Origin of the sequence: Peptoclostridium sp. (assembly GCF_009881055.1) — a bacterium.
Taxonomy (GTDB): domain Bacteria; phylum Bacillota; class Clostridia; order Peptostreptococcales; family Peptostreptococcaceae; genus Peptoclostridium_A.
Map to the genome: position 1 here is coordinate 115,344 of NZ_WXFG01000029.1, position 57,671 is coordinate 173,014.

Below are 57,671 nucleotides of genomic sequence, written 5' to 3' on the forward strand. Positions count from 1 at the left end.
ATTTGAGGACCATTTAAATTTACATACCTCCGTCATATAAATAACATGCACCCCTGTTCTTTAAATTCTTGCACTTTATCAACAAGTTCATCCGTCGTAACTTCAAGATAATCTGACAAACATTCTAAACAAAAATATTTTTCTATATTTCGCCCAATTAACTTTTGATTCAATCCTATTTCATCTTTAGAAATGTTAACATTGCATGCAAAACACTGCTTTTTAATTTTTTTCACTATATATTCAACCCCCGAATTTCAAAACGTGGAACACTTTTACCTTTGTATTCCGTATCCAAAATACCTAGTTGATATTTTATGATGCTCCTCATGCTTACTGCTGGTCTCAAACAGTATTTTTTAAATTGCAGTAAATCAATGTCATCAAAATTTCTGACATTAGGGAACAACAATTTGACATAAGCAGTACAAATTCTTTTAATAGCTTCAGTATCTCTAGTATCAGCTTTTTCTGGAACAATTACTAATTCATCGACAATTGCCCTATAACTGACATCATCTCTAAGCAAGTGCATAATCTCTGAAAAGTATTCAGAATTTAGTGCCCAATCACTAATTTTCAAATCATCGTGCATGCGCGGAATATCCCAGCCTTTGATAAAGCCATGAAATCTATCAATCAATGCACTCTCATGAAATATTTTAGGCAATTCCTCTAACATATTTCCATACTCATTCATATTTTCTTCATTTATATTTCCAAGCAGAACAACACCCGATTCAGCTGTTCCTTCATAGTTTCCAACAGTGAATATTCCTGATTCCATATATCCTTTGAGCGCAGCTCTCATTTCGTCTACATCTGCAAATGAAATAGTTTGAACTTCATCGAGAGCTACAAAATCATTCCCACATACTAATCCCTGTTGCTTTTTAGCTTGATCGTAAAACATTTTTGCGCGTGACATTACTCCACCAGATGAAAGCCAACAATACTTACTCACTCTTCCAAACAAGTATGACTTGCCTGTCCCTTTTGGCGCAAGTTCTATTAGATTTAGCCTTTTTTCGATGAAAGGTAATAGTCTTGTAAGCATAGTCAATTTCTCTTTTTCTGTGTCATAACCACCGGCATTATAATCTATTGCTCCAAGCAATAAATCTATCCACTGTTCTATAGTAAAATTATTTCTAACTTCCTTGTAATAATCAAGATCAATTGTATAAGGGCAAAAATTTTGAAATCCGATAAGCTTAATTTTACCTGGCTCTGTTTTTGAGATAAAAGGCCTATATCCAAGTTCTACAATACCCCATATTTCCTTTCCAGCAATCAATTCTTCCTTGCAACTGTCCCATACATGCTGCTCAATTAAAGTTTCTTTTTTACCCAAGCTAAAATCAGGCAAAGTAAATGATATTTCTCCAGTTTTAATGTCTATATCCGCTGAAACTTTGGCAAGGAATTTGACTCTCTCGTTCTCATTTATAATTCGATCTTTTATTCGCACCCAATCATCTTTCTTAGGAATATATTGTTTGATATACTCACTTAACTCCTCTATATCAAAACTCCCGTCATTATCCGCAAAACGCTTTAATAACCAATCACGTAAGAAAGAAGGGAGGCTTAGAGCAGAAAAAAAATTACTTTTTCTCAAATCCTTATATACAACCATATCATCAAAGTACTCCCTAAGTAAATCTTTCATGCCGCCCCCCTTAAATACCATAGTCTTTTTCATTGCTTGTCGGCTTAATAACATTAAATTTTATTTTGTCTATATATTGTTCATTAGCGTATACTTCTCCCTCATATTCACCAAGTTTAATAATGTCATATATCGGTACAGTGTAATACCTTCCATCGAATTCTGTTGATTCATACTCATTATTATTGAGTTTGACTTTGATTTTTTCGAATTTTTTCGTTACGAATATTTTTAGAACAGCTTTGATTTTGTAACTAACCGTAATAACATCTTCCACTAAATTTGCTCTTATTATTTCTTTTTCATTTTTCACAACAATAACTGGCACTATTAGTTCTTCTAATGTTGCACCTCCGTGAGTTTCTACTCTTGGGGCACCTGGAGTTTTAAACCTATCATAACTAGCCAGTATACATTGGTCATTCTCAATTGTAGCATATAAAGGAACCTCCATCCCTTCTACATATTTACAACATCTGCCACCTTGAGTCCCATTTGTTTCAGTGGGATATGTGATTTTATTGCCATACAAAACCACTAGCCTACTAGCCCCATGATCAGATACCACAATTACTTTTTTTACATCGGGCTTTGATAGTTCTGCTTTAATCTTTCTAAAAATTTCTTTGATTATATTTAATTCCTCATGAATATGTAATGGTAATTTTGAAAATTCATAATTGTAATCACCCTTGCCTTCATGTTTTATATCATCCAAATCCTTTATATCATTTGTTATATCCCAGAAACCCTCTAGAAAATCCTTATTCGAAAATGTTGTGGTTGGCAAATTAGCTGTAGTAAAGGACACATCGATACTTAATCCCATCTCTGTGCATATTTTCCCGATATACCCCATATATTCGACACCTAAAGAATCAACGAAATAGATTTTACTGCCTCTTTTGTCGATTTTTTCAAACACTTCGTTTCTTGTTTTTAAAAATAGATTATAATCTCTTCTTTTGGCATTCTCATAGACAACATCAATAAATCCGTTATATATTTTATTGTTGAGCTTCTGCAATTTATACTTTTTAAAATAATCATTATATGGCTCAATTCCGATATTATACTCCATCATATAACTTTCAAGTTCTGGATAAACTTTTGATATAATTGCCCTTGAATTATCATCAATATAATCAAGTTCACTGAGCCATGAAAATATACACTCTCTTTCAAGCGATGTTATATTTGTCAAATAATAAATTCTGTCTTCGGCTTTCATATTAACAATGGAACAAAATTCATTGATGCAACTATCATTCCCAATAACTTCTATGAGATTTTTTCTTTGATTATACAGCGATTCAAACTCATCATCTTCATATGAAAAATCAAGTATGCTAAAGTATAAATTTCTAATAAAATCCGTATTCTTTAAAGATTTCTTTACAACATAATCCAAATACTTGTTTTTAATTTCTGAAAGCTTAAGAGCAATAAAGTATAGCCACTTAATATTGTCATCCCATTTACTCCAATTATAAAATAGCAAATCAATGTTATCCATATTGCCGAATTCTCTTATCAATAAATCTTTCAAGCAATATTCATGCATATTTTCATATAGATATTTCCAATTATCTTCAGTCCCCAAATCCGAAGTAATCTCACCAGGAATTTCTTTGAATAAATTCAACAATTGAAAGCTATCTGATATTTTTCTAATATTGACTCCTGCCTCACTATAATCATAATTATAATGTCTAGTTGAAACTGGCAATTTTACTATACACTCTTCCTCACATTGATCCAAATAATTCTTAATACCATTAATAACATTACCATTTTTTTTATTTGTTATTTGTGAGTTAACCAGATTTAATGTTGCATTCTCTAAGCGGTCCCCTTTTACAAGTATTATTTGATTTTGATTCTTGAATCTAACATCTCTATCTAGTATCTCTTTCAATTTATTTTCGCAGTCAAAATAAATCATTATAACTTTTGCCAATGTGTTCATGCTAGATAGCAAAACCTGTGTCCACATTTCAAAGGATTCTTTGTTCTTTAATTTCAGATATTGACTTACACCCAGCACTAGGCTGCTTTTGTCGGTTTCTCTACAACATTTAACAAATTTTTCAATATCCGGCATGTCATCATATTCACAACAAAAATTCGAAAGTTTTATTGTAGACAATTCAATATCTAAAGATGATTTAATATTCATATAGTCTTCAACATTGTTTATATTAACAATCAGAAATTTACTCATATTAGATTGTTTTAGAAATTTTTTTATACAGTCTATGGCAACATGAGCTTCCTCAGTCATGATTACACCTACCTGTCCTTTAATATTTCCATACCAACTTCTATTCTTTCCTTTATTAATGATTTTAGATACAATTTGACATTTGCTTCGCTCATACTTTCAATTTTGGCAAGCGCTTCTTCACAACCGTTTGTATCGTATAATTTTCGCGCATAACCATCTAGAATTTTTTCCAATTGTTGGGTTTTGGGATACCACTCATATACACCGTGAGGAAATCTTGTAAGTATCGCTTCACGCGCATCATCTACATCTTTAATTATAAAATATTTATCAATTATTTTATCCTTGAAAGCTTTGTTGCGAACCACTTCATCACGCATTCTCTCGAAAATAGTCGTTCTTTTAAAATAGTCAATTGCATCTTTAATATCACTATCTGATGGCATTTTTTGCATAAGTGTTTCAAAAGACTTTTTTGCCATGTCATATTCTTCATCCGCCATACACAATATTGGCGTTCTATACCTATCCGACCATTCTCGTGGTGAATTTGTACCAGTTTTAGCCAACCATAGTTCCTTTAATTCTTCAATCAGAATTGTTTTTCTGTATTCAGTAATCTTCAAAGACGCAACATTTTGAAATTCCGAATTTGTTTTAGCAAAAACTCCGAGCGGCATGTTTGTGAAAATTTTTCCAATGTCAGCATCAGATAATCCGTTTAGATCGAAACTGCACTTTTCTTTAAACCAATCAACTTGATTATTAAAATGATTGACGAAAATCTCACCATTCGTTTGCAATGCCTCCAAGAATAGTTTTCTATTGCCGTTTCTCAAATCCTTTGATGTGAAAATTCCATAGAGACAATCCAAAAATGGCCGTAATTCAGAAAAATCGTTTTTTATTCCCTCGTAAGGCAACTTGAAATGATTCATTTTGTCAGCCCATGCTAAAATTGTATCTTTAAAACTAGTGGTTTTCATTACATAGTTATTACTAATAAGAACAATTTTATATTCTATTATTAAATCATCAATTTTCTCATTAATTGTTTCTTTATGCCACAGCCATGAAGAGTCTCCAGTCACCTTGCTTTTAAGATCTGCAATCTTGGCATCATCGCAACCTATTTCCACAGCAAGTTTTTTCAACTCCCCTGATTTATACTCATTTAAATAAATTTCCATTCCTCTTTTGCATGCTTCAGTATTTATAAACCTTCCAACCTCTTTAGCAATACCCTCATTTTGCACATAGAGTTGTCCAATTTCAATGACTATATCGCTTTCTGTTTTACCAGAACCGTTATTATTAACAAGAATGCAATAGAGATTTATTAATTTAATCATTTCAGAGTAATTATCTGGTTTTTCTTGTTGCAAAGCTATGTTTGCAGCCCATAGTGGTATGCCGATATTTCTGATAGCTGCCCTTACTTCTTCACGTGTTTTTTCAATCGTCGCACAATTAGACTCTCTTATTCCAAAAACTAAAGCTGTATTATTTAAAAATTCCCTTTCTTCTGTTGACATCTTCACAATATACTTTTCTACATATCTATTACTTGGATTTATCTGCTGTTTGATAATTTCATCAATCATCTCTACCATTTTTTCAACAGACAGAGTATCTCCTACTTGTTCGTTGCTCCACCTGTATGTTCCATCAGCATAATCCTTTAATAAAAATCCTAGGACAAATGAAGTAAGGTTACACGGCATGAATCCATACGGCTCGACTTTTAAAAATTCATATATTTTTGATATAGCTATCTTTCCGCTTTTCTCAAAGGCTGCATTTATATGTTTGTCTAATTCCACTTTGATTTTGTTTATTATATGATTGGAATCATAAGATTCTTCTCCCTCGTTTATTCTCCAAATACCTTTCATTACATTTTCTAGCTTTGTTGCATCATTTGAGGAACGATATTGTCCTGATATTTCTTGAGTGATTCCACACTTTGCCCCTTGTTTGAAATTCGTTGCATTGTACATTGTTGCTACGACATTGAAATTTTCAATTCCCATACTGAATATATTTCGGTTAAATTTATTTAATTTTGCCTCGATTTCAACAGCCCCAAACGCTTTTATTTCTTCATCTTTTGTTATTATTCTGAATTCAGCATCCCTTAACTTGGCTTTCCACTTTTCAATAATGCCTGATGCATTATTACTGTACTGATCAGCCATACTATTGTCTTTACCTCTCCAATATTTTTCCTCAGCCAGATTTGTGATGAATTCTTCAAAATCTTCATCAGATAAATCACATAATGACGTATCTACAAAAATTACTCTTTTATCGCTTATTTTTATAAGGTCTCTTATCTTTGAAATCAATATAGCTCTTTCAGTGTCGTTTAGCGCAAATGTCATAACTAATGGCAATGTATTTTCATAGTGTTTCTGATTTATCCCATTTACAATTCTTGTTATATCAGCTGTTGTCGCCGTCTGGATTTCGTATCTTAATTTTAGTGCGCCAGATAAGGATATTACTTCAGCCACATTATATTCATCTACAATATTTTTGATCTTTTTATCTTGCCTAAAATCTTCCTTATACTTATTTACGTCAACAGAATTGCTCCCAGAACGCATAGCTATATACTGAGCTTCATTGTTTCCAATAGCATGTTTGTATAGAAGTCCATCTCTTACTAAAACCTCTGCTATTTGAGCCGCCTTACCTTCGCCTAATTCTGTTCCTTCATAAGCATTGCAAATGTTTTTAGCCGTTGGCTTGAAAAGTTCCACACTGTCAAAGTTTTTTTCCGAGATTCCCTGCAACAACAGAACCGTCTTTAAGACTTTTTTCTTATCTAATGTAAGTAATTTGCTATTACCCCTCATATCATACACACTTAGAAGCGATTTTAGGCTTGCTTCCAGATTTGCTTTGCCATCCGCATAAAAATACTCCCATAACATATCTATTGTTAATAGATTTTCATCTGAAAAAGGCCCATGATTTTCAATATACCAAATGAAACCTCTGTCATCTTCCTCATCCCTTTTATTTTTAATAAATTCAAACATGCTTCTTTGATTTGAGCTAAACATAGCCGAGAGATGTTTTAAAATAATGGCAGTATAGGGATGTATAGGGAGTATCTTTTTCAAATCCTTTTCATCAATTTTTGCCAGGTTCATAACCATGTTGCTGCACACGGGTATTTGTCCATACAAGTCATCTGCCAACTTATTCCACTCATTTCGAATCACAGAATCATCTTTTATTTGCATGGCTTTCCCCATAAGCTTAAAAGCCATATTCTCTGGCAAATTAATTTCACATGTAGGATTTATAAATCTATCAATGATTTTTTTACTGTCATCTTTCTCATTAAATAAGCCTGTACTTTTATGAGTTACTATGACAAAGTAAAATGGCATTGTCTGGCTCAATTGTGCGAGATTCTGAAATCCCGTAATAGCATTTTTATTGTTATGAAAATACTCTGTAAACTCATCCCATATAAAAACAATTGATTTGAGCCCATTTCTTTCAATTATATCTTTTATCCATTCACCTAAATCTGTGGCTTCCAACTTCAGTGCCGTAATACCTTCGTTATTAGCTACCATAAAGATTTTACGAGTTAGATCCGCGACTTCATTTTCTCCATAATTCTGCAATTTATGTATTATAGACTCTGAATCATCAGAACCAAATTCATTTCTATATCTACCTTCTATATAATTATTAAAATTCATTGCATTTATTTTGTCTGAAAGCCATTTTATAATAGATTCTTTCAAAGAATCTTCGCACTTATATTTATATCCTTTTTCAGAAATTGCTTTCTTAATGCTTTCTTGGATGGCCATAACAAGAGCGCTGTCGCCTTTAATCGTTGATGAACCTACTCTATGTACAGTCAGTATGTCTCCTTGCTTTTTTGCCCCTTGAATTGTATTAAAAAGATCCATGTCAAGACCATTATCTTTGAAATACTTCAAAACTTCTTCTTCAGATGCATCTAATATTTTTTTCAGTGTAAGTACAGCATGTGATTTTCCTGTTCCATAGGCACCTTCAACCCAAATAGATCGATTTTGTTGTCGTCTAAGTATGCTTGCCGTATCTTTTAAAAGCCCTATAAAAGTACTATGAGGATAAAAAGTTGTCCAATCTACAAAACCTCCAGCAAGAAGTTCATCGCTGACTGAGGCATAATAATTTTCGTCTATGTCAAAAAAATTCTTATATGCATTCTGCGAGCTCATTCTTTACATCCCCCTTAAAACAATTCTAAAACATCTGCAGAAGTCTTATCTCTATTCAATGTGATATTGTCAAGGTCATGAGTAAAGCCGACAGTAATAAAATCAGGATGGTTTACTGATAAACCCGATAGAAGCTTTGTCATGACATCCCTTTCTATTCCAAAAATTAAGGTAGGACTTACCCCGTTGCTATCTATGTCATGATTAAGTAGTCTACTTAGTGTAAATTGATAATAATCGCCACAAGCTTCAGCAAATTTATATAAACCATATAGAATTACTTTAGGATCTGGATTTTTCCAAGATGTACGAATAATAGATGTTACTGTTTTATTTTTGCCTTTTAGTTCCACCTTACCTAACCCTATATTTTCTCCCAAAGGAGTTTCCATTAGAATCCTTCTATATGCCGATAGAATTTGATTCGATCCTCTTTTATTTACACCTTCATCTTCAAGCATTAGTATAATTGATTCGCGCGTGTACAGTTGATCAAACTCAATATTCTTTATGTACCATCCCACTTGGGGTGCATAACTTAAATTAGTTAGTATGATTCCCCAGGCTACATCGGTTTCAATTCCAATATCGTCGACTATAATTGCTGTTGATGAAAAATTTTCATTTTCCATTAATTCAGCGTCTCTTAAAAACCTTTTAAAAAAATTAAACATCGGTCCGCCAAGTAAATGATTGTTTTTGAAATTATCTTTATGCTCAAAATAACTTTTAATCCATTCCTTTTGTACCCCATGAGTTGAATAACTGTTTAAACTCTTCTTTTCTCCCATACCACTTCCCCCTTTTGGCATCATTATGGATTTATATATCAAACAACCCATATCAACTTTATGGCATTTTTGGCATTTCAAACATTTGTCATCCACCTTAACTTCATCAACCATGTTTAAATACCCTTGTACACAATTTGATTCACATACTCTACATCTTATACAATAAGCTGTCTTCCTAAATACTTGCTTGAATCCCTTGACAAATTGAGGATTTTCTCTGGCCAAGATTGAATCTATCACCGCTATAATACCAAATTCATTGTCTGTCAGTATAAAATCATATTGCTTATCTCCGTATTTTATGCAATATTTAGTTTCATCAATACTAATGATACTTCCTATTGTTTTTATCCACTCTTTCCAATTTGTTTTTGGATTCGGTATTTTTATGACTATATTGTTTCCTTCGATTTTTTCGTCGTAATTTAAAATGACATTGCCTAACTCAAGACCATTACGTCTCGCTTTCCATCCTCCACATGCAAGAAATTCTTCTTTATCTTTATCTGTTTCTAGAGATTTACTTGAATTTGTTATTATTTTCCTGATAAATGGTTTTGTTTCAGTACTTGATGATGCATTTCTGATATACTCATTTTTCAATGTTGACATCGGGCAAACTACACAACCAACACGACTATTACCTTCTTTATATGAAGGATTAAAAATTAAATCATTTTGGTAAATATACAAAAATAATTCTGCCGTATTCCAAGTATCAATGGCATTAAAGCTATATTGCCCATCGTGTTTTTCACTTTCACTAATCGTTTCGTATTTTGAACGTGAAATACTCTCATCTTTCCTTATACCAGTGAATGCCATTCCTTTGAAATTCGATTTATTTAATAATTTTCTCAACAAAATAATCTGTGGCGAAGTTTTATGTACGCTACAACACCATCTAAGTGTTTGAGAAGGTGGACCAAATATATCCCATGTATCGGTGGCTTTTAAATGTGATTTTGCAGTATGAAAACTTATGTCTTGATATCCTTTAAAACGCTCAATTTCTTCTCTGACTTTATATGTATCTTCACATTCCATATCTGTATCACCAAAAACAACAAAAAACTCATCATGCGGCAAGGCTCTTTGAACAATATCTAGCAACACAATGGAATCTTTACCACCACTAAAAGCCACATAAAAAGCATCTACTTTTGTTCTATATTCTAAAAAAGTAATGTAAACTTTTTTAATTGTATCGTTTACAAGTGAATTCATAATTTCAGAATTTTTATCAACCATTGCTTTTAAGTCAATTGGGCGCAGCGTCAATCCTTCTTCATATACTTCAAGTTTTGGTGGATTATACAAGCTACCTCCAATAGTCTTGGCAACAATACGTCCTCTATATATATATTGACTAGATTCCGCCCACATGTAAGGAATATCGTCTTGCTTTTCATAGTTCCAACATTTATCAAATCCCAGGATATCTAATTCTTTATAGTAGACCGGCCTTGGTTCCTTACTAAATTTTGATGCAGTCTTTGTCAGCAAGTATCCTCCAGTTGAAACATCCCATTCATATGTATACATATCTCACAACCTATCTTTTGGAATTCTTTTGCTTTGCAGCTAAATAAAGTACTTCAATGCCTTTATATCTTTTCTGAGCAATATATCCATTATCAAATAGGTATTGAAGTGCCTCTTCTTGATTTTTTAATGGACAACATTTGTCATATTCCGCCAATGCTTCAGTAAGTACGTCTTCTGGTGAGTTAAATCCAGCCGTTATATCTACAATTACGCTAATAGGTTTTGTAACACTGCGGGAAAATTTGATTAATTTGTAGCAGCTAAAATAGTTTTCTATAATACTCTCTAATAAAAAACTATTCCACCTATATTCCAAAGAAGGCAATATTGAAAAACTATCAATTTTGCTTACCACACAAAACCCGTTAGTGATATATTTATTGATTACTTCTTCTATATTTTTCAAATCCTCCGTTTTAATATTAAAGTTATCTTTTTTTATGAATTCCTGTTCATTAATCCTTAGGAATGTTTTCTTGCTTTCATCAACTAAAATCGCATATTGTTTAGGCAAATCATTCTCTTCAACAAATTCGCTAAGCTCAGACAATAAAAAAGCATCTTTTTCTTTTAAAAAATTTTGAACCGCTAAAGGTCCTGACATATCCTCTTCTTTTTTGCCTATGAAAGTGTATTTAAAACCAAAAACACCTTCGAAATAATATTTTAGAATATCATGCAAACACACATGGTTAATGATATTATTCTTCTGTATGAAATCATCCGCCTTATCATTAAGTATGCATAATAGCTTTTTTATTGATATAAAGCCGTCTTTGATTTCATATCGGATAATATCATCAAGTAACAGTTTATCCTCTTCTGTTACTTCGAATCTGTCGATATGCCAATAAATATTTTTCTGGACGTATATTGATCTATTATCTGAGTCTAGAATTTGCTCAATTGTTTCTTTTGAAATATGATTCAACATCTCAAAAATTTTATTTTTTTCTGTTGGTTCATTGCAGCCATATAACACTTCTAACACTTCATTATCTAAATTCAAATCTGCTCCAGTTTCAGACATTATGGTTCCATTTCTATAAATATAACCGTCTTTTAGGTAGTATTTTATTACATTTTCCAATATTTCACCGTTGTAAATATTGCTATCTAACAATCTTTCCTTGAATATTTCAAATACATTATCAATACAAATTAATTTTCGTCCTGCTTCGAAGGTGTCAGTAATAGTCCTCGTGATTTCATTAATTAATTCTTTGTCATTAACTATTGTATTTTGTGTCATGTATAAATCGTCTAAACATTGAATTGCAACGCTTCTTATTTTATCCTTTAAAACTTCAATATCGTCAGGCAATTTATAGTCAGGGTAAACCTTTGTAAGCTCCATCATGAATTTTTTAATATTGATATAACTTTCCAATTTGATGCCATTTTTGAAATAGTTATCTAAAATTGTTATAATCATATTATTTTCTTGATTTGGTTCATTCTTTGAATCGTTAAAATCCGCATTCTCATTGGATGCTATTTCAAAATCAAATCTTCTATCTTTCTCTTGTTCCTCTTTACTTTCTTCCGAACACATTCCATTATATGTATTTTCATCTGTTGTCGAATAATCCACTTCTTCTTCAAACGAATATCCCTCTACAATTTTATTTTGCTTGCCATTCTTTAAGTACCTGAGGTATTTATTCATTGCAATTGAATAATCTCTATATTTGTCTTTATATTTGTTTTTAAAAGCCCTGTCAGAAAATATTATCCCATATGCTTTATTAAACTCACCATGTGTGTGTAGATCAAATATATTTGTATTAAACTTGTTAGTTTTACGTGCATATAACACAATTTCATTTATGTTTTTAATATTAGATTCAATAATTGACTCACAATATCCTTGGTCTTTCATCCATGAAATGAATGCCTCTTTATTTGAAATATAACAATGCTGCATCTCATTTCCTAATTCAGTTTGTCCTATATGTAATTCATTGAGGTTGAATTCTTTTTTGTCCGCACACTCGCTCTGTATTTCATTGCAATAAGTATTTTTATTGCTTTGTTTACAATATTTTGTACATTCAAATAAAAGGGTCCCCTCTCGTCTGGTTTTATATATGTTGATGTATTCTTTATTCAAGCAATATACATCTTCATCACTTTTCAAGTCAAAGCCATTATCCTTTTGTTCTTTTAGTAATCCAAAGCTATAGTGAAATAATTCTCTGAGTTTTCTAACCATATTACTTCCGGGACTATATCTAATCTGCAATATATTTCTCTTGCCTTGAGCATTTTGATTTATCAGTAAAGCATCATATATAGAGTCCTCTATTGTGATTTTTATTCTATGCGTTCGACCTTTTTGTAATTTGACAGAAAAAAAATCCAATATTTCATCATGATGAATTACAGGTATGCTTATTCCATAATTTAGAGTTGACCAATCTACTTCTTTTATAAAAATAGGTTTGTTCTCTAATAAATTAATCATTTATGCAACCCCTTATTCTCATTGTAATTTCAATCTATAACCACAATTTAGTATTTTCTGGTGCGTTGAATATATTTGTTTATGGTTATTCGGACCATTATTGTATTGTGCTGTTATTTATACCAATATTGTATCATAATAGGCTTATATGACAATAAATTCTCCTTAAATGAAAAAGTAAGTTCCGTTTGTATATCTAAACGGAATTTAGTCCTGCAATTGCAATGGGTTCAAAAATACGGAAGTTGGTTTTCAATTTACGAATAATTCATCCTAGTAACATCACTACAAAAAAACCGCTATAATACATTTTAGCGATTTTAGTGGATGCGTCTTTATGTGTTTATTTTTGATTTTTTACTCATTCCACAGTTTTATAATGTTTATTCCTATAAAATTTCACCTCTAATCCTCTATTACTTCCTTAAGAAGTATCCTCTCCTTGAATCCACCTCGCTGCTCCAGCTTTTCCATGCGCACCCTCTGGAACTCCTCTAGGGCTATGCCCTTAAGGTCCATTATTGCGTGCATGACTTCGCCTATGTCCGCAAGCTCCTCTACAGTTCCGCTTTCTAGATACTCTTGGACTTCCTCCATGAGCTTCTTGTTAAGGAGCTCCATGTATTCTTCATCGGAAAGTATCTCCGTCACTGCTCGTTTTCCGCTCTTTTCTATTATTTCAGGAATCCTGTCTCTTACAAGCTTGTTGTGGACTGTCTTTTTCATCCCTAGCCTCCCAGTCAAATCCAATATGTATATATATAAATAATACTGCCAAATCCAGATATTATCAATATTGTAAACCGCATATATTTATGTTACCCATCGCCAAGAAAGAGACAACAAAAAATCCACCCAGAATATTTCCGGATGGATTCCCATGATGCCGCCTATACAACTATCTTGTTTCTTCCGCCGTTCTTGGCTTCGTAGAGATTCTTGTCAGCTTCAGCTATTAGCTCTGTCTTTTCTTCTCCCTGGAACTGCTTTACTCCGCCGCTTATTGTCACCTTGAAACCTTCGCCGAAGTCATGGCTTTCAATGTTTTTCCTTATCCTTTCGGCAACGGCTGCCGCGTTTGTTTTGTCCGTGTTCGGTAGCACAACCAGGAATTCCTCTCCTCCGTACCTTCCGGCTGAATCAAGTCCCCTTATTGTATTGGCTATGATACCGGCAACCTCGTTGATGACTTTATCACCAAAAACATGGCCTTTAGTGTCGTTAATCGCCTTGAATTTGTCTATGTCGAATATTGCTATGGAAAGCGGAGATTTGTTTATAGAAGCTTCGAGCACCCTGTTTTCAAGCTCGCCCATTATGGCTCTTCTATTCTTTATACCAGTGAGGGCATCTGTCTCGGCGCTTTTCCTTAGCTTTTCGTTCTTCTTTTTCAGGCTTATCTCTTGCTCTTTCTTCTGGGTGATGTCGAACACTATGCCCGACGCGAACAGGGGCTTACCTGCACTGTCCCTTTGAGTTACCTTGCCGCGGTCATAGAACCACTTCCAGCTGCCGTCCTTGGCCTGGATTCGGTATTCCACTTCATATACACTCTTTTTGCCTTTCATATGGAGCAGCATTGCATCCATGGCATTCTGATAGTCGTCAGGATGAAGCTTGTCCGTGAAAAATTGGTATGTGACTTTCTGCGGAAGTTCCTCCTTTGTATAGCCAAGAGTGGTCACCTTCAGCGGATTGAACACGACCGAGTTGGTCTGTATGTTCCAGTACCAGTGTCCCAGATTCCCTGTCCATGCAAAATCGAGTCTTGTCTCGGCTTCTTTTTCTCTCAGAAGCTCCCTGTTTAGCATTTCAAGCTCGGTTATTCTATTTACAAGCTCCTCTTTTGTCAGCTTTGAATAGTCCATGGTGCCACCTCCAAGACAGTTCGTTTAATTGCTATAGTTGCAGCTCCTCATCCCACTTTGCAAGGCCCGCCTTGTCCTGGCTTATGTCCTTGACCTCTATCTCCGGACTGAACTCGCCAAGCTTCTTCTTGAGCATGCTTGCCATTTTCAGCACGTCCTTGTTTCTTGTGGTTGACGTTCCTCTTACAATCTCATTAAGCGCTGGGTCATTGACTATAACCGTTATTTCTTCTCCATTATATTCCTTAAGTTCCTTGAGCAGTGCCATCAGTGCGAAGCCTCCTACTACTGCCGGCTTTTTGTAGTCTATAAAAACTGAATCCTTACATACAAATTCTTCGTCTTTGTATATGCTGTATATAACCTCTATGTCCTCGCCCTCGTAGCCGCTCGATATTCCCGCCATGTATGCTGTTATCATATTTTCCCTCCGATTAATGTAATTTCTAATGGCCGCCTGATTAATTCCATTCAGCTTCCGCATTACTCTAGTATATGCCATATTTTCTTTTTCGTACAGTCAAAAAGCCACCCGGAAAATCCATTTCCGAATGACTTTTTGACTTTGCTTAGTATTATTCAACGTGCATGTGCACACCTTCAAGCACGCCTGATTCGCTGTTTTCGCTTATGCTCTGTATTTTAGAGTTCTGGTTGAATTTTTTGAGGTTAACTCTTGCCTTGTTGAGGGCGCATATGTTGGCAGGGCCTCCTATGCAGCCTCCCTCGCACATCATGCCTTCTATGAAGTTGCCCTCTAGCTTTCCTACCTTTGCCATTGTGAGCGCCTTCTTGACCTCATTTATTCCGGCAACCTTTATAGGCTTGAACTGCACTTCAAGTCCGGCTTCCTCCACGTATTGGGCTATAGCTCCGCTTACGCCGCCGCCTGCCGCGAAGTTTCTGCCGAATACCGAGCCCTCGCTTACCTGCTCGTCCTCGCAGTCTGCCGGATCTATGCCGTAAGCGTTCAGAAGCGCGGAAAGCTCCTCGAAGGTCATGACGTAGTCTGTTATGCCTCTTAGGCTGTCCTTCTTGATTTCGTTCTTCTTTGCTATGCACGGTCCTATGAATACTACTGTTGCGTTCTCGTCCATTTTCTTTATCAGCTTAGCTGTGGCCATCATAGGGGACACTGTCGAAGATATGTTGGCCTTGAGCTCAGGAAATTCCTTCTCGATGTAGTTGACGAACGCAGGGCAGCAGGATGTGGTCATGAACTTGTCGCCCCTCCCGATTCTCTCAGCAAACTCCCTGCTTTCCACGGCTGTCACCATGTCTGCGCCGTATGAGGCCTCAAGTACGTCATGGAATCCCACCTGCCTTAGGGCGCTTTTCAGCTTGCCCATTGTGACTCCCTCTTCGACCTGGCTTCCGATTGCCGGAGCCACTACTGCGTATATGTTCTTGCCGCTTTTTTCCTCGAGTTTTTCTAGTATGGCTATTATGCAGCTCTTGTCCGATATTGCTCCGAAGGGGCAGGCCGTTACGCACTGGCCGCAGTTGATGCACTCTTCCTCGTTGATTATGGCCTTCCTCTGCTTACTCTCTATGCTGAGCGCCGCTGTAGGGCATGACGCCTTGCAAGGTCTTAGCACCTCTGATATGGCGTTGTACGGGCATGCCGTCTTGCAGAGGCCGCATTCCCTGCACAGGCTCTGGTTGATGTAGGCTCTTCCGTTGACCCTTACCATCGCGTTGGCCGGGCAAACGTCCATGCACTTGTGCTCTATGCAGCCCCTGCAGGCCTCTGTTACTGTGAATCTGTTTATAGGGCAGCTGTCGCACGCCGCGCTCACGATGTGGACTATCTGCTTGTAGCCCATTATGTTCTTGAGCTCGAACTCGTCCTCGGCGGCCGAGCAGCCAAGGCCAAGCTTTATCTTCTGCTCCGCTATAGCCTTCTCCTTGTATATGCAGCATCTGTAGTGCTCTTCCTGCTTGTCTACATAATCACTCGAGAGTTTTTCTATCTCGTCCTTGCTGAGTCTCTTTTCTCTGTAGAGCTTTATTATCTCCTGGAGTATTTCGCTTTTTTCCCTCTTTGTAACCGTTCCAAACTTGAACAATCCGCTCACCTCATCATGTATATTATCAATCCGACAGGTCAAATGTATTTTTGTTACGCTTTTTGTATACTGTATATATTATTATAATATACCTCGCCGAAGCTTTTGACAATAGTTTTTGCAAGGTTTTCAAGGGTTATTAATTTAACATTTAGCCTGGTTTTTTTGTACTTTTATGTACTTTGAAAGGATAAAAAAATGCCCGGCATTTGATTTTGCCGGACATTTCCGATTGCTTCAATATTATTTTTTTAACATATGCCTATTTCATCATGCTTATGGCCTTCATGACAGTCGGTATGACCTGTTTCTTCCTTGAGACTACGCCTTCTCTGAAGCCTCCCTGCTCGAAATCGCCAAGCACTGCTTTCATTATCGGGTGCTCCTCCTTGTATATAAGGTATGAGCCGTTCTTGAGAATGTCAGTTATCACAAGGAGCGTGATGTCGTAGCCGCTCTCGTGCTGCACCTTCTCGACGAAGTCTATGAACTCTTCCTTTCTTTTGAAAACCTCGTCTGTGTCGAGCGTGAACACCTGCGATATTCCAACCTTGAAGCCGTCGAGCGTGAACTCCTTGAAGTCGTTGTAGAATATCTCGTGCGTAGTCTGTCCGGAAAGCGATGTGCCCTCCCTGAACATGTCCATGGCGTAGGAGTGCGCGTCTATGCCCAGCATTTCACTCAGCTTCGCTACTGCCTTCCTGTCGCTTTCTGTAGTCGTAGGCGACTGCAGCAGCAGAGTGTCGGAGAGTATCCCCGATATGAGAAGTCCGCCAGTCTGATTGTCAAGTTCAACGCCTGCTTCGCCGTACATGCCGTAGACTATTGTGCAGGTGCTGCCCACCGGGATATTCCTGAAGGATATGGGCATTGTGGTTGATATGTCGCCTATCTTGTGGTGGTCGACAATCTCGAGTATTTCAGCCTCCTCGAGCCCCTTGGCGCTCTGGGCGTACTCGTTGTGATCAACGAGTATGACCTTCTTGCGGCCGGGGCTGAGTATGTGCCTTCTGTTGACAAAGCCCTTGTATATGTTGCCGGCCCAGACCACCGGATAGTTGGAATGCCTGTTGGTCCTCAGCTCATCGGCCAGCTCCTCCATGTATTCTGACTCCCTGAACTTTATTATGTCGTCCGATTTCATTATTGAGGACACGAAGTTGCACTGGCTGATTATCTTTGCCGTCGCGAAAGTGTCCTCGGGCGAGCTTATCATTGCAATGCCGGCGGCCGCGGCAGCATCCACGTATGCTTTAGGCACCTTGTTGCCGCCTGTTATTATTATGAGCCTCACCTTTTTTTCTATGGCCAGGTCTATTATGTCGTAGCGGTCTCCCACTATTACTATGCTGTTTTCATTCAGCAGCCCTACATTTTTGAGAGTCTCGTAGTAGAATGCGCCTATGAGGACTTCTCCGCTCACCGTGGCCTGCTTGTCCCCGGTGAGGAGCTCGGCATGCAGGTCTTCAAGCAGGTTGGACATGCTCGTGTCGAGGGTGTAGTGCTCTCCCTTTATTAGCGACATGGCGATGTCCTTCATTGTGAGTATGCCCAGCAGTCTCCTCCCGCCGTCGAGCACGGGAAGAATCTTTATGCTTTTGGCCTCCATCGTCTTGTATGCCTGCCTAATGGAGCTATTGGAAAGCACGCCCTGGGTCCTTTCGATTTCAAGGTCCTCTATTTGTATCTTCACGTTTTTTATCTTTTCGGGCATTTGGACGCCCCAGAAGTCGAGTACGTATTCCGTCTCCCTTGACACCTCGTCGAGTATGCAGGCTCTGGTGTCCATTCCGAGAATGTTTTTTAGTCTCGAGAGTGCTATGGCTGACGCCACAGAGTCCGTGTCCGGATTTTTGTGTCCGAATATAAGTATGCTCATAATTTATTCCCTACCTTGTCATTATTGCAATATGCACTCTTTATTATATTACATTTCCTGTAGAAGTCTATTGTCTTTTTCAACTTCGAGCTTTTTGCGTTCTATATAGTCGGTTGCCTTGGACTTCATGAAGTTTATGAGCTTAATTATGGTCATGTCGCTTGCGGATCCCAGCTTGATGTCGTCTATTGTGGCTATCGGCAGCACGCTTATCGAAGTGCCTGTTATGAAGGCTCCGTCAAAATCCTTTATCTCGGCTGCGGCTATTTCCTTTTCGATTACTTCTATGGAATGTTCCCTGCATATTTCAAGCAGATTTTTTCTGGTGATTCCCAGAAGCACGTTTTCTGACGGCGGTGTATAAAGCTTTCCGTCCTTTATGAAAAACAGGTTCGACCTGCTTCCCTCGGTTATGTTTCCATGCTCGTCAACAAGCAGTGCCTCGTATGCTCCGACTTTCTCCCTCTCCCTGTTTATGGCCTGCCTCTGCTCCCTGACCATCGTCTTTGCATGGGGATTTTCCCGCATCGTTTTGTAGAGCATTGTATGAACTCCGTTCTGGTACATCTCTATAGGCGGATAGAAGCTGTTTATGAAGTATGCCGCAAAATCGCACCCGCCTGCCACGAAGTTTGTAGCTACGAGCTTTATGTTCATGTTGTTTTCGCTGTTCCTCTCTATCAGCTGATTTATGACATCCTCCACAAGCTCTATGTCAAGGCTGAAGGTGTGTCCCAGAAGCTTTGCCGAATTTCTCATCCTCTCGACATGATCCTCAATATATACTGCGACGCCGTCCCTTATTCTCACTACCTCGTATACAGTGTCGCCCCACATGTACTCGAGCGGATTGATCTCCTTTGTTGACATGAACTTTCCATTCAGGTAGATGTAGTTTCTGATGGCTTCGTTTTTCATTTTGTTCTCCTCCCCGGATATATCATTTTTTTTATGTAGATTGACTTTTGTTTGTTCATTTGTGTATTAATAATATTATAATTGCTTTATAGGATATATACCAACTTAAGGGCCCCAACATAACAACTTTTATTTTTAAAGGAGGCTTTCATGGAAAAAAAATATATACTCTCACTCGACCAGGGCACCACTAGCTCGAGGGCCATTCTCTTCGACAATTCGGCAAGTGTCGTTGGCATTGCGCAAAAGGAGTTTCCCCAAATATACCCCAAACCCGGCTGGGTGGAGCATGACCCAATGCAAATATGGGGCTCTCAAAGCGGCGTTGCCAGCGAGGTCATTGAAAGCTGCGGTATAAGCGCGGCTGAAATTGCTTCTATTGGAATCACTAATCAGCGTGAGACTACTGTTGTGTGGGAGAAGGCCACCGGCAGGCCCATATGCAACGCCATAGTCTGGCAGTGCAGAAGGAGCGCCGCCATATGCGAGGAGCTAAGGCTCAGCGGGCTCGAGGACTACGTGCGTGAAAGCACCGGACTTGTGCTGGATGCGTATTTTTCGGGGACGAAGCTGTCATGGATACTAAGTCACGTGGAGGGCGCAAGGGAGAGGGCACAGCAGGGCGAGCTGCTCTTTGGCACAATAGACACCTGGCTGCTCTGGAACCTCACCCGCGGCAAGGTGCATGCCACCGACTATTCAAACGCTTCAAGGACTATGCTTTTCAACATAAACACGCTGGACTGGGACGATGTGATGCTAAAGGAGCTGGGCATACCAAGATGCATGCTGCCGCAGGTTCTCCCCTCCAGCCATGTATACGGCTATGCGGACAGCGGACCTTTCCACGGGCAGTCTATCCCAATAAGCGGCATAGCGGGAGACCAGCAGTCGGCGCTTTTCGGCCAGATGTGCGCAAAGCCCGGGATGGCAAAAAACACATACGGCACCGGCTGCTTCATGCTGATGAATACGGGCGAGAGGCCGATAGTTTCAAAGAGCGGCCTACTGACTACTATAGCCTGGGGCCTCGGTGGCAAGGTCGAATACGCACTCGAGGGGAGCATTTTCATGGGCGGGGCCTCGATTCAGTGGCTGCGCGACGAGCTCGGACTCATAAACGACGCGGGGGACAGCGAGTATTTCGCCGGCAAGGTGGAGGACACGGGCGGCGTCTATCTTGTGCCGGCCTTCACGGGTCTTGGTGCGCCTTACTGGGACATGTACGCGCGGGGCACTATAACCGGCCTAACACGCGGGAGCAACAGAAACCACATAATACGGGCTGCCCTGGAATCAATCGCATACCAGACCAGGGACGTTCTGGACGCCATGCAGCGGGATTCAGGCATAAGCCTTAGGGAGCTTCGCGTCGACGGCGGCGCTGTCTCCAACAACCTGCTCATGCAGTTCCAGTCGGACATGCTGGGCGTTTGCGTTAAAAGGCCCAGGGTTTCCGAGACTACCGCACTTGGGGCCGCATATCTATCGGGGCTAGCCAGCGGCTTCTGGGACGGCGTTTCCGACATTGAAAGCAGGTGGAGCCTTGACCGCGAGTTCTCGCCGCATATGGATCCGCAAAAGCGCGAGCTGCTCTACTCCGGCTGGAAAAGGGCCGTGGAGCGGGCCATGAAGTGGGAAGAGGCATAACGCACTCCTATTCCAGTGCGTAATCGATGAAATAGGCAAGGGCCCGCAAATGCGGGCCCTTAAAGGTTCTACTGTGTTAGCGATTGCTATTTGATATCGCCATGATCCTCGTGGTCTGTCGTTTCGACCACCCTATTGTGGTTGTCCACGAATACAACCTTAGGTTTGAATGTCTTCACCTCTTCGCTGTCGAGCCAGCAGTAGGCTATTATAATAACGCTGTCCCCGGGATGCACATGCCTTGCGGCCGCTCCATTCAGACAGATTACGCCGCTGTCCCTCTCGCCTTCTATGACGTATGTCTCGAGTCTGGCGCCGTTGTTGTTGTTAACTATCTGGACTCTCTCGCCGGGAAGTATTCCCGCCGCGTCCATAAGTGTCCTGTCTATAGTTATGCTGCCCACATAGTTGAGGTTGGCCTCTGTAACTGTGGCCCTGTGTATCTTGCCTTTGAACATGTTTAGAAACATACTTCTATACCTCCGCGACTATATTGTCTATTAGTCTTGTCTTGCCTATCTTTACGGCTATTGCGATGAGCGCCCTGTCGCTTATGAAGCTTAGCGGCTCCATTGTATCCGGGTCTACTATTTCTATATAGTCTATGCTTGCGCTTTCTATTCCGCTAAATCTTGATTCAATATAGCGTCTTACCGCGTCTGCGCTCTTCTCTCCCGCCGATATCAGGCCCACTGCTCCAAACAAAGATGATGACAGCGTCAGCGCATCCTGCCTCTCGCTCGGGCTAAGGTAGGTGTTTCTCGAGCTCAGGGCCAGTCCGTCGGCTTCCCTTACTATAGGACAAGCTATCACCTGCACATCCTGGTTCATGTCCCTTACCATCTTCTTTATTACCGCCACTTGCTGGGCGTCCTTTTGTCCAAAGTATGCGCGCTCTGGCCTTACTATATTGAAGAGCTTTGTCACCACTGTCGCAACGCCCCTAAAGTGTATAGGCCTTGACTTGCCGCAAAGGCCTGCAGTCACGCCGCCTTCAACTGTGACATATGTGGAATAGTCCTGCGGATACATCTCGCTCGATTCGGGTGCAAACACCACGTCGACTCCGGCCTCCTCGCAGAGCTTAAGGTCCCTTTCAAGGTCCCTCGGATACGAGTCAAGATCCTCTGTAGGCCCAAACTGCGTCGGGTTCACGAATATGCTCACCGCCAGAAAGTCATTCTCTTTCCTGGCCTTTTTCATAAGCGATATGTGGCCTTCGTGCAGGTATCCCATTGTAGGCACAAAGCCTACGCTCTTGTCTTCCCTGGATGCTCCTCTTGTTATGGCCTTGATCTCTTCAATCTTGCGCACTAGCTGCATAAAAATTCCTCCAGTTTATTTTTCCTAGTATAGCTTGCTGAGTGTTTCATCATCTATTTTGAAGGTGTGCTTTTCCTCGGGGAATGACTTCTCCTGCACCTCTTGAATATACATCTTTGCGGCCTTTTCTATCTGCTCACCCACCAGTGCGTATCTTTTGGCGAATTTAGGCACCATGTCGCTGTACATGCCTGCCATGTCGTGCATTACGAGCACCTGGCCATCGCAATCATTGCCGGCCCCTATTCCTATTGTTGGTATGCTGAGTTTTTCGCTTATTAGCTTTGCCAGCTTTGCAGGCACGCATTCAAGCACTATGGCAAAAACTCCCCCCTCCTGCAGCATAAGCGCATCCTCTATTATTGCCCTGGCCTGCTCTTCGCTCTTGCCCTGCACCTTGAAGCCGCCCATCATGTTAACCGACTGCGGCGTCAGGCCAAGGTGTCCGACTACAGGTATCTTGGCGTCCAGTATTGCCCTTATCTGCTTAAGTACTTCCCTGCCACCCTCTAGCTTTACTGCATGCACACCGCCTTCCTGCACGAGCCTGCCCGCGTTCCTTACGCTCTCCTCTACGCTCACGTGGTATGAAAGGAATGGCATGTCTCCTATTATGAGGGCTCTTTTGGCTCCTCTTGATACAGCCTTGCAGTGGTGTATCATGTCCTCCAAAGTGACCTGGAGCGTGTTCTCGTAGCCGAGCACCACCATTCCAAGAGAGTCTCCTATTAGCAGGCTGTCAACTCCGGCCGTGTCGAGCAGCTTGGCCGTTGTGTAATCGTACGCTGTCAGCATTGAAATCTTTCTGCCTTCTCTCTTTGATTCCATAAAAGAACTAACTGTAAATTTGTCTTTATTCATGTCTGCCGCGCTCCTTTAGAATTTTTTCGATTTCAACCAGCCTTTCTGGACTTTGGATGGTTTTGCCCGCTATCTGTGCTGCCCTAAGGCCCAATTCGCAGTAGAGCCTTTGCACATTTTCAAGCGCCGACTCTTCAAGAGCCGCCATGTGCCGCCTTACTGTGTCGGCGTCACCTCTGGCAATGGGGCCTGTGAGCGATTTTTCAATGCCAAGGAGTGATATGTTGTCGAGTGTGCCGTCGGCGAGCGGCCTCATCGCCTCGAAGGCCCGTGCTTTGTCGATGCCAATGTGCTCCATTATCTCGAGTACGCATGAAAAGAGCGAGACTGCGTAGTTGGATGCAAAGCATGCCGCAGCATGATAGAGAGGCTTGCTCTCCTTGCTTATCTTGAAACAGCTGTTGCCTGTGCTTTCAAGCAGCCCCTCTATTACTGTCAGTCCTTCGCCCTCGCCTTCAAGCGTGAATACTGTCCTGTGGAGCTTCTCGGCGGCCTCCTGCGGATCTGCAAACGACTGCAGCGGATGGAGCGAAGCGATTGAGCTTCCCGCCTCCCTGGCGCTTTGCAGCTCCTGCGATGAGAGCGCACCGCTAAGGTGCACCACCGTGTGACTTTCCGTAAAAAGTCCTGCCGCGGCCATCTGCTCACACACGCTTCTTATGCTTCCGTCCGGCGTGGCTATGAAAATCAAGTCCGAACCCTCAGCAACCTGCCTCGCATCGCACGCTTTCGAGGCCGTTATTCTCGCGGCCTTCTGTGCCGAGGCTGCACTTTTGCTGCTGTAGCCTGTGATTTCAAAGCCGCAGCTTACAAGGTATATTCCCAGTGCCGTGGCCGTCTTGCCTGCGCCGACAAATCCTATTCTCAGACCCACAACTTCATCTCCCTTGGCTTTTATCCATAAAAAAAGCTCTTTTTATTTTCGATTTGAATCGAAGATAAAAAGAGCTTGTCATTCCAAATAAACACGCCTTAAACAGCCTGTTGCATAACATGTGCCCCAGCGGCTGTAAAACTTGTTCTCTCTTCAGTCTCCGTCCAGAAGGATCAAAGCAGAAATTGAATTTTAGTGTGATTTCAAATCGAGTTCGACTCCTGCGGATGCCGTCTCAGCAATATTTTAACATACTCTTAAAGATGCTACAAATATTATTTTTCCGAGTCTAATATTCGGAATTTTCCGCCAAAATCACATATCATTCTGTCTGCTTCTATCTGAGCTGTGCCGAAGAGCTGCTTAGTGCTATTCCGTTTCAATCATGTCAAGGTAGGCCTGGTTGTTGCTTTTTGATATGTATATGCCCGTTGCAATTATGTTCGTTATTTCCTCGGCCATCTCGTATACAAGCCCAAGCCGGGTGCACTGGAGCACCATGTTCTCCATGCCAAGCGCCGAACCCACGTTGACTACGCCGTATATCGATATATTGCCCACTGATGCTATGTCCTTGCCCACTCCCGCTCCGGGCCGCAGGCCTCCGCTTCTTAGCACTATTCTCCCGACTTCATCCGTCCTTCCAAGGCTCGCGTCTATTGCCACCACGAAGCAGTCTGATGCTGTATAGTGCTGGTGGAACTTGTCAAGATTCAGAGCGTGCAGCGGCTCCTTGAGCGTGCCTACAATCTCGAACTCGTCATATCTTCTTAGCCTTGAAGAGAGCATGTGTCCCACAAGCGGTCCCAGACTGTCTCCTGTGCTTCTGTCGCTGCCTATGCACGCAAAGACTATCCGCTTTTTCCCGTCGATAGCCCCTTTTATGCTCTTTGCGAATCTGAAAACCATCTGGGTCTTTTCTCCGAACACCGTTCTCCCCCCTCTGCGTATAAAAGTCTTAATTATATACCCAAACGGCGATGGTGTTAAAACCACTCAGTTTTCATATTGCTGCGTTATATCGAAGGTGACAGCCCAAGCCCCGAAAGCAGCCTTTTGTCCTCTTGTATGTTGCTGCCTACCGAGGTCAGGTAGTCGCCCACTATCGCTGCGCTTGCGCAGCATCTGAAGCCCTCGCCCTGCATGTCTCCAAGCAGCATCCTGCCGCCGGCGAATCTTATGTGTGCCATAGGCAGGATTAGCTTCATTACCGCCATTGTCTTTAGAATCTCTTCCTTTGTCAGACAAGGCGAATTCTCGAGCGGCGTCCCCTTTACAGGCATTAGTATGTTTACTGGCACCGATTTTATTCCAAGGCCTGACGCCTCCATTGCCATGTCGATGCGGTCAGGCCGGCTCTCTCCAAGCCCTATTATGCCACCGCAACAAACGTCAAGCCCGGCTTTCTGCGCCGCTCTTATCGTATCCAGCCGGTCGTCGTACGTGTGGGTTGTGCATATGCTCTCGTAGTTGCTTCTTGAGGTTTCTATGTTGTGGTGGTATGTGCTGACACCGGCCTGCCTGAGCTCTCTTGCCTGGCTAAGGTCTATTATTCCGTGGGAAGCGCAAAGCATGAGGCTTGTGTCCTCCGACAGCCTGCTGTATATTGAGCAGAGCGCCTCTAGCTCATCATCGCTTTCTATGCCCCTGCCGCTTGTGACAAGCGAGAATTTCCTTACGCCCTTGCTCTCGGCCTCCCTGGCATTTTCCAGTATCTCGTCATAGCTCAAAAGGCCGTATTCGTCAGAGCCGGTCGCGTAATGCGCTGACTGCGAGCAGTACTTGCAGTCCTCGGAGCATCTGCCTGATTTGGCGTTTATTATGCTGCAAAATTCGACGCTGTTTTTGAAGCTGCTTTCCTTGACCTTTCTTGCCGCTTCGAGCAGCTCCTGGAACAGCTCCTGCGAGGAGTCTGCAATTTCAAAAAGTCTTATTGCCTCGTCTCTTGTGATTTTTTCTCCTGCAATTGATTTGTTTTCTATTTCCCTTATGAATTGCCTCATATAGTCCTCCTACGCTCCATCTTTTGCTGGCTTTTCTAGCTGGCTCTGGCATAGCCTGCGCGCCTAAGCGCCGGAACCACATATACGGCAGTGGCTGCAATCAATACGCTCTGCAGCAAATCAGTGGTGATGTAAGGCAGGAATCCCGCTGCTATCGCGGCCTGTACGCTCATGGCCTTGCCCATGTAAAGGTTTACAATCATGTAGAGATAGCTCACGCCTACCAGATAAACGAATGCAAGTCCTGCTATGACTGCAGGAAGCACGCTCTTGAAACTGATCTTCTTTTGATTTTCAGTAAACTTTCCAACTATATACGAGCAGCCCATGAAACCGAGCAGGTATCCAAAAGTAGGCTGGAAGATGTATGTAAGTCCTCCGCCGTTTGCAAATATAGGTATGCCCGCAAGACCTATGCCCACGTAGAGCAGCTGCGAATAGAGGCCGTGCCTTGAACCCAGGAACATTCCCGCGTATGCGCAAAATATGAACTGCATCGTGAAAGGAACTATCGGCGTTGGTATCTTTATGAATGCGCCTATTGCAGTGAGTGCTGCGAACATTGAAATAAGTATCATGTCTCTTGTTTGAATTTTCATGTTTCTTTTCTCCTCCCAATTTGTAAACCAATATTTTTATTATAGTTTACATTCAGGCGCGCCCATTGTCAACACCATTTACATTTCAAGTTTACAATAGATATTTACAGCCTGCAAAAAGCCGGCTGATTGTCGCTTCAGCCGGCCCTGATTTACAAAAGCATTTTCAGTTAATTATATGGTAGCTTTGCTGCTCCTTGCGGCCTATTTGCCCAGGTTGTATATTTCCACGCTGTCTGCGCTCATGTCTCTTTTTTTGATTTCAAGCAGCGCCTTTACCGTATCGAGCGATGTGAGCACCTCCACTGAGGACTCTATGGCCGCCCTTCTTATCCTGAAGCCGTCTCTTTTGGAGTCGTTGCCCTTTGTAGGCGTGTTTATCACAAAATCTATCATTCCGCTTCTTATCATATCGAGTATGTTAGGTACGCCTTCGCTTATTTTCTTGACCTGCATCACTTGTATGCTGTTCTCAGACAGCATCTTGGCGGTGCCTTCTGTGGCCATGAAATTGTACCCAATCTCCTCGAAGCCCTTGGCTATAGGCACGAATTCCTGCTTGTCGTGAGGCTTTATTGTAGCAAGTATGTTCTTTGTCTTGCTCTCTACATTCATTCCAGCCGCTATGAAGCCCTTGTAGAGCGCCTCCTGGAGCGTTCTGCCCACTCCAAGCACCTCTCCTGTCGATCTCATCTCAGGTCCAAGGCTCACCTCCACCTGAGGCAGCTTCTCTGTCGAGAATACAGGCACCTTGACTGCTATGAGCTCCGATTCCTTGTATATGCCTGTGCCATATCCGAGACCTGAAAGCTTCTCGCCCAGCATTATCCTTGTTGCAAGCTCGACTATAGGCACTCCGGTAACCTTGCTTATATAAGGCACTGTACGGCTCGAACGAGGATTGACCTCTATGATGTAGAGCTCGGATTCAAATTCGATGAACTGTATGTTTATCATGCCTGTGACCTGGAGCTCTTTGGCTATCTTTCTTGTGTAGTCGAGAACGGCGTCCTTTATTCTTTCAGAAACGTTCTGGCTTGGGTATATTGTTATGCTGTCCCCCGAGTGGACACCTGCCCTTTCAAGGTGCTCCATTATGCCGGGTATCAGCACTTCCTCGCCGTCGCATATCGCATCGACTTCTATCTCCCTGCCTGTAAGGTACCTGTCTATGAGCACCGGATTCTTGCAGTCAGCTTCAAAGGCATTCCTGAGGTAGTGCATAAGCTCCGTCTCTTCGTAGGTTATCTCCATGCCCTGTCCGCCAAGCACGTAGGAAGGCCTTACAAGCACTGGATATCCTATTTTCATCGCCTCCTGCAGACCCTCGTCGACGCTCCATACGCCCTTGCCCTTAGGCCTCTTTATGGAAAGCTTTTCAAGCAGCTCGTCGAACTTTTCCCTGTCCTCTGCGGCGTCTATCATCTGCGGCTTGGTGCCGAGTATAGGAACATTCTTCTCATCCAGGAACTTGGCGAGCTTTATGGCCGTCTGTCCGCCGAACTGGAGTATGACTCCGTCCGGTTTCTCCTTTTCTATTATGCTCAGCACGTCCTCTTCTGTAAGCGGCTCGAAGTAGAGCTTGTCCGATATGTCGAAGTCCGTGCTGACTGTCTCGGGATTGTTGTTTACTATTATGGTCTCTATGCCCAGCTTCTTGAGTGCCATGACGCAATGCACGCTGCAGTAGTCGAACTCTATGCCCTGTCCTATCCTTATCGGTCCCGAGCCTATTACCATTACCTTCTTCTTGTCGCTCACCTCGACCTCGTCGTACTCGTCGTATGTCGAGTAGTAGTAAGGCGAGAGCGCCTCAAACTCTCCGGCGCAGGTGTCAACCATCTTGTATACGGGCATTATGTTCCACATCTTTCTCATCTCGTATATGTGGTTAGGCGATACGCCCATGAATTTCGCTATGGCCTTGTCTGAGAAGCCTTTTTTCTTGAGAAGAAGCAGCCAGTCCTTGCCCATTGCATCTAAGCTGGCACCCTTTAGCTTCTCTTCCTGCTCGACTATCCATTTAATCTTGTTTATGAAGAACTCGTCCATGCCCGTTATCTCGCACACCTTCTCGAGCCTGTAGTCTCTTCTTATCATCTCGGCTATGTCGAATATCCTCTCGTCATCCGGAACTACCACTCTTTCCTTTAGCTCCTTGAGGGTTCTGCCCTTTGAGGCCTCAAGCTCGAGCCCAAACTGTCCTATCTCCAGGGATCTTACGCCTTTCAGGAAGGCCGACTCGAAATTGTTGCCTATCGCCATGACTTCTCCAGTTGCCATCATCTTAGTGCCCAGAAGCTTCTTGGCTCCCTTGAATTTGTCAAAAGGCCACTTTGGTATCTTTACTACCACGTAGTCGAGCGAAGGCTCAAAGCAAGCGTATGTCTTTTGAGTGACTGCATTTTTGATCTCGTCCAGGCCGTAGCCAAGGGCTATCTTGGCCGCAACCTTGGCTATTGGGTAGCCTGTAGCCTTTGATGCAAGCGCCGAGGAGCGCGAAACCCTAGGGTTTATCTCTATTACGGCGTACTCGAAGCTCTCCGGATGAAGCGCGAACTGCACGTTGCAGCCGCCTTCCACCTTTATGGCGTTAATTATGTCTATGGCTGCGCTTCTTAGCATCTGGTGCTCCTTGTCGGAGAGCGTCTGCGTCGGCGCCACTACAATGCTGTCTCCCGTGTGGACTCCCACAGGGTCTATGTTTTCCATGTTGCACACTGTTATGCAGTTGCCCATGGCGTCTCTCATTACCTCATACTCTATCTCTTTCCAGCCTTTAATGCATTTTTCAAGCAAGACCTGGCCTACGCGGCTTAGCGAAAGCCCCTGGGCGAGTATTTCGGCAAGCTCCTGCTCGTCCTCAGCTATTCCGCCGCCTGTGCCTCCAAGGGTGTACGCCGGCCTTACTACGACCGGATAGCCTATCTTGGATGCGAAGGCGTGGCCTTCCTCTATGCTTGTGACTATCTCACTTTCTATTACAGGCTGGCTGATCCTCTCCATGAGCTTCTTGAAGCCTTCCCTGTCTTCGCCTTCCTTTATGGCTTCAACTGAGGTTCCTATGACACGAACTCCGTACTTTTCGAGTATGCCCGCATCGTGGAGCTCCACCGCCATGTTGAGGCCTGTCTGTCCGCCCATTCCTGCAAGCAGGCTGTCTGGTTTTTCCTTGGCTATTACCTTCTCTATGAATTCTATATTTATTGGCTCTATATACACCTTGTCGGCGATTTCTCTGTCTGTCATTATTGTGGCCGGGTTGCTGTTGACAAGCACAACCTCTATGCCTTCCTCTTTGAGCGCCTGGCAGGCCTGAGTGCCCGAATAGTCGAATTCTGCCGCCTGGCCTATTACTATTGGTCCCGACCCTATTACTAAAACCTTCTTTATGCTGTTGTCCTTTGGCATCGTCTTCCCCCCCTTAAATCATTTCTACGAATCTGTTGAATATAACATCCTGCATGTCCCTTGGTCCAGGGCATGCCTCCGGGTGGTACTGCACGCTGAACACCGGAAGAGTCTTGTGCTTCATGCCCTCCACAGTACCGTCGTTCATGCTTATGTGCGTGACCTCCATGTCCTGAGGAAGAGTGTCCACGTAGTAGCCGTGGTTTTGTGATGTGATATACACCCTTCCCGTCTCTAGATCCTTTACAGGGTGGTTGCAGCCTCTGTGTCCGAACTTTAGCTTTGCTGTGCTGCCGCCGAAGGCCCATGCCAGCAGCTGGTGGCCAAGGCATATGCCTATTACAGGCTTGCTTTCTGCCACAGTCTTTATCATATCCACAATCTCCGGAAGGTCCGCAGGATCTCCGGGTCCGTTTGAAAGGAAGAGTGCGTCAGGATTTACGGAGAGTATCTCCTGCGCACTTGAAAACGCAGGGAAAACAGTCAGCTTACAGCCCCTTTTCTGGAAGGACCTTAGTATGTTGGCCTTTATGCCGCAGTCAAGCACGGCGATGTGTTTATTGACGCCTTCTATCACGTAAGGCTCCTTGACCGAAACCGTCCTTACTGCCTCCCTGTTGCAGAAGGCATCAAGTCTTTCCTTTACCTCGCTCTGAGTGAGGTCCTTGAGCGTTATTATGCCCTTCATTGTACCGTGGTTTCGCAGTATCTTTGTAAGCGCCCTTGTGTCTATGCCCTCAAGGCCCATTATTCCATTTTGCCTCAGGTAGCCGTCGAGCTTCATTTCGTATCTGAAGTTGTTGGGGTTGTCGCACTTTTCCCTGACTATGAACGCTTTTACCTTTGCCGAAGACGACTCCATGTCCTCGAGGTTTATGCCGTAGTTGCCCACAAGCGGGTATGTCATAGTTACTATCTGGCCGTAATATGAAGGGTCTGTCAGCACCTCCTCGTATCCTGTCATACCCGTGTTGAACACGACCTCGCCCACACTCTCGTGTATGTGTCCGAATGCGCTGCCCTCAAATACAACGCCGTTTTCCAGTATAAGTTTTGCTTTCATATATTATGGCCTCCCTCTCTACGCAGAAAAAGGACAGCCAAGAGAATTGTAGCTTCTCTTTTCTGTCCTTTTTATATCATTATTAATCACAAAAAAAGGCATGCACGCCATACCGATTTTGCCATCTATTGATTTTTTCACATCAAAAAAACGCGCAGTTATGCACTTCATAACTTGTCATCTCCCTTTCTGGCCTCTCTGGACCAATTTAAAGCTAAATAACAGACTTATGGAATATGTTCTTGTATTTGCATTGTAGTTAATTTTAGTTTATACAGGCACTTTTGTCAACAGCATATTTCGCATTATTTTTGTACACAAAAAGCCCCGGGTATATGGAATGCTGTAAACGCATGCCGTACTCCCGGGACTGATTTACTAACCCTGCATTTGAGCTTGAACAGCTGTTATAGCTACTGTTCCAACTATGTCAGCGGCTGAGCAGCCTCTTGAAAGGTCATTGACAGGCTTGGCAAGTCCCTGAGTAGCAGGTCCGTATGCCTCAGCCTTTGCAAGTCTTTGCACAAGCTTGTAGCCTATGTTTCCAGCATTTATGTCAGGGAATATAAGCACGTTGGCTTTTCCTGCAACTTCGCTGTTTGGAGATTTTTGCTTTCCAACCTTCTCAACTATTGCAGCATCAAGCTGAAGCTCTCCGTCAAGCTTAAGGTCTGGAGCCAGCTCTCTTGCTATCTTAGTAGCCTCTACAACCTTGTCCACCTTCTCGTGAGATGCGCTTCCCATTGTCGAGAATGAAAGCATTGCAACAGTAGGGTCTCCTCCCACTAGTGCCTTGTATGAATTTGCAGAGCTTATGGCTATGTGGGCCATTTCTTCCGCTGTCGGGTCTATGTTAAGTGCGCAGTCTGCAAATACGAAAGTTCCGTTGTCGCCGAATTCGCAGTTAGGAACCTGCATAACAAAGAATGTAGATACTATCTTTGTTCCAGGAGCCGTCTTTATTATCTGAAGCGCTGGTCTTAGTATGTCTGCAGTCGAGTGTATAGCTCCTGCAACCATTCCGTCTGCAAGACCTTTCTTTACAAGCATGCAGCCGAAGAATACAGGATCAAGCATTGCAGCTGCAGCCTTCTCCTCAGTCATTCCCTTGGCTTTTCTCATCTCATAGAAAGTCTGCACGAAATCTTCAGTATACTCAGAATTGGCAGGGTCTATGAAAGTAGCCTTGTCGATTTCAAAGCCGTTTGCAAGCTTCATTATCTCATCCTTGTTGCCCACAAGTATGACATTTGCTATCTCTTCCTTGAGTATTGTGGCAGTTGCCTCAAGAGTTCTTATCTCAAGAGCTTCTGGAAGTACTATTGTTTTCTTCTGGCTTCTTGCAGTTTCCTTGATTTTTTCTAGAAAATTCACGAAAAATCCCCCTCTTCAGATGTTAAAAATTTTTCAAATATTCACTCCTTTTATTATAAGGCAATTGAAATGACTATACAATATCAGTTCGTTATTTTTTTGATAATTTTTCATCTGTATTATTCGGCCGGAGAGTACATCTTCTCGTAATATTCGTTTATCATCCTTTTTATATCGAAAGCGTCCCAGGTAGTGCTTATGCTGCTCCTCATCATCTCTACCCATCTTTGCCTGTCCTCGTAGTAAGTAGGGGCCACGTGCTTGTCGAAGACCTCCATGAGCTTTTTCCTGTCCCATTCGTCGGCCACGGCCGGGTCTTTGGATTCGAAGCCGTCTCCGAACTGCCAGCCGTTGATTCCGTCTATGCAGCACTCAGGCCACCAGCCGTCGAGCACGCTGAGGTTGAGCACTCCGTTCATCGCGGCCTTCATTCCAGAGGTTCCGCTGGCCTCGTTGGGGCGTCTTGGGGTGTTGAGCCATATGTCGCAGCCCTGCACGAGCCTCTGGGCTATCTCCATGTCGTAGTTTTTTATGAATGCGACATTATGAGGGTATTTTTTTGTGAAGGCTATCAGATTTTCCAGCATCCTCTTGCCGCCGTCGTCTAGCGGATGGGCCTTTCCCGAAAATATTATCTGAACGTTCCATTTTTTGACCATTGCTTCGAAATCCTCTATTCTCCTGAGGAAAAGGTCAGGTCTTTTGTAGTCTACCGCCCTTCTTGCAAAGCCGATAGTTATGTTTTCCTCAAGCAGCTTCTGGCCGGTTCTCTTGTGAACAAAACCCAGGAGTCTTTTCTTGTTATCCTGGTGCAGCCTCCAAAGCGTCTCACCGTCATCAATGTGCTTGTGCAGCCTCATGTCCACCCATGTGGGCTTGTGTATTCCGTTTGTGATGGGGATAATATAAGGCCTGTCCTGGATATCCTTCCACATGCTGTTCGCGGTGATAGCATGCAGCCTGGAAACGGCGTTCGCCGTCTTGCACAGCCTCAGGCCCGCAACTGTCATGTTGAACGGGCTGCCCCCTATAAGCTCAAGCTGCTGCTCGCTCAGACCAATATTGGCCCCCATGTACATGATTGAGTTTATTGGGTGCTTTTCGTTGCCTTCCTTGACCGGGGTATGGGTTGTGAACACAATCTGCTCTCTTGTTCGCTCCAATGCCGCTTCAAAGCTCATGCCGCCTGTCAGTTTCTCCCTTATGAGCTCAAAGCCTGCAAATGCCGCATGGCCCTCGTTGAAGTGGTATACGTCTATTTCTATGCCCAGTTTTCGAAGCGCCTTTACACCGCCTATACCCAGCACTATCTCCTGTGCCAGACGTTCCTCCTCAACTCCTCCGTACAGCCTTGAGGTTATCCACCTTAGCTTGACAGCTCCGTTTTCATTCTCGGGTATGTCGGTATCGAGCAAGTATACAGGACTGTTGCCGAAGCAGTCAAGCTTCCAGACCTTGCATGCCACGTCTTTGTCCTTGACCTTTACGCTCACCTTGACTCCCGTATCCTGGAGAAAGTCGTATTCGTAGTTGCAGTATTTGTCATGCACCCTTCCGGTCTTGTCTACGGCCTGGCCTCCATAGCCCTGTTTCCACAATATCCCTATTCCTATTACGCTGCAGGATGAATCCTTTGCCGCCTTCATATAGTCGCCCGCAAGTATCCCGAGCCCTCCTGCGAATGTCTTCATGGAGCTTTGCAAGGCGTACTCCATGCAGAAATAGGCTACGCGAGGCGTCTGCTTGCATGGTTGCTTCTTCATGTCAACACCCCTCTCAATCCTAGCCTTCCAGTTTTACCTTTCTGGCCTCTTCGATTACCCTAAGCGATATCCTTTCTATCTCATCAAGCGTAGCCTTGTCCTCCCAAGCGTTCACTCTGTCCGAATCCGGGATCCTGAGCATTTCAATGAGTTTTGTATTTATTACCTTGAAGAAAAGGTCCATTATGAGCTCGGCCGAAGTGAACTGGTCTTCATACCCCTTGGCCCCAGCCACAGCTATGAAAGCGCCGAATCTTTTCTTGCTCCTGTCAATGGCCGGCTGCTTCAGATCATACTTGCTGGCGTAGAGCGACTGGAAGCGGTCTATGAACATTTTGAGCTGCCCAGATACCGAATTGAAATATATGGGCGAGACAATTATGGTAGCATCAGAAGGATCGAATTTTTTGACAGTCGACGTGCTCTCGTCATTTTTGAAGCACACTCCCGTCCTGCTGCATACTCCACAGCCTATGCAGGGCGTCATATCAAGCCTGGCTACGTCAATTATTTCATGGTCGACGCCGTTTTTTTCCATTATGCCGGCTATATACCTGGCTATGTTGTAGCTGTTCTTTTGCAGCCTCGGACTTCCGTTTACAATAAGCACTTTCATTATACTTCTCCCCTTTCATCTGACTTCTTGTACAGCAGGAGTATAAAATCGTCATCCAGACTGGATTTGCCTGCAAAATCATATATTTCCTCTTCGAAATTCCTGAAAATCTGTTCGGCTCCAAACCTGTAGCTGCTTTTCAAAAATTCCTTGAGTCTGTCTATCCCGTAGTATTCTCCCTTGCTGTTCTGGGCTTCTATTATTCCATCAGTATAGTACGCCACAAGCTCATACCCGCCAAGCTCGTATTCGCACTCCTCGTAATCAGCGTCGCTGAGGACGCCGATTGGTATTCCCTTTTCTATGTTCATCTCCTCTGCGTATGCTGTCCCCTCTTCCAGTCTTATGCCTATTGGATGAAGGTGGCCTGCATTCGAGGAGACTATGCGGTTTCTTCTTACATCGAATATAGCCGCCCTCGCAGTGGCAAAAACATTAGTCTTGTCAAAGTCTTCATACAGCATGCTATTAATTTTCGAGAGTATTGCTCCGGTACTGTTTTCCTGCTGCATCAATATTCTCAGGGCGCCCTTTATCATGGCGCTGAAATAGTTGGACAGGAGTCCGTGCCCCATCACGTCTGCAAGGAATATGCCCACCCTGTCGTCTTCCATCTCGAAAATCTTGCAAAAGTCGCCGCCGACCTGCTGCGAAGTCCTGTGCAGGAAGGATATTTCGCCCCTGCCTGACATGTTCAGACTGTTGTTGTTCATTATCAGCTTTTGCTGCTCCGATACTATCTCGAGCTCTTTTTCAAGAATCTTATGCTTTATGACCTCTTTGGATGTGAGGCTTATTTCTATGCCTATAAGTATCTGGGATGCGAATATTCCCAGTATGCTCTTCTCCTCATCAAGGTATTCCTCAGCATTGGCTGCCACTATATGGCCCACTATCCTGTCGCCTTTTTTGAGCTTATATACGGCTAGCGCTTTTATGTCCGGATCTATTTGCTTCCAGGACTCATCGGGCTCATTGAAAAGCCTGACCTCGTCGATATCGCCATAGCTGCCGCTGCCGGCTATGCTCTCGAGCACCTTCAAAAGCTCGAGCTCGTCGCCGTATCTGCTCATTGCCTGTATTTCAGCTATGCTGTCGTCGATTATTATCATACTACTCTTGCTTCTGGTTATGTCGCAAAGCAACCTGACTGCAAGGCTCAGAAAATCGTCTATACCCTCATACTCGTAAAGCTGCCTCAGGCTCCTGCTCATGCTGTTCACGGCTTCCTTGAGCCTCTTTATTATGTTTTCCACCCTCAGGTTTCTTCTTCCGTTTTCAAGAAAAAGCTCCATAAGGCTTGTAGTCGAAAGTACAAAATCAAAATCATCTGCGCTTCCCCGCTCATCGCCCTTGAAGCACGCAACAAAGCCTTCGGCCTTGTTATATAGCCTAATAGGAAACACATCTATATGCGCCGCCTCGCCCATGCCTGTAAGCCTGCTTATCTCATCGTTGAAAAAATCGCCTTTTTTAATCCGCATGCTCCTCGAGCGCGGTTTCGTCAGAGCTTCTCTCTCCAGCGCGGGAATCTGGTCTATGCTGAGCCTGGATTCAAACTTGTCTCCGGTCTCAGCGTTCATTGATATAAGCTGCATAAAGCCATCCTCAGCTTCACCAAAAAAAACAACTATCACGGCTTCATAGCTTGTGGCTGTTACAAGCGCCTCTATTACTATGTCTTTTATCTCGTTAAAGTTTTTTGCGGCGGAAATTGCTTTGAAAATTTCTATGACGTTCAGCTTGTTAAAGCTCATGCAGTATCTCACTAGAATCCCCTCCAGAAGGAACTCAAAATTTAACGAACATTCAATTATATTATATCATTATGTTGATGCATCTGGTTAATTAAGTTAGCAAATCCTTAATGTGAGAATTCGTTTGTGCAAACTGCGTTTTTCCAAGCCTGTGTGCTGCAAGTGCGGCCAAGGCACAGGCTGAAAGCGTGGAAAGGAATATCACAAGCGCCGCATCAGAGAAAAAGCTTATCGGCATTATATTTATTATTATGCTGTCTGCCGGGTCAAGCAGCCAGTAGTCGTTTGTGAAAAACACCTCATGAAATATCGTGAAAAAATATTCATAATTCGTTGCAGCGGCCGCCGCAAAAGCTGTAAATGCCGTCATGATAAATACTAGCCAGACGGCAAAGCGTCTTGAAACAGCTCTGAGTTCGCGCCTTATTGCGATTGCAATCAGAGCAAATGCAGCCACCATCCAGTTTCTCATGCCGCCAAAGAATTGGAACAGGCCCCTGACGTCTGCCATGTGCGCTGTTTCCCTTTGCGTGAATATATTGGAGCCTCCCGCTTCATAATAAAGGTTCTCGCTTTTGCCGCCCAGGTATTCGATTACTGCCCCTGTAACTCCATCCACCTCTTTCCTGCCGAATTCAGAGTAGGTACCGTTCTTTTCGTATTCATATGAATAAAACGGAGTGCTCACGGCCAGCGCGGAAAATGATGTTATGAGCACGGACAGGAAGAAAATTGCCGCCATGAGCATCCCAGCAAATGATTTCAACTAAGCCGCCTCCCTTCATCCTGATATAATGGTATAATGCAAAAAACCGCTGTATGAATACAGCGGCAAATTATTGCTACGATTTTCCTAGTCCTTGTTAACCACGCCTATGTAAGGCAGGTTCCTGTAGAGCTCAGCATAATCTATTCCATAGCCAACTATGAATTTGTCTGGTATCGTAAAGCCGATATAGTCCACATCAAGATGACATTTTCTTCTCTCCGGCTTGTCAAGAAGAGTGCATATCTTGAGTGTTTTTGGCTTTCTAGACATGAGGTTCTCAGTCAGATACTTGAGAGTAAGACCTGTGTCTATTATGTCCTCTACTATTATTACATTTTTGTTTTCTATTTCCATGTCAAGGTCCTTGAGAATCTTGACTACTCCCGAGCTTTTTGTGGAATTTCCGTAGCTGGAAACAGACATGAAGTCAAGCGACACATCCAGGTTTATCTTCCTCATAAGATCAGATACGAAAATGCAGGCGCCCTTGAGAACTCCGATAAGCAGAATGTGCTCGCCCTCAAAGTCTCTCTCTATCATCCCTGCCAGCTCTGCAACCTTTTCATCAAGCTGCTGCGTTGTAATTAGTGTTTCGTTTATAGTGTGCATATAAAAACCACCTCGATATAATATTTACATAGGGATTATATCACACATGGATTTGAGTGTGAACTCAATGTTTATTTGGATTATTGTCCGCCCTTGTCATCCTCGTCACTGATACTGTAGCTTTCGACCTCTATTACGCCGTCTGATTTTTTCACCTTGTAGTCGCCGTAGCCCTGCAGATACTTGTCAAGCTCTCCATTGAGCACAGAAGCTATGAAGGTCAGTATCACGGCATCGTCGACTATTCCAAGTCCGAGCACCACCTCGGGAAGCAGGTCTAGCGGAGATACAAAATAAACAAAGGCAAAGCTTAAAAGTCCAATTATCTTGGCTTTTTTGAATCTCGAAACCCGTCTGTCCTGCATTAGCCTGTAGAGCACGTCAATGCGCTTTAGAAATGAGATGGCGCCCCTTAGTTTTTCCATCGTAATCACCCTTGGCTTTTAATTTGTAGGTTTTGTAGTATAATGTTATATATATTATATCAAATTTTCAGACTTTTCTCGGAGGTTTTTTGCGTGGTTAAAAAAATTAGGAAGGCTTTCAGCGGTTTTAGCCCGTATATACAAGGCCACAGGGATATGTTCAAATGCTCGGTGCTCGTTCCTCTTGTTGAAAAAGACGGAAAGACGCACGTGCTTTTTGAAGTCAGGTCAAAAAATCTCTCAGTCCAGCCCTGCGAAATATCTTTCCCGGGCGGTGGGTATGAGGATGCGGACGAAAGCTTTGAGGATACGGCCATAAGGGAGACCTGCGAAGAGCTTGGGCTGCATCGTGAGGATGTTGAACTCTTCTCGCCCATGGACGTTTTCATAACGCCTTTTGACATGATAATACATCCCTTTGTAGGCGCTATTAACTACGAAAAAATAAATATTAACAGGGATGAGGTTGACCATGTCTTTCTTGTGCCTTTGGACTATCTGCTCAGTGCGGAGCCTCAGATGTATAATGCCAATCTCGACGTTAGCGTGCCTGATGACTTTCCATACCACATGATTCCGCAGGGCAGGGACTACAAGTTCAAAAAAGCCAGGTACGTTCTCTATTTCTACAGATACGAAGGTTATATAATATGGGGCATAACTGCTAAAATACTCAAGGATTTCCTAGACCAGCTTAAGGAGTGATTACAGACATGAGACTTTTTATAGGATATTTTCTGCCAAAGCGCATAGCGGAATATGTGCATTCCATAGAAAACGAGCTTTTCGGCATGAACATAAAAGGCAGCTTCACAAAGCAGGAGAATCTCCATCTTACCTTCAAATTCCTTGGCGAGACGGACGAAGCAACGGCCGAAGATACCAAAGGAATACTCAGTCGCTATTCAAAGCTGGATCTTCGCTTCAGCCTCGACAGGCTGTCGTGGTTTGAAAAGAGGGGAAGCTCGGTGCTGTATGTCGATTTGGTCGGGGATGTAGTACAGCTCGAGGGGCTGGTTGATGAACTCAACGAAGACCTGCGTGCCGCGGGATTTGAAAAAGACCCTCGAAGGTTCAAGGCTCACGTGACCATAGCCAGAAAGATTAGGCTGGATAGAATCAGCAGGGAAAAGATCAACGGCATACGCATAGAGCCTATGGAGTTCAAGGTGGAAGCCTTCAATCTGATAAACAGCACGCTCACAAGAACAGGCCCGGTATACGAAATAATAGGATAGTACGTGAATATGCTCAAATACATAAAAGGCAAGGCTGGAGAATCAATCCTCCAGCCTTTTTATTTCCTATATATTATGCTATGCTCCGCTCGATGCTATATGCCCTTTAACTCTCTTCTAAGGAAATCAAGCGACAAGAGAGCCGCCTGGTTCCTTATCCTCTCCCTGCTTCCTGTGAGAGTCAGCTTTTTGACTTTTTCGACTCCGTCCATATATAGGCCTATATATACGAGTCCTACAGGCTTGTCCTCGCTACCGCCGTCCGGCCCCGCAATTCCTGTTGTGGATATTCCTACTCTGCTGCCGTTCTTTGCTGCCGCTCCTCGCGCCATTTCAATGGCAGTCTCTTCGCTGACAGCCCCGTATTCCTCAAGAGTCGAGGCCTTGACCCCTAGAGAGTTCATCTTGGCGGCATTTGAATAGGCTACGCAGCCCTCCATGAACACCTGCGATATTCCGGGACAATTGATGAGCCTGGCGCTTAGAATGCCTCCCGTGCAGGATTCTGCCACCGCTATGCTCAGATCCCTTTCTATAAGTTCGCTGCCCACTTCAAGCTCGAGGCTTGTTTCGCCTTCCCCGTATATATACTCCCCAAGCCTGCTGTAAATCTCACGCTTTAGCGGCTCGAGCATTTCCTGCGCCTCTTCGTGTGTCCTGGTCTTGGCTGTGAGCCTGAATATGACTTCGCCCTCCTTGGCGTAAGGGGCCACTGTCGGATTTGCTCCGGATAAGAGGTCCCTTATCTTCTCGGCGGCGCTGCTCTCGCCTATTCCGCAGAGCCTGAGAGTCTCGGATACTATTGTATGGTCACTGAACTGCTTAAGATACGGCTCAACGCTCTTGTCGAACATTGGCTCCATTTCCTTTGGAGGCCCGGGAAGTATTATCATCCTCTTGCCGTCCTTTTCTATGATGCACCCCGGAGCCGTGCCGTTGTCGTTTGGTATTATTGTCGAGCCTACAGGGAAGTACGCCTGCTTCTTGTTGCCGTGGCTCAGCGCAACACCTCTTGCCTCGAAAAACTTCTTTATCTTGTTCCAGGAGTACTCGTCAAGCTCCATGTCCAGCTTGAAAAACTCGGCGGCTGATTCCTTTGTCAGGTCATCATCAGTGGGGCCAAGCCCGCCTGTGGCTATCACTATGTCAGCTCTTTCAAACGCCGCTTCGAGCGCCCTGTTTATCCTGTCCATGTTGTCGCCGACTACCGTCTGGTAGTAGCTTGCCATGCCCAGCTGTGCCGCCTTCTTTGAAATGTATTGGGCGTTCGTATTTAGAATGTCTCCGAGCAACAGTTCGGTACCTACGCTTAGTATTTCAATAACCATGAGCTCATCTCCAGTCTGCAATTTTTTATCGTGTTAAGTATATTATATGCCCTGCAGGCGTTTCTGGATAGATGCTCAACGGGAATATCTACACCATATCCCTTAGGATGCTCAATGACCTTTTGGCGTTGTCTCTGGGTCTGACCTCCACTATATATACAATGTCCTGCGCTCCCAGCTTTTTCATGTGTCCCTTGAAATCCACATTGCCACTTCCTATAATCTTATGGTCGCCATGCTCGTTGAAGTCGTGCAAATGGCAGGTCTTTACCCTGTCAAGATTCTGCTCGAAGAAATACTGCTCGCCGTATTTGTTCTCGTATGAATGGCCTATGTCCCATGTCAGGAATATATCCTGAGAATCCATTATATCCGCGAGCGCCTCCTGGATGTACCATGGAAAATACCCCGAGTTTTCTATGCATATACTGAGCCTTGGCGCAAGCTCTGAGGCCACGCAGGCCAGCGTCGTTATGCCTTCCCTCAGATTGCGCACCGTCTCGCGTATATGTTCATCCTGTACATACCCAACTCCTTCAACAAGCGTAAAATAAGGCGTTGCTCCGGTGTGCAAAGTCATCCTGGAGGCTCCTATTTCGCCCGAAAAGCCTATAATCTCCTTAAGTCTTCCTATTCCGGCCTTTCTTACGCTTTCATGCATGCTAACAAGGGATATATCCTCCGGCGCGTGAATAGTTATTTCAATGCCGCTTTCTCTTTTAAAGCCGAGTATCGCTCTTTTATCCTCCTGGCTGTACCTTTCCGGGAAAAAGCAAGGCATATTCATGCTCAGCTCCACGGCTTCAAATCCTGCAAGTCTTGCATATTCCATTGCTGATATTACGTCTTTTTCACCAAGCGATGCTGCGTATCCTACTGTATATTTCATTGGAGCCTCCCTAAAGTCTTATGGCTTTGGCCCAGAGCACGTTCGCCTTTTGGACCAGCTTTGCGAGTGTGTCTTCAGACGCCTCGTCGTCAACGTTCAGCACCATAAGTGCCTTTTCGCCGCGTTCATTTCTTCCAACCTGCATTGTGGCTATATTGATATTTTCTTCTCCGAGCACCCTGCCCACATTCCCTACAACTCCAGGCACGTCAACGTTTTGTATGAATATCATGTGCTGGCTCGGGCATACATCCACTTCATAGCCCTCTATTTCAACAAGCTTTCCAGTCTTTTTGCTTGATACATTGCCCGCGAGTGTGAATTCTCCGCTTCTGTGCTTAATGCTTACGGTTATGAGCTCTGTATAGTTGTTGTGGTGCATAGTGTCCTTTCTTTTTCTGAACTTAATTCCCCGCTCCTCGGCCATGAGCCTTGCGTTTATATAGTTGACTCCCTCCATCACTACCGGCTCGAGAAGTCCTTTGAGGAAAGCTATGTCTATCATTTCCGTATCCTGGTTTGCTATGCTTCCCCAATATTTAATGTCCACAAAATCGATAGGTTCGCTGTAGAACTGGTAGTATAGCTTTCCAAGGTCCTCCATCAGGTTGATGTAGGGCCTTATTGACTCGAGCTCATCCCTGTGGAGCGTCGGAAGGTTGACTGCGTTTGGCACTATCTCGCCGTTTAGAGCCTTTATTACCTGCTGCGCTATGCAGACACCTACGTTTTTTTGGGCTTCGTGTGTAGTGGCTCCAATGTGAGGCGTCACAATCACGTTAGGCAAGGTGAATAGCGGATTGTCCTTGCATGGCTCTTTTTCGTGCACGTCAAGCCCTGCGCTTGCGATTTTCCCACTAGTCAAGCCCCTGTATAGAGCCCTCTCGTCTATTATGCCGCCCCTAGCCGCATTCACTATTCTGACTCCCCGCTTCATCATTGCTATTTCGTCATCACCTATTAGTCCTATGGTTTCAGTAGTCCTGGGAGTATGGATGGTTATAAAGTCAGCCTCTTCAAGCAACTCTCTCAAGCTGTCCCTCTTGGCAGCTCCGAATCTTTCAAATCTCTCGTCGCTTATATAGGGGTCGTATGCCACTATTTTCATGTCAAAAGCTGCCATTCGCCTGGCGACAAGAGAGCCTATCCTGCCAAGTCCTATTATGCCCAGCGTCTTGCCGTATAGTTCTGAGCCCATGAAATTGTCCCTGCTCCAGCCTCCATTTTTGAGGTGGACGTCCGCCTGGGCTATATTGCGCGCCTGGGCCAGTATCAGCCCTATGGCCAGCTCACACGCAGACATGCTGTTGCTGTCGGGTGTGTTGGCTACTATGACGCCTTTTTTAGTGGCGGGCTCGAGTTTTATGTTGTCAATGCCGTTGCCTGCCCTTCCTATTATCTGCAGCCTGCCTGCGTTCTGGAGCACCTCCTCGTCAATGTACGGATTGCTCCTTACTATTAGGGCATCATAGCCTTCTATTACCTCTGCAAGCTCCTCCTTTGTAATGTCCCTTTTTATGTCAACATCGAAGTGTTCCTCGAGAAGGTCTATTCCCTCCTTGTTTATAGTCTCCGTAATCAGCACTCTTTTCCTTTCCATGTCCAGCCCTCCATTTTGTATCCAGCATTTTGGATTCATTGTGCATATCCCGGTAATTTTTTTTCACATGCTAAGCCCTGTTCATGCAATCCTCAAGAGCTCGCAGTGTCCTGTCGGCCATTTCGCAGTCAATGCAGCCCATGTGACCAATTCTTATTATCCTTCCCTTGAGATGTCCCTGTCCGCCGGATATTATAATCCCGTGCTCCTTCTCCAGCATGGCCTTTACTGATTCAGCCCTTTCGCCAATATCTACCGCTGTTACCGTATTTGAAAGATAGTCTCCGTGTGTGTATATTTTGAGTCCCAGCTTCTCTACTCCGCTTCTGACCCTTTTCGCCACAAGCTCGTGTCTTTTCCATACGTTTTCCAATCCTTCCTCCTGTATCATCGCCAGCGCCTCATCGGCCGCCGCCACGAGCGATACTGCTGGCGTATACGGATTCTGGGGCTTTGCCTTGTTCAGGTCAGCCCTTGCCTTTTCAAAGTCCCAGTAGTATTTTGGCATCTTTGATTTCCCGATATGTTCCCAGGCCCTCTCACTCAGTGATATGAATGTGAGTCCCGGAGGGCTCATCAGGGCCTTTTGCGAAGCCGTTACAACCGCATCAATTCCCCATTCGTCCATTCTCAGCTCTATTCCTCCAAGCGAGCTTACCGCATCAACTATTAGCAGCTTGTCTTCGCCCCTTAGCATTTCTGCTATTTTTTGTATGTCATTAGTGGCGGCTGTCGAGGTCTCATTGTGGGTCACTATAACGGCCTTGTGCGAATCCTTCAAGCTGTCACTTATTGCCTGCGGAGCAGCCCCCATCCCCCACTTCACTTCAAGTTTATCAACTTCGAGCCCGAAAGCCTGCGCTATCTTGGCGAACCTGTCCCCGAATACTCCTATGGATACCAGCAGCACTCTGTCGCCGGGCGAAAACAGGTTTACAAGCACGGCCTCGAGTCCGCCTGTCCCAGCCGCAGGGAATGTCAGCACATCGCTGCTGGTCTGGAATACGTATTTGAGCCTCTCGCTCAGCTGGGATAGCATGGATGAAAATTCGCTTGTCCTGTGGTGCATCATGCTCTGGCTCATGGAGTCGAGAACTCTTTTGGGCACGTTTGTAGGCCCCGGTGTCATAAGTAATTTTTCATTCATGGCTTTTCCCTCCGTTTAGTTAGGTTGTTCAAGCATAATTTTATCTTTAATAAATAAAAAACCCCGTACTTGACCGAAGTCAAGGACGGGGGATTATCCACGTGGTGCCACCTTGTTTTGCCGGCTGCAGCCGGCCTCTTGATCTGCTAACGGAAATCAACCGTCAAGGGTTTCTTACCCCCTTGAAGCTCCGGGTCGGATTCGACACTCTCCACTGCCGGCTTTCACCTTGTGCCGGCTCTCTGGAAGTGAATGCATGTCTACTGCTACCCTTCAGCGCGATTTCATTTTGATTTAAAAACAAGTGTATATGAAGTTTAATTTATTGTCAACCGTATAACAATATTTTTTTGTTTATTTTTATTTTTAACTTATTTGTTTTATTTTTTTGCCAATTTTATACTAAGCAGCCGTTTGAATGGGTAATAATATAATTGTGAATATTTGAAGGGAGGCTTGACATGTCAAATTACAAATATATAAGATGGTTCAACGAAATAAACAAGCATGATATACCTCTGGTGGGAGGCAAAGGCGCCAACCTCGGTGAGCTTGTGCAGCACAAAATAGCTGTACCGCCGGGCTTTTGCGTAACATCCAATGCCTACAAGGATTTCATATTAATGTCCAGCCTGAGCGACGATATTGCCGCCATAATTGACAGCATACAGTTCGAAGACACTACCGATCTGCAGATTAAGAGCTCGAGGATAAGGGACCTCATAATCGACAGCGTTGTGCCCGCTGTGATCAGCAGCGAAATAGAACGTGCCTATGAAGAATTCAGCGACAGCATTGGCATTAGCGATCCTGAAATAGCCGTAAGGAGCTCGGCAACCGCAGAGGACCTCCCCGACGCTTCTTTTGCCGGGCAGCAGGACACATATCTCAATGTGTTCGGCAGCAGCAACGTCGTTGAATATGTGAAGAAATGCTGGGCGTCGCTGTGGACTGCAAGGGCGGTATACTACAGGGAGCAAAAGGGCTTCGACCATTTCGAGGTTTCGCTCAGCGCAATAGTCCAAAAAATGGTCAACAGCGAAAAGGCAGGGGTCATGTTCACTATAAATCCCGTGACTCACAATACTGACGAAATCATGATAAATGCCAACTGGGGCCTTGGTGAGTCAGTCGTCTCCGGCGCTGTGACACCTGACGACTACACGGTGAACAAATCCAGCCTTAAGGTGAGCGAAAAGCACATAGCCGATAAGGTTTCAATGGTTATCCGGAACAAGTCAAGGCTGGGAACTGTCGAGGTTAGCGTTGCCGAGTTTCTCGGATATGACAAGATAAGCTCCGAATGCCTAACTGATGAAGAGGTGCTTGAGCTTGCAAAATCAGGCATCGAGATAGAGGGCATTTACGGCGCTCCCCAGGACATTGAATGGGCTTTTGACATAGACACAAAATCGCTCTATATACTCCAGGCAAGACCCGTTACAGCCTTGGGCGAAAAAGGCTCCAAGCCTGCCGATTCAAAGCCGGCTTCCCAGAAGCTCAATGTGCTTGTAAAAGGCCTAGGCGCGTCGCCTGGCATAAGCTTTGGAAAAGTTGTGAAAATCAAGGATATGAGCGAACTCTCAAAGGTACGGCATGGCGACATACTTGTAGCCTCGATGACTAATCCTGACATGGTGCCCGCAATGAGGATGGCTGCAGCTGTTGTGACTGACGAGGGCGGGCGTACATGCCACGCGGCCATTGTCTCCCGAGAACTTGGAATACCATGCATAGTGAGCGCCAAAAATGCCACGGAGGTACTCATCGAGGGCCAGGAAGTGACGGTTGACGCCACCCGCGGAATAGTCTATGAAGGCCGGGTTGAGCTTGAAACCAAGCAGCAGGCTCCAGAAAGGGCTTCTGCAGCTGCTCCCGCTATCGCGATGAATGATGCGCTTTCGAGACTGGCTCCAATTACCGGCACCAAGATATATATGAATCTGGGCGAACCTGAAATGATGGAAAAGTACAAGAATCTGCCCTTTGACGGGATTGGCCTCATGCGGATTGAATTCATATTCAGCAACATGATAGGGGCTCACCCCATGTATCTGGTGAAGACCGGGCAGGAGGACTTCTTCATAGACAAGCTTGCCGAAGGCGTATCCACAGTTGCACAGGCGGCATTCCCAAGGCCTGTAGTAGTAAGGTTCAGCGATTTTAGAACCAATGAGTTCAGAGGGCTCAAGGGAGGCAACGAGGTCGAGCCTGTTGAAAACAATCCTATGATAGGCTGGCGGGGGGTTGCAAGATACACCTCACCGGAGTACGAGCAGGGCTTTCGACTTGAATGCAGAGCCCTAAAAAAAGCCAGAGATGAATTCGGTCTTACTAACATATATGCCATGCTGCCGTTTGTGAGAACCACCTGGGAGGTTGAAAAGGCAAAGGCTATAATGGCATCCGAGGGACTGGTGCAGGACTCTTCCTTCAAGATATGGATAATGGCCGAGGTTCCGTCTGTAGTGTTTGCCGCAGACGAGTTTGCTCAGCTTGTGGACGGCTTCAGCATAGGCAGCAATGACCTGACTCAGCTCATTATGGGCGCCGACAGGGACTCTGGAATACTAAGCCGTATGGGCTACTTCGATGAACGCGCAATGTATGTCAAGCGTGCAATACAGATCCTTATAGACGCAGCCCACAGGCATGGCAAGACTATATCAATATGCGGCCAGGCTCCTTCACTCTATCCTGAATTCACAGAGTTCCTTGTGAATGCGGGCATGGACAGCATAAGCGTAAATCCCGACACCGTGGAGTACACAAGAAAGCTCGTGGCTTCGACAGAGCAGAAGATAATCCTGAACAAACTAAGGGGCATCTAATAAAGCGGACCCTTCGGAGTGAGCACAAGAAAGTGTTCATCCGAGGGTCCGTTATTATTGTTCAAGCACAAATTCCCTGTATCTGTTGTAATCTTCGTCCGAGAGCAGGGCCGTCACGCTTATTCCGTTTTCTACATATTCGAATTGTTCTACCTGGCTCTTTTTCTGTATAGCGCTGAATATGTCGCCTCTTTCAAAGGGAATAAGCAGCTTCGCCTTAGTGAAACTCTTTAAGAGCTTCTTTTCTATCATGTCGACTAGCAGCTCCATGTTGTAGCCTGTCTTGCAGGATATGAACACCAAGTCCTCCTGCTTTGGATAGCCGGCCTCAAAGCCTGTCTTGTCCATTTTGTTGAATACGGTTATGGTGTCCTTGTCAAGCGAATCCAGCTGCCTTAGTATGTCCAGCGTCGTGTCCATCTGCATGTCATAGTTTTCGTTCGACGCGTCAACCACATGAAGTATCAGGTCCGCATATTTGACTTCCTCGAGTGTCGCCTTGAACGCCTCCACAAGGTCGTGGGGAAGGTTGCTTACAAAGCCCACCGTGTCGGTGACAAGAAACTCCTTGCCGCTTGGAAGCACGGCCTTTCTGAGCGTCACATCGAGCGTGGCGAACAGCATGTCCTTGGAGAAGACTTCCTTTTCTACGCTGTATTCCCTGTGAGTTTTTATGAGACTGTTGAGCAGAGTCGACTTGCCCGCATTCGTGTAGCCCACAAGCGCAACTATCGGCACGTTCGCCTTCAGCCTCTGTACTCTTTGAACCTCCCTGTTTTTCCTGACATCGGAGAGTTCCCTTTTTATGTCGTTTATCCTGCCATCTATGTGCCTTCTGTCGGTCTCTAGCTTTTTCTCTCCCGGACCCCTTGTGCCTATTCCGCCACCGGTTCTTGAGAGCTGCTTGCCCAACCCTATGAGCCTTGACCTTCTGTATTTGAGCTGCGCTAGCTCTACCTGGAGCTTGCCTTCCCTTGAAAGGGCCCTTTGCGCGAATATGTCCAGTATGAGCGCGGTCCTGTCAAGAACTGTAACCCCAATAGTATCTTCCAGGTTCCTTATTTGTATTCCGGAGAGCTCGTCATTGAATACGACCATGTCAGCCTCGAGTTTTTCAACGTAATCCCTGACCTCCTCGGCCTTGCCCGTACCAATGTAGTAGGCCGCATCCCTTGACTGCTTGTTTTGGGTCAGCCTTGCGACCACTTCGCCTCCGGCCGCCTTCACAAGCTCCTCGAGCTCGTCCATGGAGGCCTCCATGTCAAACTGGCTCTTTTTCTTTATGTCTGTGATGTTGAGGCCAACAATCAGTATCTTTTCCTTCTTTTCTTTTTTTTCTTCCATCCCAGCCACCCCTTCCTTTTTTCTCTAATTCAATTATACAATATGCTGCATGTTTTTAACATCTCAACACGCGGTTTGTTCTGTTTTTCGGTACCCACTTTTTCACAAATTATTAGATACCATAAAATGTTTGTATGATATAATATATCTGTTAAGGAGGGATTAAATGTCTACCGATAATTCCAATAAAAAATTAAAGAAAAAAAGAAAATTTGGCGCAAAATCAATATTGTCAACGTTCATTGTATTGTTTTTGTTGCTGGGTGTAACAGCCGGGGGAATCATTTTTGCAGTACTTAAGAACACTTCTCCAATCGATCCTTCAAACATACAGAACATGCTGGATGACAGCTCGTTCATATATGACAAGGACGGGAACCTTATTGAGAAGGTTCACAGTGACAGCTTTAGAAGTGTTGTATCTATCGAAACGATGCCAAAGGATCTTCAAAATGCTTTTATAGCCATTGAAGATGAGCGTTTCTACAAGCACCACGGAGTAGATCCCAAAAGGATAATTGGCGCTGTGATTTACGACCTCAAGACTATGAGCAAGGCTCAGGGAGCAAGTACAATCACTCAGCAGCTGGCAAAAAACATATACCTGACTCACGAAAAAACATACACACGAAAAATCAAAGATATGTACTACGCTCTGGAGCTTGAGCGCTATCTGACAAAAGACCAGATACTCGAGATGTACCTCAACACCATATACCTTGGAAGAGGCGCCACAGGAGCCCAGGCTGCGGCACAGACCTACTTCTCCAAGGACGTGTCCGAGCTGAACGTAGCAGAATGCGCAATTATAGCGGGGATCACAAAAAATCCTTCAAGGTACTCCCCTTTTACAACAGAAAAAATTGCATCCGGCGAGAGCCTCGATAATATTCAACTTATTTTCTACCCGAATTCAACAAAGGCCGAATCAATACCTGCTGAAGAATCTGCTCTCTTCTCACAGATGCTGAGCAAGGGACTCATAGACAAATTTCAGTATGACCAGCTAAACAAAGGTGAGATAGTTGTAAGAAAGGCCGTTCTCAATCCGAGCTCGGTAGAAAGGCAGCTTACAGTGCTTGGCAAGATGCTGGAGCTCGGCTTTATAAGCCAGGAACAGTATGACGAGGCCAAGAGCTATCCAATAGAGATAAAAATAGGTTCAAAGAGCGCTTCGGGCATATCCTCATACTTTGGAGATCTAGTGAAAAAGCAGGTGCTCCAGGAACTCATAACTGAAAAGGGCTTTTCCGAAGATGAAGCAAGAGACACGCTCTACAAGGGCGGCCTCAGGATATATTCAACAATGGATATGAACATGCAAAAGATAGTTGAAAAGGAATTTGAGAATCCCGCCAACTTCCCTGGCTCCTTCAAGGACAGCTCTGGAACAGTCCAGCCCCAGGCCTCTATGGTCATAATGGACCCTAAAAACGGCGAAGTAAGGGCGCTCGTGGGCGGCAGGATGATAGGTGGAACAAAAATATTCAACAGGGCCATAAATCCAAGACAGCCAGGCTCTGCAATAAAACCTCTGGCAGCTTATCTTCCGGCTTTGGACAAGGGCATGACAGCTGCCACAATAATAGACGATTCTCCTCACTACGATGACAAAGGGAATCTTTGGCCTAGAAACTATGACAGAAAATACGGCGGCCCGTCCACAATGAGGGCACTGCTCACGCGCTCCTCCAACGTAGGAACCGTAAAGCTTGCCGAAATGCTTTCTACAAGCAAGGCTCAATCGGTAAAGACAATGATATCCTACCTCGAAAAGCTTGGGATATCTACTATAGTAAAAAGCAAGGACAACCCGTCTATTAATGACGAGAACTTTTCTCTTTCAATGGGAGGAATGAGCAAAGGCGTTACAAACCTTGAACTTACAGCAGCATACGGTGCAATTGCAAACAGCGGAGTTCATAACGAACCTATATTCTTTACAAGAGCTGAGACGGCCAATGGCGACGTGCTTCTTGAAAACAAGCCTAAGACCAGGAAGGTAGTATCTGCGCAGGTGGCTTTCATACTTCAGGACCTGATGAAATCCGTAGTAGAGGATGGAACAGGCTCAAGAGCCAAGATTGCAAACATGCCCGTAGCAGGTAAGACTGGTACAACCTCCAACAACTATGACGCATGGTTTGTAGGTTATACTCCTTATTATGTAGGCGCCACATGGATTGGCTCCGACTTGCCGCGGGAACTTTCAACAGGCAGCAAGATGTCTGCGATGCTCTGGAGCAAGATTATGTCACAGGTCCACAGCGGGCTCCCAGCAAAGCAGTTTGACCAGCCCGATGGGATTATCAAGGTGAGTATATGTTCTGTGTCAGGCAAGCTTGCATCTTCAAATTGTGGCGGCCATGTCAAATCTGAGGTTTTCGCCAGCGGCACAGAACCTAAGAGCTACTGCAGTTTGAGCCATTATGTAGCCCCTGTAGAGCCGGTCGAGGAGCAGCCGACTGATGCTAACGGCCTCTCCCCAAATGAAGCCGAATGGGAGAACCAGGTTGAAGAATGGCTAGACAATGGCAATACCGATAATAACAGCACAACTAACAATAACGGCAACGGAAATGGCAAAGGCAACAACAAGCCGCCTCAAGACAATTCTGCAGTACCTGAAGGCTATTGATTTTTCAATAGCCTTTTTTTATTCCACGGAAATAATTTTCCGAATTTTCGATTAAGTTTCAAAGTTTTCATTGTGGGTAACAAAATTACAAGAGTGTTTAGTCGAAAAAAACAATTATTGTAAGGAGGAATTTCAATGAATAAGACGCTTGATATACTTAAGTTTGCCATGGAAATGGAGAAAAAAGGCCAGGAATTCTACAAATCTAATATGGGCACGGTTAAGAATCCCAGAGTCAAAGCAATCTTTGAGAATCTTGCCGGAGTCGAAGAAACGCATTACAAACTACTTGAGCAGTATCATAAAACTCTGCTGGAAACAGGGGATTGGGAAGAATTGGATTTGGATATTTGTGAGCCTTGCGCGGAAAGGCTATATACGGATATAGAGGCGCGGAGTGTAAACCTTGAATACGACATATCCGACATAACAATACTTCGTATGGCTTATCTCATTGAAAACGACTTTGCACAATTCTATCACAGCGCTGCCGAAAGCGTTTCAAATCCAAGAGCAAAGAAACTGCTCGCCAATCTTGAAAGCTGGGAGATTCAGCACAGAGAGGCCTTCTATGAGGAATATAAAATAGCTATGGAGCAAAACTGGTTCGATCAAAGCTTTGCACCCTTCTAAATATATAGTGAAAGGGACGTCCAGAGGACGTCCCTTAAAATTTCTTGACATTGTGCCTGTATGCATATATAGCGGCTTGTGTTCGATCGGTAAGATCCAGTTTTCTGAGTATGCTGGATACATGATTCTTTACAGTCTTTTCACTTATTATTAGTTTATCGGATATGTCCCTGTTGCTTAAACCCTCGGCTATAAGAAGCAGCACCTCGTATTCCCTTTTCGTGAGACTTTCAATGCCGTTTTTCAGGCCGTTCTTGTCCTTTTTCTTGTTGATTTCCTTCAGGAGCTCTCCTGCAAGACTCGGATGTATATATGTACCCCCGTTGTAAACGTTTACTATTGCCGAAACAAGACTTGATGAATCAGCGTCCTTTAGCATATAGCCGTTGGCACCCAAATTGAGCGTTTCTATCAGATATTCCCTTGCATCATACACGGTGAGCATTATAATTTTCACTGAGGAGTCCATGTCGCGCAGCTTCCTGAGTGTCTCAATGCCGTTCATGTTGGGCATATTTATGTCCAGCAGTATTACATCATATGAGCCTTTCTTGAATTTCGAAATCGCCTCGGCTCCGTCAGAAGCTGTAGCCTCTACACTTATGTTCTCTTCTAGTTCCAGTATTCTTGCAATGCCCTCTCTCATAAGGGCATGATCATCTACAATCATGACATTAATGTTTTCCTTCATATTCAACCTCCTTATTCGAAAGAGAAAAAATTACTCTGGTGCCCTTTCCTGCAACAGATTCTATTCCTATCCTGCCACCAATAAGCTGCATTCGTTCCTTCATTGAACCTATTCCAAAGCCAGACTGCTTCTGCGGATCAAATCCTATTCCAAAGTCTTGTATTATTCCGGAAATGTAATTGTCCTGAATGTCAAGCCTTACTACTATCCTTGCGCTGCCTGAATATTTGCATGCGTTTATGAGCGATTCCTGAATGACCCTGTATACTGTGAGTCTGACAGTCGGTGAGGTAATGTGCTTTTCACCCAGCACTATGAGCTCGATTTCAACTCCCTTTTCGTTTTCAAGGTCTGAAATCAGCCTGCTTATCGTAGGCACCAAACCGAGCTCGTCAAGAGATGCCGGCCGCAGGTCATACATAACTCTCCTTATTTCACGGAGTGTTTCCCTAAGCTGGACTTTCAGCGACTCAATCTCTTTTTTGACAAGATCTTTGTCCCGGTCAAGCAGCTTGAGTATTATCTCTGATTTGACTATAAGGGAAGCCACGCTCTGCGCCGGACCGTCATGTATGTCACTCGCAATCCTGCTGCGCTCTTCTTCCTGCGCCCTTATTATTCTTATGTTTATGCTGTTCTTGTCTTCGAGCGATTCGATTGTATCCTTCACGCCGCAAAGATCAGCGACAAGAAAATCCGTAACGCTTGCCATTTTGTTCATATAGCTCTCGGCTTTTTCAAGCATCGCCGAATTTTTCTTTATCCTTATTTCAAGATCATTGCGGAGTTTAATAAGGTTCTTTTCTTCTTCCGATTTAAGCGTAAGCCTTATTTGGCAATCATTAGCCTCTTCGTATGCACGCTTGATTTGTTCCTCGGAATTTTCTTCGAATCTCCTGCTGACCTCGAGGAGCTTTCTCCGGCTCTTTTTTTCCTCAATTGCAAGAAGCTCTACCTCTGTAATTACTCTGGTTATTTCTTTTTTTAATTTTTCCAGTTGCACTTTTGAGTCATCGCAATCACGCCTTATATTCTCTGATATTTCAAATATTTCATCCTGTCCATTTTGAATCGATTGGACAACACCATCAATAACATTTTTTATATCAAAGTCAAAGCTTTTTATTTCGTCACTAGGCATGCTTTCCATCCTGTAAATGAATATTTTTTAACTATACTATATATTATCACTATGCATGAATATTTTACAAGGTACCTACTTCCCATTTAATCCAAAATTCGGTTGGCAATACCTTTCTTTTTCGGAAGCATATCGAAAAAAAAGATTGTCATGTGACAATCTTTATGCATAGATTCCGCTTATTTCTGTCTGCTCGTTTTCGTTGAGAACACGCTCTAAATCTAGTATTATAACTATCCTGTCCTGAAGCTTGCCTATTCCGTTTATATACCTTCTGTCAAGACCGGCAACTATCTCCGGCGGAGGGTCTATATTTGAGTCGTCTATTGATATAACCTGAGAAGCCTCGTCAACAGCAAACCCCACAAGCTTGTCGTTCATGTTTACTACTATTATTCTGCTGCTGTCGTCATAGCCCTTTTCTACAGGAATGTTGAATTTCTTTTTAAGGCTAATTATGGGCGTTATGTCTCCTCTAAGATTGATTATACCATCGACAAATGAAGGCGAATTCGGTATGCTTGTGCTCTTTTTGAATTCGCTGACTTCTTTGACCTTCATGATGTCCACGCCATATTCCTCATCTTTAATCTTGAATATTACGTACTTTCTTTCAGCCACGATTATCCCCCCATTATTATTTATATTGTTGCAGCTTATTGCTCGACTATTTTTATTGAATCAAGCTGGCTTTTCAGGTTGGCTTTGACAGCACTTACATATTCGGCTCTAAGCTTTGCTTGCTCCTGCTTTTCCGCGTCAGTAAGGCCCTGTTCCTTTGATTTTTTTGCCAAATAGTTTATTCTGGCGATTTTTTCTTCAGTTACCATAACATCCTCCTGTTTGAACACTAAAAAAATATTTCGTTATTTCTGAAATGTATGTGGTTTTTGTATTTTTCAAGAAAATCATCAAGTCTTTCCGCTATCGTACCGATGCCTTCTTTTATCTCTTCTATTCCCGTGGATGCAATGTTTATCCTGAAAAATCGATCATCCATTGGATTGTCATAGAAATAGCTTCCGGGCATAATAAGCACTCCATGCTCGAGCATATAATCCCTGAAGTCCGCGGCTGAATAGCCTTTTGGCAACCCCAGAAAAAAGTTGATGCCTCCCTTAGGCATTACATAGTCAAGCCTGTCGCCGAGCATTCCGTCTATTGCCTCTTTAGCAGCCGCGAACCTTTCAGTATAGGCATTTTCTATGGTTTGGAGATTGGCATCCCACTTGAAGTATTTCATGTAGTAATACAGCGCCCTTTGCACAAGGCTTGATGTGGATATATCACTTGAGTACTTGGCCCATATTACCCTGTTTAGAATTTCCAGGGGCACCTCCATGAAGCCTATTCTCAGTCCCGGCATCAATATCTTGGAAAAACTCTTTATATAGATTACTTTATCATATTTGTCGTGCGACCTCAATGTAGTGTTGTCTTCCGACTCAAATTTAAAGTCGCTTATGAAATCATCCTCGATTATATAGAAATCGTACTCCCTGGCAAGCTCGAGCAACTGCAGCTTTTTTTTGCTTGAATATGATATGCCCGTTGGATTCTGGAAATTGGGCATTACATATATGAGCTTGGGTCTTATTTTTTCAAGCTTGAGCTTTAGTATTCCGATGTCTATTCCGTCGTGCAGCATCGGTATGCCTATTATCTTTGAACCCTTGTTTCTGAAAGCCTCTAAAGCTCCGTTATACGTGGGCTCCTCGACGAAGACTATGTCTCCGTAGTTCACCATTGATTTACATATTGTGTCTATGCCCTGCTGGGCTCCCGATATTATCTGTATCCTGTCCGGATGCGACTCTATGCCAATCCCCTTCATGTAGTCGCACAGCTTTTTTCTCAGATTGTTGTACCCGAGTCCCTCGCTGTAGTTGAATATGCTGGCACCTTCTTTTTTGAGCGCCATGTCTATGGCTTTTTTGAAATCCTCGACAGGAAATATGTCTGACGATGGGTTCCCCTGGTGAAACCCTATAACCTTTTCTCTGTGTTCCAAGACCGTATTCTCATCGAATCTATTGAGCTCGCTCACATATGTTCCGCTGCCAAGTATTTTGTATACATAACCTTCGCTCTCGAGCAGCTCATACGCCTTGACGATTGTGCTGTTGTTGACTCCAATCTGCTGTGCGTACTTGCGTATGGGCGGAAGTTTCTCATGCTTTTTAAGCTGCTTTTCGAGTATCAGCTTTTTTATGTTCTTGTACACCTGAATATATTTGTGCTCTTTTTCATCAAAATCGAGTCTCATCTTTTCCATGTCATCACCGCTGCTAGTAGTTTTGTTCACATAAAAAAGGACTCCCCAAAGGAATCCTTCACCCGAAATGCCGCGGCTTTAATAAATTCACACCCGAGAAATCTCAGGTGGGTGCCGTGCCGCCATTTTCTGCCTTCCCCTGTAAAAAGGGCATGACATACCTTGGCGAACTCTGGCTCCCGTAAAAATAGTGTCGGTTGAATTTAAAGAAAGCCTCTCGAACATTCCAGGTGTTTTCTACTATATTATATACCATTTTGAGCTTGCTTTAAACCTGCTATGAAATTTAAATTTCTCCATGTTTTAAAACTTCTGTTATAGCAGGGCTGTATCCTATAATTTGTCCTATTTTTTCTTCGTTTTTCCTTATAATCAGGTATGCAGCTCCTGTCAGCAGCAGCGAAACCACTCCGGCAACAATTTCCGAGTCGCCCCTGTATCCTATTGCATTCAATCCGGCACCCACAGAAAGGACTCCCGCTATGAGCACAAGCAGCGGTAAGCCGTATGCTATGAAGGCCGCCTTGAGTACATCCGGGTTTTTCATGTCTATGCTGACTAGTTCGCCTACATTCGCATCCGCTGTGTTTATGGCTTCTATTTTTACCTTGGAGCTCTCACTGGCCATTCCAAGCCCCGCATCCTGCACACGCAGAATGCCTCACTATGCTTACTATGGCCTTGTCGGCCGATTTTTCGACAACTATGCCGTTTATACAATTGCTCAATTTTATCACCTACTTCATGAATTTAAGCATGGTATACATGAGTTCATCAATAACCTTATCTTTTTCAGCAGTGTCGGAGGAATTTTCAATTGTGTTCTTGACGCATGTTTTGACATGGTTTTCGAGTATTATGCCTCCAACCTTGTCTATGGCAGATCTTACAGCCGCCACCTGAATTAGTATGTCGACACAGTATTTGCCGTCATTGACCATCCTTTGTATGCCCTTGACCTGTCCCTCTATCCTTCTAAGCCTTTTTATGACAGCGTCCTTGTCACATTTCATTTTTTCTTCCACTTCTATCATGTCTACCTCCGTATAGCGTTTTCACGCCTCTATTTATACAATATTGTACACTATCGGATGTTTAATTTCAAGTCAGCCGCCTAAGACTTGAGCCAAAGCCTTTCA

46 protein-coding genes, 1 other RNA gene and 1 other annotated feature are annotated in these 57,671 nt (G+C 43.8%); of the genes, 6 read left to right on the forward strand and 41 right to left on the reverse strand.

The genetic code is table 11. From position 1 onward, the window contains the following. Positions 1-235: 235 nt before the first annotated feature. The 11 genes from brxL to GT589_RS08160 all read right to left on the reverse strand — a co-directional run bounded on the left by brxL (position 236) and on the right by GT589_RS08160 (position 19,680). Positions 236-1,672: a BREX system Lon protease-like protein BrxL gene (brxL, locus tag GT589_RS08110; protein WP_293398167.1), complete on the reverse strand. Its 1,437-nt coding sequence runs from the start codon at positions 1,670-1,672 to the stop codon at positions 236-238. Between the two features lie 10 nt (positions 1,673-1,682). Further along, positions 1,683-3,956, reverse strand: coding sequence for a BREX-4 system phosphatase PglZ (gene pglZ / locus GT589_RS08115; RefSeq protein WP_293398168.1), 2,274 nt, complete (start codon positions 3,954-3,956; stop codon positions 1,683-1,685). An 8-nt stretch (positions 3,957-3,964) separates the two neighbouring features. Beyond that, the gene (locus GT589_RS08120) at positions 3,965-8,137 is read right to left on the reverse strand and encodes a hypothetical protein (RefSeq protein ID WP_293398169.1); all 4,173 of its coding nucleotides are present in this window, start codon (positions 8,135-8,137) and stop codon (positions 3,965-3,967) included. 14 nt (positions 8,138-8,151) lie between these two features. Beyond that, positions 8,152-10,476 (reverse strand): phosphoadenosine phosphosulfate reductase domain-containing protein, encoded by a 2,325-nt coding sequence (locus GT589_RS08125; RefSeq protein WP_293398170.1) that lies wholly within the window; start codon positions 10,474-10,476, stop codon positions 8,152-8,154. A 10-nt stretch (positions 10,477-10,486) separates the two neighbouring features. Continuing rightward, complete coding sequence (locus tag GT589_RS08130) at positions 10,487-12,946, reverse strand: hypothetical protein (RefSeq protein ID WP_293398171.1); 2,460 nt, start codon at positions 12,944-12,946, stop codon at positions 10,487-10,489. 405 nt (positions 12,947-13,351) lie between these two features. Next, positions 13,352-13,672, reverse strand: coding sequence for a nucleoside triphosphate pyrophosphohydrolase (locus GT589_RS08135; protein WP_293398172.1), 321 nt, complete (start codon positions 13,670-13,672; stop codon positions 13,352-13,354). 164 nt (positions 13,673-13,836) lie between these two features. Continuing rightward, positions 13,837-14,814, reverse strand: coding sequence for a GGDEF domain-containing protein (locus GT589_RS08140; RefSeq protein WP_293398173.1), 978 nt, complete (start codon positions 14,812-14,814; stop codon positions 13,837-13,839). Between the two features lie 31 nt (positions 14,815-14,845). Continuing rightward, a complete protein-coding gene (locus tag GT589_RS08145; RefSeq protein WP_293398174.1) occupies positions 14,846-15,235 on the reverse strand; it encodes a hypothetical protein in 390 nt (129 codons plus the stop codon). A 154-nt stretch (positions 15,236-15,389) separates the two neighbouring features. Beyond that, positions 15,390-16,883 (reverse strand): 4Fe-4S dicluster domain-containing protein, encoded by a 1,494-nt coding sequence (locus GT589_RS08150; RefSeq protein ID WP_293398175.1) that lies wholly within the window; start codon positions 16,881-16,883, stop codon positions 15,390-15,392. A 262-nt stretch (positions 16,884-17,145) separates the two neighbouring features. Then, complete coding sequence (locus GT589_RS08155) at positions 17,146-18,762, reverse strand: putative manganese-dependent inorganic diphosphatase (RefSeq protein WP_293398176.1); 1,617 nt, start codon at positions 18,760-18,762, stop codon at positions 17,146-17,148. A gap of 48 nt (positions 18,763-18,810) precedes the next feature. Continuing rightward, positions 18,811-19,680, reverse strand: a complete 870-nt coding sequence (locus GT589_RS08160) for an aminotransferase class IV (RefSeq protein WP_293398177.1) — start codon at positions 19,678-19,680, stop codon at positions 18,811-18,813. Positions 19,681-19,830: 150 nt separating this feature from the next. Here GT589_RS08160 and glpK point away from each other — a divergent pair, with 150 nt between their 5' ends. Further along, positions 19,831-21,330, forward strand: coding sequence for a glycerol kinase GlpK (gene glpK / locus GT589_RS08165; protein WP_293398178.1), 1,500 nt, complete (start codon positions 19,831-19,833; stop codon positions 21,328-21,330). 86 nt (positions 21,331-21,416) lie between these two features. Here glpK and panD read toward each other — a convergent pair whose 3' ends face one another. The 17 genes from panD to GT589_RS08250 all read right to left on the reverse strand — a co-directional run bounded on the left by panD (position 21,417) and on the right by GT589_RS08250 (position 38,777). Then, the gene (gene panD / locus GT589_RS08170; RefSeq protein WP_293398179.1) at positions 21,417-21,800 is read right to left on the reverse strand and encodes an aspartate 1-decarboxylase; all 384 of its coding nucleotides are present in this window, start codon (positions 21,798-21,800) and stop codon (positions 21,417-21,419) included. A 4-nt stretch (positions 21,801-21,804) separates the two neighbouring features. Continuing rightward, the gene (panC, locus tag GT589_RS08175) at positions 21,805-22,653 is read right to left on the reverse strand and encodes a pantoate--beta-alanine ligase (RefSeq protein ID WP_293398180.1); all 849 of its coding nucleotides are present in this window, start codon (positions 22,651-22,653) and stop codon (positions 21,805-21,807) included. A gap of 24 nt (positions 22,654-22,677) precedes the next feature. After that, a complete protein-coding gene (gene panB / locus GT589_RS08180) occupies positions 22,678-23,514 on the reverse strand; it encodes a 3-methyl-2-oxobutanoate hydroxymethyltransferase (protein ID WP_293398181.1) in 837 nt (278 codons plus the stop codon). Next, positions 23,507-24,388, reverse strand: coding sequence for a Rossmann-like and DUF2520 domain-containing protein (locus tag GT589_RS08185; RefSeq protein WP_293398182.1), 882 nt, complete (start codon positions 24,386-24,388; stop codon positions 23,507-23,509). The genes panB and GT589_RS08185 overlap by 8 nt, the downstream gene beginning before the upstream one ends. 369 nt (positions 24,389-24,757) lie before the next feature. After that, a complete protein-coding gene (gene yyaC, locus GT589_RS08190; RefSeq protein WP_293398183.1) occupies positions 24,758-25,318 on the reverse strand; it encodes a spore protease YyaC in 561 nt (186 codons plus the stop codon). Positions 25,319-25,404: 86 nt separating this feature from the next. Beyond that, positions 25,405-26,391: a biotin synthase BioB gene (bioB, locus tag GT589_RS08195; protein WP_293398184.1), complete on the reverse strand. Its 987-nt coding sequence runs from the start codon at positions 26,389-26,391 to the stop codon at positions 25,405-25,407. Positions 26,392-26,426: 35 nt separating this feature from the next. Then, positions 26,427-26,990, reverse strand: coding sequence for a biotin transporter BioY (locus tag GT589_RS08200; protein ID WP_293398185.1), 564 nt, complete (start codon positions 26,988-26,990; stop codon positions 26,427-26,429). Between the two features lie 204 nt (positions 26,991-27,194). Next, entirely contained in the window at positions 27,195-30,401 is a 3,207-nt protein-coding gene (gene carB / locus GT589_RS08205; RefSeq protein WP_293398186.1) for a carbamoyl-phosphate synthase large subunit, read from the reverse strand. A 13-nt stretch (positions 30,402-30,414) separates the two neighbouring features. Beyond that, positions 30,415-31,464 (reverse strand): carbamoyl phosphate synthase small subunit, encoded by a 1,050-nt coding sequence (locus GT589_RS08210; protein ID WP_293398187.1) that lies wholly within the window; start codon positions 31,462-31,464, stop codon positions 30,415-30,417. Between the two features lie 18 nt (positions 31,465-31,482). Then, a complete protein-coding gene (locus GT589_RS08215; protein WP_293398188.1) occupies positions 31,483-31,635 on the reverse strand; it encodes a hypothetical protein in 153 nt (50 codons plus the stop codon). 207 nt (positions 31,636-31,842) lie between these two features. Further along, positions 31,843-32,838: a phosphate acetyltransferase gene (pta, locus tag GT589_RS08220; protein WP_293398189.1), complete on the reverse strand. Its 996-nt coding sequence runs from the start codon at positions 32,836-32,838 to the stop codon at positions 31,843-31,845. A 119-nt stretch (positions 32,839-32,957) separates the two neighbouring features. Then, positions 32,958-34,601 carry an alpha-glucan family phosphorylase gene (glgP, locus tag GT589_RS08225; protein WP_293398190.1) on the reverse strand — a complete coding sequence of 548 codons (1,644 nt, stop codon included), beginning with the start codon at positions 34,599-34,601 and terminating at the stop codon, positions 32,958-32,960. 19 nt (positions 34,602-34,620) lie between these two features. Continuing rightward, positions 34,621-35,217, reverse strand: coding sequence for a flavodoxin family protein (locus tag GT589_RS08230; protein ID WP_293398191.1), 597 nt, complete (start codon positions 35,215-35,217; stop codon positions 34,621-34,623). Continuing rightward, on the reverse strand, positions 35,217-36,986 hold the full coding sequence (locus GT589_RS08235; protein WP_293398192.1) for a PP2C family protein-serine/threonine phosphatase: 1,770 nt from the start codon (positions 36,984-36,986) through the stop codon (positions 35,217-35,219). The genes GT589_RS08230 and GT589_RS08235 overlap by 1 nt, the downstream gene beginning before the upstream one ends. 79 nt (positions 36,987-37,065) lie before the next feature. After that, on the reverse strand, positions 37,066-37,740 hold the full coding sequence (locus GT589_RS08240; RefSeq protein WP_293398193.1) for a TIGR01906 family membrane protein: 675 nt from the start codon (positions 37,738-37,740) through the stop codon (positions 37,066-37,068). Between the two features lie 87 nt (positions 37,741-37,827). Beyond that, positions 37,828-38,352, reverse strand: coding sequence for a hypoxanthine phosphoribosyltransferase (gene hpt, locus GT589_RS08245; protein WP_293398194.1), 525 nt, complete (start codon positions 38,350-38,352; stop codon positions 37,828-37,830). An 80-nt stretch (positions 38,353-38,432) separates the two neighbouring features. Continuing rightward, positions 38,433-38,777 (reverse strand): YkvA family protein, encoded by a 345-nt coding sequence (locus tag GT589_RS08250; protein WP_293398195.1) that lies wholly within the window; start codon positions 38,775-38,777, stop codon positions 38,433-38,435. Between the two features lie 93 nt (positions 38,778-38,870). Between GT589_RS08250 and GT589_RS08255 the strand changes: the two genes are divergently transcribed. Both GT589_RS08255 and thpR read left to right on the forward strand, forming a co-directional pair. After that, positions 38,871-39,482 (forward strand): NUDIX hydrolase, encoded by a 612-nt coding sequence (locus GT589_RS08255; RefSeq protein WP_293398196.1) that lies wholly within the window; start codon positions 38,871-38,873, stop codon positions 39,480-39,482. An 8-nt stretch (positions 39,483-39,490) separates the two neighbouring features. Beyond that, positions 39,491-40,015, forward strand: a complete 525-nt coding sequence (gene thpR, locus GT589_RS08260) for an RNA 2',3'-cyclic phosphodiesterase (RefSeq protein ID WP_293398197.1) — start codon at positions 39,491-39,493, stop codon at positions 40,013-40,015. A 95-nt stretch (positions 40,016-40,110) separates the two neighbouring features. Here thpR and GT589_RS08265 read toward each other — a convergent pair whose 3' ends face one another. The 4 genes from GT589_RS08265 to GT589_RS08280 form a co-directional block, all read right to left on the reverse strand. Beyond that, positions 40,111-41,343 carry a competence/damage-inducible protein A gene (locus GT589_RS08265; protein ID WP_293398264.1) on the reverse strand — a complete coding sequence of 411 codons (1,233 nt, stop codon included), beginning with the start codon at positions 41,341-41,343 and terminating at the stop codon, positions 40,111-40,113. Between the two features lie 88 nt (positions 41,344-41,431). Beyond that, a complete protein-coding gene (locus tag GT589_RS08270; protein ID WP_293398198.1) occupies positions 41,432-42,232 on the reverse strand; it encodes a sugar phosphate isomerase/epimerase family protein in 801 nt (266 codons plus the stop codon). Between the two features lie 10 nt (positions 42,233-42,242). Then, complete coding sequence (gene serA, locus GT589_RS08275) at positions 42,243-43,832, reverse strand: phosphoglycerate dehydrogenase (protein WP_293398199.1); 1,590 nt, start codon at positions 43,830-43,832, stop codon at positions 42,243-42,245. Between the two features lie 70 nt (positions 43,833-43,902). After that, positions 43,903-44,979, reverse strand: coding sequence for a pyridoxal-phosphate-dependent aminotransferase family protein (locus tag GT589_RS08280; RefSeq protein WP_293398200.1), 1,077 nt, complete (start codon positions 44,977-44,979; stop codon positions 43,903-43,905). A 78-nt stretch (positions 44,980-45,057) separates the two neighbouring features. Next, positions 45,058-45,265, reverse strand: a binding site (T-box leader). A gap of 175 nt (positions 45,266-45,440) precedes the next feature. Here GT589_RS08280 and ppsA point away from each other — a divergent pair. Next, on the forward strand, positions 45,441-47,810 hold the full coding sequence (gene ppsA / locus GT589_RS08285; protein ID WP_293398201.1) for a phosphoenolpyruvate synthase: 2,370 nt from the start codon (positions 45,441-45,443) through the stop codon (positions 47,808-47,810). Positions 47,811-47,864: 54 nt separating this feature from the next. Here ppsA and hflX read toward each other — a convergent pair whose 3' ends face one another. Beyond that, a complete protein-coding gene (gene hflX / locus GT589_RS08290) occupies positions 47,865-49,154 on the reverse strand; it encodes a GTPase HflX (RefSeq protein ID WP_293398202.1) in 1,290 nt (429 codons plus the stop codon). A gap of 166 nt (positions 49,155-49,320) precedes the next feature. Here hflX and GT589_RS08295 point away from each other — a divergent pair, with 166 nt between their 5' ends. Next, entirely contained in the window at positions 49,321-51,792 is a 2,472-nt protein-coding gene (locus GT589_RS08295) for a transglycosylase domain-containing protein (protein WP_293398203.1), read from the forward strand. A gap of 135 nt (positions 51,793-51,927) precedes the next feature. Beyond that, a complete protein-coding gene (locus GT589_RS08300) occupies positions 51,928-52,425 on the forward strand; it encodes a ferritin family protein (protein WP_293398204.1) in 498 nt (165 codons plus the stop codon). Between the two features lie 34 nt (positions 52,426-52,459). On the opposite strand, the gene GT589_RS08305 is transcribed toward GT589_RS08300, so the two are convergent. From GT589_RS08305 to GT589_RS08340, 8 genes are all read right to left on the reverse strand, one after another. Beyond that, on the reverse strand, positions 52,460-53,116 hold the full coding sequence (locus GT589_RS08305; RefSeq protein ID WP_293398205.1) for a response regulator: 657 nt from the start codon (positions 53,114-53,116) through the stop codon (positions 52,460-52,462). After that, the gene (locus tag GT589_RS08310; protein ID WP_293398206.1) at positions 53,100-54,257 is read right to left on the reverse strand and encodes a sensor histidine kinase; all 1,158 of its coding nucleotides are present in this window, start codon (positions 54,255-54,257) and stop codon (positions 53,100-53,102) included. The genes GT589_RS08305 and GT589_RS08310 overlap by 17 nt, the downstream gene beginning before the upstream one ends. A 162-nt stretch (positions 54,258-54,419) precedes the next feature. Next, positions 54,420-54,878, reverse strand: a complete 459-nt coding sequence (locus GT589_RS08315; RefSeq protein ID WP_293398207.1) for a chemotaxis protein CheW — start codon at positions 54,876-54,878, stop codon at positions 54,420-54,422. Positions 54,879-54,913: 35 nt separating this feature from the next. Continuing rightward, a complete protein-coding gene (locus GT589_RS08320) occupies positions 54,914-55,087 on the reverse strand; it encodes a DUF896 domain-containing protein (protein ID WP_293398208.1) in 174 nt (57 codons plus the stop codon). Positions 55,088-55,107: 20 nt separating this feature from the next. After that, on the reverse strand, positions 55,108-56,562 hold the full coding sequence (pdxR, locus tag GT589_RS08325; protein WP_330582893.1) for a MocR-like pyridoxine biosynthesis transcription factor PdxR: 1,455 nt from the start codon (positions 56,560-56,562) through the stop codon (positions 55,108-55,110). Between the two features lie 25 nt (positions 56,563-56,587). After that, positions 56,588-56,768, reverse strand: a non-coding RNA gene (gene ssrS / locus GT589_RS08330) — 6S RNA. 50 nt (positions 56,769-56,818) lie between these two features. Next, complete coding sequence (locus tag GT589_RS08335; RefSeq protein WP_293398209.1) at positions 56,819-57,160, reverse strand: SoxR reducing system RseC family protein; 342 nt, start codon at positions 57,158-57,160, stop codon at positions 56,819-56,821. 109 nt (positions 57,161-57,269) lie between these two features. Next, the gene (locus tag GT589_RS08340; protein ID WP_293398210.1) at positions 57,270-57,566 is read right to left on the reverse strand and encodes a metal-sensitive transcriptional regulator; all 297 of its coding nucleotides are present in this window, start codon (positions 57,564-57,566) and stop codon (positions 57,270-57,272) included. Positions 57,567-57,671 lie beyond the last annotated feature (105 nt).

Bases quoted from the DNA above. Each gene is read 5' to 3' on its own strand.
- GT589_RS08250 (WP_293398195.1), bottom strand. From the start codon at position 38,777: ATGGAAAAACTAAGGGGCGCCATCTCATTTCTAAAGCGCATTGACGTG.
- GT589_RS08130 (WP_293398171.1), bottom strand. From the start codon at position 12,946: ATGATTAATTTATTAGAGAACAAACCTATTTTTATAAAAGAAGTAGAT.
- GT589_RS08265 (WP_293398264.1), bottom strand. From the start codon at position 41,343: ATGGTTATTGAAATACTAAGCGTAGGTACCGAACTGTTGCTCGGAGAC.
- glpK (WP_293398178.1), top strand. From the start codon at position 19,831: ATGGAAAAAAAATATATACTCTCACTCGACCAGGGCACCACTAGCTCG.
- GT589_RS08230 (WP_293398191.1), bottom strand. From the start codon at position 35,217: ATGAAAGTGCTTATTGTAAACGGAAGTCCGAGGCTGCAAAAGAACAGC.
- GT589_RS08155 (WP_293398176.1), bottom strand. From the start codon at position 18,762: ATGAGCATACTTATATTCGGACACAAAAATCCGGACACGGACTCTGTG.
- GT589_RS08215 (WP_293398188.1), bottom strand. From the start codon at position 31,635: ATGAAGTGCATAACTGCGCGTTTTTTTGATGTGAAAAAATCAATAGAT.
- serA (WP_293398199.1), bottom strand. From the start codon at position 43,832: ATGGAAAGGAAAAGAGTGCTGATTACGGAGACTATAAACAAGGAGGGA.
- GT589_RS08120 (WP_293398169.1), bottom strand. From the start codon at position 8,137: ATGAGCTCGCAGAATGCATATAAGAATTTTTTTGACATAGACGAAAAT.
- GT589_RS08140 (WP_293398173.1), bottom strand. From the start codon at position 14,814: ATGGACTATTCAAAGCTGACAAAAGAGGAGCTTGTAAATAGAATAACC.
- panD (WP_293398179.1), bottom strand. From the start codon at position 21,800: ATGTTTCTAAACATGTTCAAAGGCAAGATACACAGGGCCACAGTTACA.
- panC (WP_293398180.1), bottom strand. From the start codon at position 22,653: ATGCAGCTAGTGCGCAAGATTGAAGAGATCAAGGCCATAACAAGAGGA.
- GT589_RS08125 (WP_293398170.1), bottom strand. From the start codon at position 10,476: ATGTATACATATGAATGGGATGTTTCAACTGGAGGATACTTGCTGACA.
- GT589_RS08300 (WP_293398204.1), top strand. From the start codon at position 51,928: ATGAATAAGACGCTTGATATACTTAAGTTTGCCATGGAAATGGAGAAA.
- GT589_RS08135 (WP_293398172.1), bottom strand. From the start codon at position 13,672: ATGAAAAAGACAGTCCACAACAAGCTTGTAAGAGACAGGATTCCTGAA.
- panB (WP_293398181.1), bottom strand. From the start codon at position 23,514: ATGAATAAAGACAAATTTACAGTTAGTTCTTTTATGGAATCAAAGAGA.
- brxL (WP_293398167.1), bottom strand. From the start codon at position 1,672: ATGAAAGATTTACTTAGGGAGTACTTTGATGATATGGTTGTATATAAG.
- GT589_RS08305 (WP_293398205.1), bottom strand. From the start codon at position 53,116: ATGAAGGAAAACATTAATGTCATGATTGTAGATGATCATGCCCTTATG.
- glgP (WP_293398190.1), bottom strand. From the start codon at position 34,601: ATGAAGAAGCAACCATGCAAGCAGACGCCTCGCGTAGCCTATTTCTGC.
- GT589_RS08145 (WP_293398174.1), bottom strand. From the start codon at position 15,235: ATGATAACAGCATACATGGCGGGAATATCGAGCGGCTACGAGGGCGAG.
- pglZ (WP_293398168.1), bottom strand. From the start codon at position 3,956: ATGACTGAGGAAGCTCATGTTGCCATAGACTGTATAAAAAAATTTCTA.
- GT589_RS08200 (WP_293398185.1), bottom strand. From the start codon at position 26,990: ATGAAAATTCAAACAAGAGACATGATACTTATTTCAATGTTCGCAGCA.
- hflX (WP_293398202.1), bottom strand. From the start codon at position 49,154: ATGGAAGAAAAAAAAGAAAAGAAGGAAAAGATACTGATTGTTGGCCTC.
- GT589_RS08335 (WP_293398209.1), bottom strand. From the start codon at position 57,160: ATGGCCAGTGAGAGCTCCAAGGTAAAAATAGAAGCCATAAACACAGCG.
- GT589_RS08160 (WP_293398177.1), bottom strand. From the start codon at position 19,680: ATGAAAAACGAAGCCATCAGAAACTACATCTACCTGAATGGAAAGTTC.
- GT589_RS08280 (WP_293398200.1), bottom strand. From the start codon at position 44,979: ATGAATGAAAAATTACTTATGACACCGGGGCCTACAAACGTGCCCAAA.
- GT589_RS08295 (WP_293398203.1), top strand. From the start codon at position 49,321: ATGTCTACCGATAATTCCAATAAAAAATTAAAGAAAAAAAGAAAATTT.
- hpt (WP_293398194.1), bottom strand. From the start codon at position 38,352: ATGCACACTATAAACGAAACACTAATTACAACGCAGCAGCTTGATGAA.
- GT589_RS08210 (WP_293398187.1), bottom strand. From the start codon at position 31,464: ATGAAAGCAAAACTTATACTGGAAAACGGCGTTGTATTTGAGGGCAGC.
- GT589_RS08270 (WP_293398198.1), bottom strand. From the start codon at position 42,232: ATGAAATATACAGTAGGATACGCAGCATCGCTTGGTGAAAAAGACGTA.
- thpR (WP_293398197.1), top strand. From the start codon at position 39,491: ATGAGACTTTTTATAGGATATTTTCTGCCAAAGCGCATAGCGGAATAT.
- carB (WP_293398186.1), bottom strand. From the start codon at position 30,401: ATGCCAAAGGACAACAGCATAAAGAAGGTTTTAGTAATAGGGTCGGGA.
- GT589_RS08320 (WP_293398208.1), bottom strand. From the start codon at position 55,087: ATGGTAACTGAAGAAAAAATCGCCAGAATAAACTATTTGGCAAAAAAA.
- GT589_RS08340 (WP_293398210.1), bottom strand. From the start codon at position 57,566: ATGATAGAAGTGGAAGAAAAAATGAAATGTGACAAGGACGCTGTCATA.
- GT589_RS08310 (WP_293398206.1), bottom strand. From the start codon at position 54,257: ATGCCTAGTGACGAAATAAAAAGCTTTGACTTTGATATAAAAAATGTT.
- bioB (WP_293398184.1), bottom strand. From the start codon at position 26,391: ATGAGGCAATTCATAAGGGAAATAGAAAACAAATCAATTGCAGGAGAA.
- ppsA (WP_293398201.1), top strand. From the start codon at position 45,441: ATGTCAAATTACAAATATATAAGATGGTTCAACGAAATAAACAAGCAT.